The following is a 57671-nucleotide window of genomic DNA, read 5'->3' as shown; positions in this document are numbered from 1 at the left end:
TTTGCCATCATTAATTTTAAAGTAAAAAGTATTTTCTGTAGGATTATCTACCAAAAAACTATTCTTTTTCGCCAAAAACAGAAAGTAAATTCCGAAAGCGGAAATTACGGTGAGAAGGGAAATGATCAAACCTTTCGTGGAAGCACTGATTTTCATAAAGTTGTTCTAAAAAAACTTTTGCAAATTTAATAATAATTTTGTTTTAAGACGATACAATATTAATTCTTAACTTTGCCTTAAATTTTTCAAGTTAAAATATGCCTAATACAATCATTATAGGTTCCGGGAGTTATCTTCCGACCAAAATCATCGGCAGAGAATATTTCAAAGACTCTGTTTTCTACACCGATGAAGGTGAAAAAATTAATAAACCTAATGAAGAAGTCATTCAGAAATTTGTAGAAATTACAGAAATTGAGAACAGACGCTATCTTGAAGATGACGAATTCAATTCAGATCTAGGTTTCCGCGCGGCAAAAGAAGCCATCGAAGATGCAAAAATCGATCAGGAAGATTTAGAATATATTATCTATGCCAGTAATTTCGGCGAAGTAAACAAAGATGGAATGACGAATTTCATGCCGTCGATGTCTGCAAGAGTGAAAAATAAACTCGGAATTAAGAACAGACGATGTGTAAATTATGATATGATCTTCGGTTGTCCAGGTTGGGTTGAAGCCATGATTTTGGCAGATACTTTAATAAAAGCAAAAAAAGCGAAATTAATACTGGTCGTTGGTTCTGAAACATTGAGTCGGGTTACCGATCCGTTTGACCGAAACAGAATGATTTTCGCAGATGGAGCCGGAGCTGTAGTAGTGAAAGCTACAGACGATGAAACGGTAGGAATTATTGCGGATTGCACTATTTGTGATAATGATTCCGAACTGAATTATCTGGAACACGCTCCTTCTCTAAAATTAGATGAGGACAGAAGACCGCTTTACATCAGAATGCATGGACGAAAAATTTATGAATATGCCTTGAAAAACGTTCCAGAGGCAATAAAAGAAACCATCGATAAAGCAGGATTAACATTAGATGATATCGATAAAATCCTTATCCATCAAGCTAATGCAAAAATGGATTATGCCATGATTTCCAGACTTCATAAACTGTATGGGAGATCAGATTACGACCACGCAATTTCACCAATGACCATACAGGAATTGGGAAATTCCTCTGTAGCAACTATTCCAACGATGTTTGACCTCATTATTAAAGGAAAATTAGAAGGTCACACTTTCAAAGAAAAAAGCAACATTGTCTTTACTTCTGTAGGTGCCGGTATGAACATTAACGCCATTGTTTATCGGTTTCCATAAAAACCTATCAATAAAATAGATAAAAGCGCAAAAAATAATTTTGTGCTTTTTTAATTTAACTCTATTTTTGACCTCTATAAAAACATCTTCAAAGGGTCTTCTCAAACTGCTATATGAACATACAAAGAAATTTTCTAATATTTACAGGACTCATTTTCCTTCTGGAATTTTACATTTATCAAGCCTTTAAAACCATCACTTCTAATACAGGATTACGAATCGGATATTGGGCCATTACCCTTTTGGTTTATGGTTTTTTCATTTATGAGCTTTTAACTTTTAAAAAATCAGATCGGGATCATCATCGTATTCAGATTATTACTTCAGTATTTTTAATTTTCATATTGCCAAAATTCTTCGTTTTATTTTTTTTACTAGCAGAAGATTTCCTTAGAGTTTTACGTTTTGGTTTATCCACTTTTACACCGGAAGCAAATCACTTTCCAGAGAGAAGAAAATTTTTGAGTCTGATCGGTTTAGGAAGTGCAGCAATCCTCGCAGGACTTTTTATTGATGGAATCATCTTTGGAAAATACCGTCACAGTGTCAGAAGAGTAAAACTTAAAATCGCAGGATTGCCCGCAAGTTTCAAAGGTTATAAAATTATTCAGATTTCTGATGTTCACAGCGGAAGTTTTTTTCATCCCGAAAAATTACAGAAAGCCATCAATTTGATCAATGAACAAAACGCCGATTTGATATTATTTACGGGTGATATGGTGAATAATTATGCAGAAGAATTCAAACCTTTTGTTCCATTATTTTCCACAATCAAATCGAAAGACGGAAAACTTTCTATCCTGGGAAATCATGATTATGGCGATTATGGAGAATGGAAATCTGCAGAAGAAAAAGCGCAGAACATTCCTAATTTAATAGCCCTCCAAAAAGAAGCTGGATTTGAAATGCTGCGAAATGAACATCGGATCATCGAAAAAAATGGCGAAAAACTCTATATTTTAGGCGTTGAAAATTGGGGTTTGAAACCATTCCCACAATATGGAGATTTAGAAAAAGCAAGTTTCGGAATTCCTGCAGAAGCTGCCAAAATATTGATGAGCCACGATCCTACGCATTTTGATGAGATTGTGAAAAAACATCCATCGAATGTGCAACTCACGCTTTCTGGACATACTCACGGAATGCAGTTTGGTTTAGATTTGAAAAATGTTCGTTGGTCACCTGTTCAGTTTCGTTATAAAAAATGGGCTGATTTATATGAAAGTGAAGGAAAAAACCTCTATGTAAATCGTGGATTTGGCGTAATTGCGTATCCTGGAAGAGTCGGAATAGAACCCGAAATTACTTTGATTGAATTAAGTTAATTTTAAATTAAATAGCATGACGTCATTTCAAAAAGCTACGGAAAAAGATATTCCGCTCATTCGCGAGTTGGCAGAAAAATCCTGGAATTCGGCGTACAAAAATATTCTTTCGACAAAGCAAATTGATTATATGTTGTCTGAAATGTATTCTTCAGCAGTCATTTCTACGCAAATAAAAAATAGCAATTATCATTATTATTTAATTATCAATGAAGATCAGATAGTTGGATTCATAGGTTTTGAACTTCATTACGAAGGAAAGACTACTAAACTTCACCGCATTTATTTATTGCCAGAAGCAAAAGGAAAAAATATCGGAAAAGAAGGCATGAACTTTTTAAAAGAAGAAGTTGCTTCAAATGCAGACAATCGAATTATCTTGAAAGTCAATAAAGATAATGCCGCTAAAAATTTTTACGAATCTCAGGGTTACAAAGTTTATGAAGAAGGTATTTTCGATATTGGAAACGGATTTGTAATGGATGATTATTTAATGGAATTTACAATATAATTGCGAATTTTTCCAAGAAAGCAATCTCTTCGTATCTATTTTGGTATGATTTTAGGTAAAAGTTATTTATAACATAAAAATTTAAAATCATGACTCGCACAAATTTACTTTCAAAAATTCAATTTTTTACAGTAGCCGTTATGGCAAATCTAGCAATAGTTTTAGTAAAAGCACAAGAGAAAGCTCCAGATTTAAAAGTGGATGTCGATGTGAATAAAGGTGGAAACATGATGGGTGGAGATTGGATGAGCAATCCATTAGTTTGGATAATTGGTGCGCTTGTTTTAATTCTCATCATTGCTCTGGTTGCAAGAGGTGGTAGAAAATAAATAAAAATTTCTTGATAAATATAAAATTCCCAGAAAGTTATTTTCCGGGAATTTTTTTGTTCTAAAAATAAGCGTTTTCTATAATTTTTAAAGAGAAAGTGCTTTCTGATATGCATTTTCGATTCCTGCTAAATTTTTTCCACCCGCAGTTGCAAATCCGGGATTTCCGCCGCCGCCGCCTTGGATTTCTTTTGCTAAATCTTTTACGATGTTTCCGGCGTGATATTGCGATTCTAAATCTGCAGAAACTCCAACGGTGATCATTGGTTTTTCGTCAGCATCAGAAATTATTACGATAACAGAATTGGGCATTTCTTTTTTCAGTTGAAATACGATGTCTTTTACACTTCCCGCATCCATAGAAACTTTTTTGACCAACAATTTTTTACCAGATTGTTCAATAAAATCATTTTTCCAATTTGCAGTTTCACCTTTTGCCTTTTCTTTTTTAAAGGATTCTAGTTCAGATTTTAAAGCAGTATTTTCCTCCATTAATTTCTGAACAGATTTTGCAAGATCTTTAGATTTTAATAAAGTTGAAATTTCTTTCATCTGGCTTTCCAAATTATTGAAGTACGCAGACGATTGATCTCCAGATATCGCTTCAATACGACGAATTCCGGCTGCGGTAGAACTTTCATTTTGAATTTTAAAGTGGCCGATCTCGCCGGTTGACTTCACGTGCGTTCCTCCACACAATTCTTTCGAAGAACCAAACTGGATCATTCGCACTTTATCGCCATATTTTTCTCCGAAAAGTGCCATCGCTCCTTTCTCGATCGCTTCAGTCATTGGAATATCACGAAATTCTTGAAGAGCAATATTTTCTTTGATTTTTTTATTGACTTTATCTTCTACCAATTTCAGATCCTCTTCATTAATTTTTGAAAAATGAGAGAAATCAAAACGTAAATATTCCGGACTTACAAAAGATCCTTTTTGCTCAACATGCGTTCCTAAAACTTCGCGCAAAGCTTCATGCAACAAATGCGTAACCGAGTGATTCGCCTGGGAATTTCTTCTTTCAGATGCGTTTACTTTTGCGTAAAATACAGCACCTGCATCTTTCGGCAAATCTTTAATTAAAGAAACGATCAGGTTATTTTCTTTTCTGGTTTCTAAAACTTCGATGATTTCCGTGCAATCTTTGATATCAGAAATCCTAGGTTTAGAAATATCAAAACCTTCCGCGTAACTTGGAATTAAAATTCCTTTATCACCGATTTGTCCACCACCTTCCGGATAGAAAGGAGATTTTGAAAGAACTATCTGGAAAAATTCGCCGTCTTTATTTTCAACTTTTCGGTATCTTGTAATGTAGGTTTCCGTTTCAATCTGGTCGTAACCAACAAAAGCTTCTGCCTTTTCTTCCAGAATAACCCAATCATAAACTTTCTGTGCGGATGATTTTTTGGAACGCTGTTTTTGCTTTTCCATTTCTTCATCAAAGCCTTTTTCATCAACTGTCAACTTCTTTTCTTCAGCAATAATTCGCGATAAATCTGCGGGAAATCCATAAGTATCATACAATTCAAAAACTGCAGCTCCGGGAAGCGTTTTTTCGTTTTTGGAAATGGTCTCGTTGATGATGAGATCGATTCTTTTCAAACCGTGCTCGATCGTTTTTAAGAATGATGTTTCCTCTTCTTTAATGACTTCAGTAACCAATTTTTGTTGCTTCACCAATTCCGGGAAAAAGTCGCCCATTTCATTTCTTAAAACTGCAACCAATTCAAAAAGGAAAGGTTCTTTAATTCCTAAAAAACGGTAAGAATAAGAAATCGCTCTTCTCAAAATTCTGCGAATCACATATCCTGCTCCGCCATTCGAAGGCAACTGTCCATCAGCGATTGCAAAAGAAACGGCACGAATATGATCCACTAAAACACGGATTGCAATATCTTTTTCGTCTTCTAAAATTCCAGTATATTTTTTTCCTGAAAGCTCTTCTACTTTTGCAATTAAAGGCGTGAAAACATCGGTATCATAATTGGAAGTCTTTCCTTGTAAAGCCATACAAAGACGCTCAAATCCCATTCCGGTATCAACGTGACGAGCAGGTAATTTCTCTAAGCTTCCATCAGCTTTTCTATTAAATTCCATGAAAACCAGATTCCAGACTTCTACCACTTGTGGATGATCGTTGTTGACCAATTCTAAACCGGAAACTTTGGCTTTTTCTTCCGCTGTTCTAATATCGATATGAATTTCTGAACAAGGTCCACAAGGTCCGCTTTCGCCCATTTCCCAGAAATTATCTTTTTTGTTTCCGTTGATAATTCGGTCTTCAGAAATATGAGCTTTCCAGAAATTGTAAGCATCATTATCACGATCCAAATTTTCAGATGCATCGCCTTCAAATATAGTTACGTATAAATTTTCTTTCGGAATTTTATAAACTTCGGTCAACAATTCCCACGCATAATCAATCGCTTCTTTTTTAAAATAATCGCCGAAAGACCAGTTTCCCAACATTTCAAACATGGTGTGGTGATACGTGTCACGACCAACATCGTCCAAATCATTGTGTTTGCCGGAAACTCTCAAACATTTTTGGGTGTCAGCAATTCTTGGAGATTTCGGTTCTTTATATCCTAAAAAATAGTCTTTAAACTGCGTCATTCCAGAGTTTGAGAACATCAAAGTTGGATCATCTTTCAACACAATTGGTGCGGAAGGAACGATGAGATGTCGTTTTTCTTTAAAAAAATCTAAAAACTGTTGTCTTATTTGTTGTGAAGTCATGATTGATTGGGCTTTTTAGCGATTAGCTTTGGCTTAATGATAAGTTGGCAAATTTAATGATTTTGAAACGATTATGAAATATTGATTTGGGCAATTATTAAATATTCTAATTTTAAAAAAAACAAACCTTGAATGAATATTCCTCGTATATCAAATCACAAGTATTTCTTGCTGAATATAACCAATGATGGCGATAGAAAATTACTTTTAGGTTATCTAAATTTCAGCTTGATATTTGCATTTAGAACAAAAATTAATTCAAAAATAATGATTAAAAATAATAAGAAAAAAATGAAAAATATTTTAACACTCTTGGCATTTATCTTTGGAGTTGGCGTTTTTGCAGCGACTACCTTTTCTTGCACCAAAGCTAAAGTAAAACCAGCCGAAGAAAACAATAAAACAGAAACAAATATGGAAGGTAAAAACATTAAAGAAATCTATTTCGCAGGCGGATGTTTTTGGGGAACCGAACATCTATTCCAATTAATAAGAGGCGTTGTCGCGACGGAAGTTGGATACGCAAACGGAAAAATTAAAAACCCTACTTATGAGCAGGTAATCAGTCATACTACTGGTTTTACAGAAACTGTAAAAGTAAAATACGACGCTGATCAAGTCAATTTACCACTTTTAATCAACATGTTTTTCAAATCGATTGATCCAACAACGATTGACAGACAGGGAAATGATACGGGAGATAATTACAGAAGCGGAATTTATTCTACCGATCCGGCTACTGAAGCCATTGTAAAAACTGAAGTTGCGAAATTGGCGAAAAATTATAATAAACCAGTTGTCGTAGAAACGATTCCTTTGAAAAATTTCTACAAAGCTGAAGATTATCATCAAGATTATTTAGATAAAAATCCAGGTGGATATTGCCACATTCCGCTCTCCGTATTTGAAGAAGCGAAAAATGCAAATCCGCTTCCGAAAGCGAAATAATAAAATTAAGGTTGTCGAAAGGCAACCTTTTTTTTATAGAAATTTTTTGATGTTTAAGATTAATTATCTAACCATAGAATTTGAAACAAAAAAATCCGTTCCAAAGAATGAAACGGATTTTCTAAATAAGAAGTAAATTTTTATTTTTTCTCTAAAGCTTTAATGGAGATTTGAAGATTTACCTCATCTTTGATCACTCCATTTTCAATAGGCATCTGGAATTTAACGCCGTAATCTTCACGCATAATATCTTTCGGTTCAGTAGAAATACTTATTTCGTCCTCTTTTACCGAAACATTCGCATTAAACTGAACAGGTTTTGTAATTCCTTTCAAGGTTAAATTTCCATCCAATAAAGTATTATAATCGCCTTGAGTGTTTGGAGTCACCTTTGTAATTTCGTAAGAAGCTGTTGGGAATTTATCAGTTTCGAAGAAATCGCCACTTTTTAAATGTCCGTTGAGTTTATTTAAATTTTCGGCATCATCTTTTAAATCAACAGACGTTAAAGTATTCATGTCTGCGACGAATTTGCCACTTTCCAATTTTCCGTCTTTTACAGTAACATCACCACTTTCGAATTTGATGGTTCCAAAATGACTTGAGTTTTCACTTTTCAATACCATGAAACCTTTCCACTCGATTCTACTGTTCAGAGTATCTAACTCGTAAACATTACCATCTTTCGTGACGCTCGTCTCGTTGCTTTGGCTCGTCAGAGGTTTATCTTTCCCACAAGAAACCAATAAAGTTGCGGCACAAAATGCAGATAAAACAGATAATTTCATTGCTTTTTTCATCAAAAATCTTAATTTTTATATTTGTGCTAAAATAATAAAAATATTCCTATTAAGGACAAATATGTTATTTTTGCAACATGCTATTAGAAATTAACAATTTATTCTTCTCTCACTCCCCGGAAAAAAGTCTTTTCCGCAATTTTAACCTGAAAGTTCATAAAGGAAAAACAATTGCATTGGCGGGAGAAAGTGGGTGCGGAAAATCTACTTTATTAAATTTGATCTACGGCTTACTCGACGGCGAGAATGGAGAAATTATTTTTGATAACAAACCGATCTTAGGACCGAAAAAAAATCTTGTACCCGGCGAAGACGACATGAAACTGGTCGCACAAAACTACGATCTGATGCCCTATTCCACTGTTGCGGAGAATGTAGGAAAATTTATTTCTAACATCAATTTAGAAGAAAAAAAAGAGAAAGTCCTTGAACTTCTCACCGTCGTTGGACTGGAAGATTACGCCTCTATTTTACCAAAATATTTAAGTGGCGGTCAACAACAACGGGTTTCGATTGCAAGGGCACTTTCGGTAATGCCAAAACTTCTTTTGCTTGATGAACCTTTCAGCAACATTGATTTTTCGCGAAAGATTGAACTTCGGGAAAGACTTTTTAGATATGTAAAAGAAAAAAATATTTCGCTGATCATCTCTACGCACGAAATTCAGGAAGTAATGCCGTGGTTGGATCAGATTATTGTGTTGCAGGAAGGAAGACTAATTCAAAACGATAACGCTGAAGAAACCTACAATAATCCTTATAATCAATATGTCGCAGCGCTTTTTGGGGAAGTAAATATTTTTTCTGAGGAGGAAAAAGCAAACTTGAATCTTACCAAAAAATTTTGGTATCCGCATGAAATCAAAATTTCTAACGATGGAAATGAAGCCCAGGTTTTGGAAAGCCGATTTGCCGGAAGTCATTACTGGAATAAAGTTTCTCTTAATGGTAAAAATCTAATTGTTTACACACCAGGAAAAATCACAAATCCTATCAAAATCAGCCTTTAAAAAAGAAAAAGTCAAGGCAAATAAGCAGTTGCGAATGTACACTTGACTTTTCTCATATTCCTTTTTTATTGCACAAATATTTCTTAGCTTTGATATACAAAACGTAAGGAAATTTTTGGTTAATTCTCTTTCTGCCCCTGAGACGAAATTAGTACAATTTATTTGTACAACTAGTCTTCGAAACGGAACCCTGTCCAAATTTTTCCTTTTTTTATGCCTTTTTCACAAATTCCGACTTCAAGGCCATAGCGCCGAATCCATCAATTTTGCAATCGATATTATGATCTGAACCCGGACGTAATCTGATGTTTTTTACTTTCGTTCCAGATTTTAAAGGTTTCGGCGCTCCTTTCACAGGCAGATCTTTTATTAAAACTACGGTATCACCATTTTGTAATTCATGTCCGTGTGCATCTAAAATTTTATCTTCGTCGGAAGTTTCTCCCGGCGTCCATTCGTGGAAACATTGGGAACACACCATTTTACCGTCTTGTTCGTAAGTAAATTCTGATTCGCATTTCGGACAAACTATTGTATCGCTCATAATTGTAATTTTTGCAAAGGTATTATTAAAATAAAGAGAGTACAAGTTGCGATTTCATCATGTGGAGTCATGAAATAGTTAAATAGTGCAAGTTTAAATTTTCGAACAACGCCAACACCTCTCTTTTGATTTTACGGAATTGTTTACAAATACAGAATCTGCGCCCCGGCTTGAGTGGAGCTCTTTTTGTGCAACGAAGTGGAGCAAAAAAGCGGGAACGGAAGACGGAAATGTGCGCCCAAATCGACAACCAAATTATTCGGTATAAAAACCTTATTTTTGCAAAAATTATATCCCGAAGATTCGAGGGTAAATTGAACTTTAAAACATCCGAAATGGAATTGATACACAGAAACCTTTTGATAGGTATTCACGACGCTTTACAGGAAACATTTTTCGAAGAAAGAAAATACGCAGATAAGGTTATAGAAAGGCTTTTAAAAGGTCACAAACAATGGGGCAGCGAAGACCGACGGGTTGTTGCACAAATTTTTTACGACATTATCCGCTGGAAAAAACGCCTCGAATATTACATGGGCGAAGGCGTAAAACCAAGCAATATTTATAAATTAATTTTGGCTTATTGCATCTGGACAAAAACACATTACAAAAAATTTGAAGAATTCGATGGTGTGAAAACTGCCGATATCATTAATAAGTTAAAGAAAAATACCGTTCCTACGAAAGCGGTTGAATATTCGATCCCTGATTGGTTGGCTGAAACTTTAGAAAAAGAATTGGGACCAAGCTGGGAAAAAGAAATGTACGCGCTGAATGAACAGGCGCCCACAATTCTTCGTGTCAATACTTTGAAAACAACAGCGAAAGAGTTGATCTCTGATCTGAAAGTGGAAGGTGTTGACAGTTTTCAGATCAAAAGTTATCCCGACGCTGTACAGTTAGACGTGAAGAAAAATGTGTTTTTAACGACCGCTTTCAAAGATGGTTTGTTCGAAGTTCAAGATGCTTCTTCCCAAAAGATCGGTCAGCTTCTCGACGTGAAAGAAGGAATGAGAGTCGTAGATGTTTGCGCCGGAGCAGGTGGAAAAACTTTGCATTTGGCAGCTTTGATGAAAAACAAAGGTCAGATTATCGCGCTTGACATTTACGAATGGAAACTGGCTGAATTGAAACGCCGCGCGAAAAGAGCCGGAGCGCATAACATCGAAACGCGCATGATCGACGACAATAAAGTCATCAAAAGACTGCACGAAACGGCAGATCGTTTGTTGATCGATTCCCCGTGTTCAGGTTTAGGAGTTTTGAAAAGAAACCCGGATTCTAAATGGAAAATTGACCAGGAATTCATCGACCGTATCAAAAAAGAGCAGGAAAAAATCCTGCAGGATTACTCTAAGATCTTGAAAAAAGGCGGGAAAATGATCTACGCAACCTGTTCAATTTTACCAAGTGAAAACAACGAACAAGTCGCAATTTTCCTTAAAAATAACGAAAATTACTCGTTGATCAAAGAAGAAAAAATAATGCCGAGCGAAGGATTCGACGGATTCTACATGGCTTTGATCGAAAGAAAAGCTTAAGATTTATTTTATACCTACAAAAAGCCATTTCATTATTTGAAGTGGCTTTTTTTTGGGAGCAAAAAGATTTTCACTTTGTCCGAAATCCTCACCCGCTCTCCACTATACCTATCTGCCGACAGGCAGGTCTTTTTTTCGTCTTTCCTCCTCAAAAAAGGATACCGTTGCGATCGGGGCTAAAATGAAGGGTGGTTTTTTTTACAGAAATTTGAAAGAAAATAGCGTTCCTCCGAAACGCATTTATTATTGATTCCATATTTAGCGGAAGATTTATTTTTTAAAATTCATTTGCAATCTGTTTAAATCACTATTTACAACGTATCACATATCTAATCATCGCCCGATTGAAGCCTTTAGTACGGTTCTTGTTTAGAATGAAAAATGAATCGGAAAGAATTTATACAAGCTACAAGTTTAGGAACCGCTGCCTTTTTCTTTTTAGGAATGGGTAGTTTTTTTGGAAAGTCTCCAAATCCTTTGGAAGAAGAATTGCGAAAACCTTTTGAAATGATCGATAAAAATGTTGTCATCATCGGTTCCGGTTATGGCGGTTCCGTTGCAGCATTGCGTTTATGCGAAAAAAATATTCCGGTAACGCTTTTGGAAATGGGTTTAGACTGGGAAAAATCCGGGCAGAAATTTTCTTCAATGATTAATCCCGGACATTCTGCGGCATGGTTGAAAACAAAAACCATCGCACCATTCTTCAATCTTTTCAGTTTAGAAAAATATACTGGCGCTCTTGACCGTTTAGATTTTGAACATATTAAAATCTGGCTCGGTCGCGGAGTTGGCGGTGGTTCTCTTGTCAATGGAGGAATGGCTGTAACGCCGAAAAAAGAATATTTTAAAGAGGTATTTCCGAATTTAGATGCAGAAAAGTTTTACTCCAAATATTTTCCTTTAGCCAATAAAGAATTGAAATCGAATGTCGCTTCCGAGGAATTCCTAAAAGATTGTTCTTTCTATAAATTCAACAGAGTTGGTGAAGAAGAAGCCAAAAAAGCAGGTTTCAAAACGGTTCGTGTTCCCAATGTCTATGATTTCAATTATATGGAAAAGGAATATAAAGAGGAAGTTCCACGTTCGGCTTTTGCAGGAGAAGTGATTTATGGAAATAATCATGGCAAAAATTCTTTAGACAAAACCTATCTCAAAAAAGCTTCTGCAACCGGGAAACTGGAAATCCTGGAACTTCATCAGGTAAATCACATTACTCAAAATCCTGATCAATCTTATTCAATTGATATATCGGTCATTAACACGAAAGGGGAAGAAATTCAACACAAGATCATTAACACGAAAAAATTAATTCTCTCCGCCGGAACGATGGGTTCCCTTGAATTACTTTTAAAATCGAAAGCTATGAAACAATTACCGATGGATGATAAAATCGGTAAAGACTGGGGAAATAATGGGAATTTCATGACGGGAAGAAACTGGGTGAAAGCTTTTTCTGGCGGAACAGGATTTCAGCAATCTACGATTCCGGTTGGTGGCATTGATCATTGGGAAGATAAAGACCGTCCGTTTTTTGTGGAAATTGCACCATTACCAATGGGATTGAATGTAGCGACTTCTTTATACTTGATGGTTAACAAACTGAAGAAATATGGTGAAGTTAATTATGATTCAGTGACCCAGAAATTACAGTTAAACTGGGATCAGTCGCATACTGCTCACATGAAAGACAACGCTAAGTATTTTCTCCGTACCATGAATAAAGCCAACGGCGGAACTCGTGCTCATCTCCTCTTTCACAATGGTTTTGGCGCCGATGTTTGTTACCATCCTTTGGGTGGAATTGTTTTGGGAAAAGCAACGGACAATTATGGTAGATTGAATGGTCATAAAAATCTATACGTTATCGACGGTTCTTTAATTCCGGGAACGATCGGCGTCAATCCTTTTGTAACGATCACGGCGATTGCGGAATATTGCATGGAAGAAATTATTGAAAAGGATTTTGCTTAATAAATATTTTAAACTACAAACCCTAAAATTTCCTTTTTCTCTTAAATTTTTCCTCTTTAAAAGTTTATTTCAGTATAAAATTAACTTATCTAAAATTTTTGTTTCGATTCATAAACATTTACAATACTTTTGCATCAGAATTTTAATCATTTATTAATAATCACTTATCAAACTATAAAAAATGTGTGGAATTGTATGCTTATTTGACGCTAAACAAAAGACAGAAATTTTAAGACCTCAGGTTTTAGAAATGTCTAAAAAGATCCGTCATCGTGGTCCGGACTGGAGTGGCGTTTTTCAAAATGAAAAGGTGATTTTTTCTCACGAAAGATTGGCGATCGTTGATCCAACTTCGGGGAAACAACCTTTGTTTTCAAAAGATAAAAAAATTGTTTTGGCTGTAAATGGGGAAATTTATAACCATAAAGAATTAAGAAAAGAATTCCCTGAATATGAGTTTCAAACAGAATCTGATTGCGAAGTCATTATTCCATTATTTCAAAAATATGGAAAAAATTTCGTCGATAAACTGAACGGAATTTTCGCTTTTGCCATTTACGACATCGAAAATGATATTTATTTCGTTGCTCGTGATCATATGGGAATTTGCCCGCTTTATCAAGGTTGGGACAAAAACGGAAGTTATTATGTTGCTTCTGAATTAAAAGCTTTGGAAGGAGTCTGCAAATCCATCGAAGTTTTTTTACCCGGACATTTTTTATTCAGTCCTGACGGTTACGAAATGCAGCAATGGTACAAGAGAGACTGGGAAGATTTTGAAAATGTAAAAGAAAATACCACCAACATTGCAGAACTTAGAAAAGCTCTGGAAGATGCAGTTCACCGACAATTGATGAGCGATGTTCCTTATGGAGTTTTACTTTCCGGCGGCTTAGATTCTTCTATCATTTCTGCAGTTACAGCAAAATATGCCCGAAATAGAATTGAAAGTGGCGACACTCAGGAAGCGTGGTATCCGCGTTTACACAGTTTCGCGGTTGGTCTGGAAGGAAGTCCGGATTTAATTGCTGCCCAAAAAGCTGCGGACCATATCGGCTCTATTCATCATGAAGTCCATTTCACCGTACAGGAAGGTTTAGACGCAGTTCGCGATGTGATTTACCATTTGGAAACTTACGATGTCACGACGGTTCGTGCTTCCACACCGCTGTATTTATTGGCGAGAGTCATTAAATCAATGGGAATAAAAATGGTGCTTTCCGGCGAAGGAGCAGATGAGATTTTTGGCGGATATCTTTATTTTCACAAAGCACCAAATGCAAAAGAATTTCACGAAGAAAACGTAAGAAAACTAAACAAGCTTCATCTTTACGATTGTTTGCGAGCCAACAAAGCTTTGATGAGTTGGGGAATTGAAGGCCGCGTTCCATTCCTGGATAAAAAATTTATGGATGTCGCGATGAGACTGAATCCGAAAGATAAAATGGTTACAGCACACGAACCGAAAATTGAAAAATGGATCTTGAGAAAGGCATTCGAAGATTTATTGCCGGAAAGTATTACATGGCGACAAAAAGAACAGTTTTCTGACGGCGTTGGTTATTCCTGGATCGATTCCTTAAAAGAAGTTGCGGAAAAAGAAGTGACCGATGAAATGATGAAAAATTCAAAATTCAGATTTGCCTTAAATACTCCTCAAAATAAGGAAGAATACCGATACCGAACGATCTTCGAAGAACATTTTCCAAGTGAAACTGCAGCTGCGACGGTGCCTTCTGTTCCTTCTGTAGCGTGTTCTACGCCGATTGCTTTGGAATGGGACGAAGCTTTTAAAAATGCAAACGATCCAAGTGGAAGAGCTGTTTTATCGGTGCACGAAGATTCCTATTAGAGGAGCCAGATAAAAAGTAAAAAGAACCATGTAGGAACAAGTCGGGACTTGTCCGACATTCAATTAAAAGAAATTATTTTTTCATATTTTAGAAAATTCTGCGATTCATTTCGTAGAATTTTTTTGTCTAAAGATTTCATCAATGAGAGGTTTTTATAAAGAATGAAATTTATGGCAATCCCTTTGCTTTGATTTTTTCTAAATTTGTAGTATGACATTAAATCAGGATAATCCTACCAAGAAATTTCTTCCTTTAATTCTCGCAACGTCCATTTTTATGCAGATGTTAGATTCTACGATTCTGAACACTTCTTTGCCATCAATTGCCAAAGATTTAATGGAATCACCTTTGAATATGCAGAATGCAATTGTTAGTTATGTTTTAACTTTGGCTTTGTTCATGCCGGTAAGTGGATTTTTGGCTGATAAATTTGGTACGAAGAAGATTTTCATATTGTCGCTGATTATTTTCATGTTGGGATCTCTATTTTGTGCACTTTCCCAAAATTTGACGCATCTGGTAATTTCACGAGTTATTCAAGGTGTTGGCGGAAGTTTAATGACGCCGGTTGGAAGATTGGCTTTAATTAAAACGTTCCCGAAAAATGAACTGATGAAAGCCATGAATTATGCGATCATTCCTGCTTTGATCGGACCGATCTTAGGACCTTTAGTTGGTGGATATCTGGTCGATTATCTTTCCTGGCATTGGATTTTTCTCATCAATATTCCAATTGGATTACTGGGACTTTTGCTCAGTTTTAAATATATGCCAGATTACAGATCAACACAAATCACATTCGATTTAAAGGGATTTTTGATCTTCGCTTCGGCTTCTCTCCTACTTTCCGTTTCGCTGGAAATGTTTGGAAGCACGCAACACACGACTTTAATTTTACTCATTTTTACGCTGGGATTTTTGATGATCTACTACTATTACATCCACGCAAAAAAAACAAAAGATCCTATTTTTCCTTTGAATTTATTTCAGGTTCGAACGTTCCGTGTCGGTATTTTAGGAAACTTAGCGACGAGATTAGGGATCAGTGCAATCCCACTTTTATTACCTTTAATGATCCAAGTTGCTTATGGCGAAAGTGCCGTAGTTTCTGGCTGGATCGTCGCACCCATGGCGTTAACTGCGATGCTCGGAAAATCTTCAGTCATTAAAATTCTTGATTATTTTGGCTATCGAAGAACCTTAATGACGAATACTTTTATCATCGGAATTTTAATCGCATGCCTCGGAATTCCGGGAATTAATACTTCCATTTACTGGTTCATTCCCATCATTGCAATTCTGGGATTTTTCAACTCGATTCAATTTACCTCTATGAACACGATTGCGATTGCAGATTTACGAATTTCGCACACGAGCAGCGGAAATTCTTTGCTTGCCGTAAATCAACAGCTTGCTGTCGGATTTGGGATTGCCTTTGGTTTAATTGCTTTAAAATTATTTGAAAATAACGCCACAATAACTGGTGGAAACACACATCTCGCATTTCGATACACCTTTTATATTGTTGGGTTTCTAACTGTTTTATCTGGATTTGTTTTTAGAAGATTGCATTCTACAGATGGGGAGAATATGAAATCTCAAGTTTAAGTCTTCATTTTTTCTTAAAAGTAAGATCTCGCATTTTTAAATAGATCTAGCTTCCTTACTTATCCTAAATCAACGTATTTGATGGTTTGCAGTTGTAGATTTGTATAGTAAAAACATACAAAATGTCAACAAAAAAAGTAGAAATAATTGCTCAGCCGCAACAACCACATTTCGTTGGTGACGGCTTTCGAGTTCATAATTTTATTCCGAGTAGTTTTGGGTTGGACATGAAAAGAATGGATCCTTTTATTATGCTGGATTATAATTCTAAATTTCATTTTTCCGGAACAGATACGCCAAGAGGAGTTGGCGTTCATCCTCATCGTGGATTTGAAACCGTGACAATCGCTTATCAGGGAAAAGTAGAACACAACGATTCTGCAGGTGGTGGTGGAATCATTGGCGAAGGTGACGTACAATGGATGACCGCAGCTTCGGGAGTTCTTCACAAAGAATTTCATGAAACAGACTGGGCAAAACAAGGCGGGATTTTTCAGATGGTTCAGTTGTGGGTAAATCTTCCTGCAAAAGATAAAATGAGTCCACCAAAATATCAGGCAATTTCAAATGCAGAAATAAAAAAAATTGATCTGGGAGAAAATGGAACTGTTGAAGTTATCGCAGGAGAATACAATGCCGTAAAAGGACCGGGAACAACTTTCAGTCCGGTTCATTTGATGAATGCCAAATTAAAAACAAGCGGAAAAGCTGAATTTAATTTTCCTCCAAATTTTAGTACCGCTGCTTTGGTCATTGAAGGAAATGTTATTGTTAATGGCGAAGAAAAAGTAGCAACCGATCATTTCGCACTTTTTGAAAAAGAAGGCGAAACCTTTACTATAGAAGCTACCGAAAACAGTGTCGTTTTAATTTTAAGCGGCGAACCTTTGAATGAACCTATTTTTTCACATCTACCTTTCGTGATGAATAGTCGGGAAGAGATCGTTCGAGCTTTTGATGATTACAACAACGGCAAATTTGGGTATCTGGAAGATTAAAAATTTCGACACAGATATAAATGAAACAGTCAATTTTTTCACTGTTTTTTAATTTTGCAAATAATCTGTTATTATTTTATGAAATTCGTGAAGATTTTGACTCTGACTCAAATCATATAACGGTTTTAGATAGAATAAATAATACTCCTCAATTTTAATTCCTAACTTTATTAAATCAAAATAAATAAAAATGGAAGATAAGAAAAAATTGACGCGACAAACAGGAGCACCGGTTCCTGATAATCAAAATACACAAACAGCAGGACCAAGAGGACCAATGTTGATGCAGGATTACTGGTTCTTAGAAAAAATGGCGAACTTCGACAGAGAAGTGATCCCCGAAAGAAGAATGCATGCAAAAGGTTCTGGAGCTTTCGGAACTTTTACCGTAACGCACGATATTTCACAATACACGAAAGCCCATATATTTAATGAAATCGGTAAACAGACCGAAATGTTTGCAAGATTTTCTACCGTTGCCGGAGAACGAGGCGCTGCAGACGCTGAAAGAGACATTCGTGGTTTTGCCCTGAAATTTTATACCGATGAAGGAATCTGGGATCTCGTAGGAAATAATACACCGGTTTTCTTTTTTAGAGATCCTATGAAATTTCCTGATTTGAATCACGCCGTAAAACGTGATCCTAAAACAAATATGAGAAGCGCCCAAAATAACTGGGATTTCTGGACTTTACTACCAGAAGCTTTACATCAGGTAACGATTATTATGAGTGATCGTGGACTTCCGAATGGTTTCCGACACATGCACGGTTTTGGAAGCCACACTTATAGTTTCATCAATAAAGATAATGTGCGTCATTGGGTTAAATTCCATTTTAGAACACAACAGGGAATCGATAATTTAACGGATGAAGAAGCTGGAAAATTAGTTGGAATGGACCGTGAATCTTCCCAACGCGATCTGTTTGACAATATTAAAGCAGGCAATTTCCCAAAATGGAAAATGTTCGTACAAATTATGACGGAAGAGGAAGCAAAAACCTATCGTTTCCATCCATTCGATTTGACAAAAGTTTGGTCTAAAAAAGATTTCCCTTTAATTGAAGTGGGAGAATTTGAATTGAACAAAAATGCAGAAAATTATTTTGCAGATGTAGAACAAGCCGCTTTTAATCCGACAAATATTGTTCCCGGAATCGGTTTCTCCCCGGATAAAATGCTACAGGGAAGATTGTTTTCTTACGGCGATGCGCAACGGTATCGATTGGGTGTAAATCATTATCAGATCCCAGTGAATAAACCAAGATGTCCGTATAACGCTTATCACCGCGACGGACAAATGCGAGTTGATGGGAATTATGGTGGCACCATCCATTATGAACCCAACAGTTATGGCGAATGGCAGGAACAACCTTCTGCAAAAGAACCACCCTTAGAATTATCGGGCGATGCTTACGCACACAATTTCCGTGATGACGATGAAGATTATTTCACCCAACCCGGAGATCTGTTCCGCATCATAAAAGCCGACGGAAAAGCAGATATTTTATTTAAAAATACCGCCGCAAATGTAGGTGGCGCTGAAAAGTTCGTGCAAGTTCGACACATTAAAAATTGTTACAAAGCCGATCCTGAATATGGAGAAGGTGTTGCAAATGCTTTAGAAATGACAATGGATGAAGTTAACAGTTTCGATATGACGCGCTACGATCAATTTGCGCCGACGAAATAATTTCAAATAAAAATAAATGATAAGAATGGAAAGTTTTTAAATAAACTTTCCATTTTATTTTATAAATTTATTTCCGGATAAAATATAAGCACGATGAAGAAAGGAAGATTAGAAGCTTTCAGCGATGGCGTTCTCGCAATTATTATTACGATCATGGTACTAGAATTCAAAATACCAGAAAATGGGACTTTTGAAGCCTTAAAACCTTTGATCCCAAAAATTATTTCTTACATTATCAGTTTTATTTACGTTGGAATTTATTGGAATAATCACCACCATCTTTTTCAGATCATCGAAAAAGTGAATGGCAAAATATTGTGGGCAAATTTAGTATTGCTGTTCTGGCTTTCTTTACTTCCGTTCGCAACAGGTTGGATGGGTGAGAATCATTTTGCACAAAATACAGTCGGAGTATATGGCTTTATTTTAGCGATGTGCGCAATTTCTTTTAATGTTGTTCAGAGAGTTGCTTTGAAGAGTGAAGGACCAAATTCGGCTTTGGCAAAAGTAATGCAGAATACAACGAAGGAAACAATATCAACGGTAAGTTACTTTGTTGCGATTGCAATTTCTTTTTTTTATCCATTAATTTCATTATTTTTATACTTTGTAGTCGCGATGATCTGGTTGATCCCAGACAAACGCATGGAAAAATTAATTAGTTAAAATTAAAAAATATGACAGACATTATTCAGAACAACGGGGAGAAATTCGGAGAGTTTTCTGCAACGCATGACGGCGAAAGAGCAGGAGTTTTGCAGTACGAATGGATCGATGATAATACCTTCAACATTGTACACACTGAGGTTGATGAGCATTTTGGTGGTAAAGGGATCGGCAAAAATTTGATTTCTGAAGCGATCGGTTTCGCACGGGAAAAAAATTTAAAGATCAAAGCCAGTTGCCCTTTCGCAAAATCAGTTTTAGAAAAAGACGATTCTACCCATGATGTTTTTGTGAATTAAATTTTTCACAGATCACTTTAAAAATAATAATATGAATTTTAGAAACACCGCAACCATCGCAGTTCTGTCTTTTTTAGCATTGCAATCCTGTAAGAAAGAAGTTGCAACAACTTCAATTTCAAATAATGACAGCATGAAAACTGACAGAATGGTCACCGATAGTTTGACAACCGTAAAACCTGAAATAAAATCAATGGACAGTGCAGCCGAAGTGCAAATGTTTTCTGCGCTGAAAAATAAAAAGATTTCTTTGGATAAAGATGCTGTGACTTTAACTTCAGTAAAAGAAGGCAGCCCGGAGAAAGCATATTTGATCTTCAATGATGATCAGTCTAAAGTAGAAGTTTTTTTGCCTGGAGAAAAGAAAGGAATTATTTATGACCGAAAAGGAACAGAAGGAAACTACACCTGGACCGACGGAAAAAATGAACTCATCCAGTGGAAAGGTTATGTTCTAAGAACACTAAAACAGGCGATCCCATTATTTAATGGTGATTCGATGTAAAATTTACAAACTTCATTTAAGGTCTTTCAATTTTATTGAAGGGCTTTTTTTTATCCATTATTTTGCAGAAGCGAAAATCTGCGCCCCGACTTAAACGGAGCTCTTTTTTGTGGAACGAAGTGGAGCAAAAAAAGCGGGAGTGGAAGGTGGATAAAGGCGCCCAAATCCTAACAAAAAAAAACTATATTTGTGAAAATTTAAAACGAAATTCTATGAATCCGATCGTGCTGCTGTTGATTATCATTGCGTATTTCGCACTTTTACTTTGGGTCGCTTATAAAACCGGAAAAGGCAGTAACAACGAAAGTTTTTTTATCGGAAACCGAAAAAGTAACTGGATGCTCGTGGCGTTTGGGATGATCGGGACCTCGCTTTCGGGCGTGACTTTCGTGTCGGTTCCGGGTGCTGTTGGTGCCGATAAATTTCACTATTTGCAGATCACGATTGGCTATTTGATCGGATATATTGTCATCGCTTATGTTCTTCTACCACTCTATTATCACTTGAAACTAACCTCGATTTATGGTTATCTGCAACAGAGAATGGGGCAACTTTCTTATAAATCTGGGGCCTGGATTTTCATCGTTTCGCGTTTGGTTGGTGCAACTGCAAGATTGTATCTCGTGGTGAATATTTTACAGATGACAATTCTGGATAGTTTAGGCGTTCCGTTTATCGTGACTACGCTGATTATTTTGATCATGATTATTCTTTACACCTATGAAGGTGGCGTGAAAACGATTGTGTGGACCGACACTTTGCAAACAACGTGTATGCTTTTGGGACTGATCATTTGCTCCGTTTATATGATGAATCATCTTGGACTAAATTTTACAGAAAGTATTTCACAAATGAATAAATTGGGTTACACGGAGGTTTTCAATACGGATGCAAATAGCAAAGCTTTCTTTTTTAAACAGATCTTAGCCGGAGCTTTTATCACGATCACGATGACGGGAATTGATCAGGAAATGATGCAAAAATCTTTATCGGTTACCAGACTGAAAGATTCGCAGAAAAATATGGTTGTTCTGGGTGTAATTTTAGTCGGTGTTATTTCCTTGTTTCTGTTTATGGGTGGACTTTTGCACCTTTACGGAAACACAGAACATGTTGCAACTTCAGGAGATCAATTATTTCCGGATATTGCTTTGAATCACATGCCGCCGTTTATTTCAATCATTTTTATTGTGGCTTTGATCTCGGCGCTTTTCCCAAGTGCAGACGGCGCAATGACGGCTTTAACTTCGTCTTTGTGTATTGATATTTTTGGGTTGAGAGAAAAACCGATTTCCCAAAAAGAGCAGGAAAAATTTCGAAAAAGAGTTCACCTGGTTGTCGCATTTGCGTTTTTAATCATGGTGATCATCTTTAAACTCATCAATGATAATTCAATGATCGGTTTGATTCTGAAAATGGCCGGATTTACCTACGGACCGCTACTTGGATTGTTTGCTTTTGGAATTTTCACCAAGTTCCAGGTGAAAGACAAATGGGTCCCATACGTTTGTATCGCCGCGCCGATCATTTCTTTTTTGATCGATAAATACCAGGAAAACTTTTTCGGTGATTTCAAAATTGGTTTGGAGTTATTGATCATTAATGGATTGATCACTTTCTTTGGATTGTGGTTGATTCGGAAGAAGTAAAATGATTGAAAGTGTATCCGTGATATTATTAGGTTTATCTTGGAATTAACCTTGTCAAGGTTTGAAACCTTGACAAGGTTCTCCAAAATTTTGCGGAGATTTAAAAATGTTTAACCCACTTTTAAAAAAGTAATAATGGATATCAGATTAACACCGATAGATTCAGATTGTTTCTACCACATTTATAATCGCGGTGTCAATGGTGAAATAATTTTCAGAAATGAGCGGAACTATAATTTTTTTCTAAATAAAATTAAAGAGAACCTTTTAAGCGTTTGTGATATTTATGCATATTGTCTTATGCCAAATCATTTTCATCTGTTGGTAAGGATTAAAAACGATAATGAATTAGCTGAAATTGCAAAAAATACTTTCACTGATAGTAAAACAGAAAAAGGATTACATTCATTCAATCATATTTTCTCAAAGCAATTTTCAAGAATATTTAATTCTTACTCACAGGCTTTTAATAAAGAAAACAATAGACATGGCGCTCTAATAGAATCACCGTTCAAAAGAAAGCAAATTTCTTCTGAGGATTATTTAAGGAAATGTATAATCTATATCCACCAAAATCCTATTAATGGATGTCTTGAAAATTATGCCTACTCATCTTATAAAACAATTTTAAGCGACTTACCCACATCTTTGAAAAGAGCGGAAGTTATTGAGTTATTTGAAGAAAGAGAAAATTTCGCTTTCTGTCACAAAAAAGAAGTTGATTACGAATTCTAAATTTATCAAAGAAGTTGAACTACTGCAATGGTGAAAGTAAGATCTAAATTTTTAGACAGTTAAAATTTATTAATCTGAAACAGCGTAACAATTCCAACTTTAAAATTGTCATTAAAATATAAACTTCCTGAATTTCATTTTAATTTAACGCCAATCTTTTTATGAAAAAACAGTTCCTCTTCTTTTCTATCATTACACTATTACTTGCCTTTTCGACTTTCATAAAAGCACAAACCTTTCACACGGAAGCTTTAGATGCGTACTGGAAAATGATCGAACCTTTGAAAAAAGGCGATTCTCTTTCGAAGGAAACTTGGAACAAATTTCTGGACCTTGAGCCGAATAAGATCTATGTTAAAAATCAAGGTTTTGACAAAAATTATCTGGAGCGTTTAAGAAAAAGTGTGGAAGTAGTTTATATGCCACAAAATGCCGAAATTTTAAAGAAAAGAGTCGAGGCCATTGAGAAAGATCCATCAACGTATTGGCTGACTTATAAAGTGTATGTCTACAAAAAATATGAAAAAGAGTTGAAGGAATTTCAGTCCACCGTCGGAACTCCGCAATATCTCGCCACAAGCTATAAAAATACTTTTGGGTGGCTTCCAAAAAGACTTCAGGTTAAGGAGCCAAAAATTAATATTTATTTATTAGGCATTGAAAATGATGCAATCGCCGGAAACAGTGGTTTGGTTTTAACTTTATGGAATCTTTATAACGCTGATAAACTTCAACCGGGCGGATTATTGGGTCATGAAATGCATCATTATTTAAGAAAACCTTTTGGTTATAAAAATGTTGCAAAAGAAGATGAAGGTATATTATATTTTTTAAATGTTGTGCTCAACGAAGGTTCTGCGGATCTGATTGAAAAACCAACTAATATCGCACACAACGATGAAATTCCTTATGGTTTGCAAATAAGAGATTTTCTTTTGCCGCAAGCCGACAGCATTGTGCAGGTCGCCAACCGAAATATTGAGGAAATGCAGGCTTCTGGCGGAAAAACCTTTAAGACAGAAAAAGATTACCGAAATTTGGTGAAATGGACGAGCGGACACAATCCGGGATATTTTATGGCAGATATCATCGTGAGAAATGGTTACCGAAATCAACTGCTCAAAAACATTCAAAACCCTTTTCAGTTTATCCAGCTTTACAACAAAGCTGCAAAAAAAGATTCTAAAAATCCTCCATTGTTCAGCGACCGGTCGATTGATTATATTCAGATGTTGGAAAAGAAATACTGGAAAAACCGCAGCTAAAAAAAATTGCCAGAGATCAAATATTCTTCTTTAGGACTGAGATGAAAATCTTATAAATATCTAGATGAAAATTTGGGTATTTTGTTATTTCTGCGTTTGGAATAGGTTATCAATACAAAAATAAATATGGAGTTGAAGTTAAATATTTCACCGAAAGAAATATTCTAGACAACTATACTTATTGGAATACCAAGTACCAAAACGTTTCTCTTATCCTCAGTTTATTCTACCCTCATTTCTCTAGACCACAATTAGCTGTTTCTTAATTGTTTTTTATGCTGCTGATTTATACTTTTCCAGTGGTTTTTTAAGCTGTATTCCTTGATGACTTCTGTTGTGATATCTCAATAACCATTTTTGTATTCCCAGATAAAGCTCTAATCCATCTTTCGCAGGATTTAAAAATATATGCTGATATTTTAATGTTCGCCAAAATCTTTCAATGAAAATATTGTCTAAACATCTGCCTTTCCCATCCATTGATATTTTTATTTCTTCTTTTTTTAAAAATGCTACATAGCTGTGACAAGAAAATTGAGTGCCCTGGTCGGAGTTTAATATATCCGGTTTACCATGAATATTTATCGCTTCCTGAACCACTTTTAAGGATTCTGAAGCTTCCAAAGAATTGCTAATTCCCCAACCAACAATATATCTACTGTAAACGTCTATCACTGCCGTCATGTACATAAATCCGTTTTTCATTGGTATATAGGTAATGTCTATTTGCCACACCTGATTAGGTTTGCTGATCTCCAAATGCCTTAATAAATACGGGTAAATATATTTATTTTCCCCTTTTTGCGTGAGCATCCTTCGAGGATAGATTGGTATGACAGAAGCCTTTCTCATCAAACGCCGAACTCTTTCGTAGCTCATATTAATTTCTTTTTCTTTCAACATACACTTCATTGTTATCACTCCCGCAGTGGGTTCCTGCATGATATGGTGATCCATAAGTCTCATCGCTTCCAGGTTTTCAGGATTTTCACCTTTAGCAATATATTAAAAACTGGATCTGTTAATCTCTAAAAGTTCACATTGTTCCCGAATGCTTATGTCAGAATCTTGTTCAATTAAAACTCTCAAATCTATCATAGACCGAAGCGTTTTAAGTTTTTTTTTAAAAATTCCTTCTCCATTTCCAGCTTACCAATCTTTGCATAAAGCTCTGAAATAAAAACTGGATCTGTTAATCTCTAAAAGTTCACATTGTTCCCGAATGCTTATGTCAGAATCTTGTTCAATTAAAACTCTCAAATCTATCATAGACCGAAGCGTTTTAAGTTTTTTTTTAAAAATTCCTTCTCCATTTCCAGCTTACCAATCTTTGCATAAAGCTCTGAAACATCCGTATCTGAAATCTCTTTTTGGACTTTATCCTCAAATATCAATGCAGAATTTTGTAAAAACTCTTGTTTCCAGATAGAGATCTGGTTGGGATGCAATTCAAACTTCAACGCCAATTGCTGCAGTGTTTCTCTTTCTTTTAAAGCCTCAATTACTACCTTGGCTTTAAAACTACCATCAAATTTCCTTCTAATTTTTCTCATGTTTTTTCCGACTATTTAAAGTTAATAATTTCAACTTAAATAGTGGTCTAGATTTTCAAGGGTATTATAGTTATAATCTATTGTAAAAAACTTAATGAGTCTTAAAAATAGTGTTTTCTATTGTAACCAAGTTGTTTCCTTATTCGGAAGCAGCTTTTTTATTTCTTTTTAATGACTTTCAATTTTGAAAATTTTTAGTTGAGGAAAGCTTAAATCTTATTCATTAACAATTTTAAAATATCTCACTTCTCTACAAAATTTTAAATATAATAACACCATAACGTTCGTATATTTACTTAGGATTTTAAACGAGATCTAATTTTTATTAAGAATCAAAATGACCAAATTCAAGAAACGCCCCTCAAAGTTAAAAAAGTTTTTAGGCTTATTAGGTCCCGGACTCGTAACCGGAGCAAGTGATGATGATCCTTCCGGGATTGCAACGTACTCGCAAGCAGGCGCGCAGTTTGGTCTTGCAACACTTTGGTTAGCTTTGCTTACATTTCCTTTAATGGCGGCGATTCAGGGCATGTGTGCGAGAATTGGTTTGGTGACTTCTCAGGGTTTAACGGTTACTTTAAAAAATCATTACTCCAAACCGCTACTCTATATCATGTTGCTCTTCAGTTTTCCCGCAATCACGCTCAACATTGGTGCAGATATACAGGGAATGGGCGCGGTTGCACACATGATCATTCCTGCAATACCAGTTTCAGTTTTTTGTGTCGCGTTTACGGCTATTTTAATGTTTATCATCATTAAATATCCCTACCAAAAAATCGCCAAAATCTTAAAATGGCTTTGTTTGTCATTATTGCTCTATATGATAGTTCCTTTCATGATCAAACAGGATTGGGTTTTGGTTGTGAAAAATACTTTCATTCCTACGATTCATTTCAATAAAGAATTTTTTTCAATCGTTGTTGCGATCCTGGGAACGACAATTTCTCCCTACCTTTTCTTCTGGCAAGCAACGATGGAAGTTGAAAATATGGCTCAAAGTAAAAGGAAGATCATCGTCAATAAACGAGTTCTTGGTGACATGAGAACCGATGTAAATACGGGAATGGTCTTATCAAACCTCGTCATGTTTTTTATTATTCTTACAACAGGAAGTGTTCTCTACAACTCCGGGATCAGACAAATCGATACGGTGGATCAAGCCGCAAAAGCCTTGGAACCGCTCACCGGTAAACTCACTTATTTAATTTTTGCAATTGGAGTTCTGGGTACAGGACTTTTAGCAATACCCGTTTTAGCAGGTTCGCAATCTTATATGCTCGCGGAGACTTTTGGTTGGGAAGCAGGACTTGACAAAAAATTTCCACAGGCAAAAGCTTTTTATATTTCGATAATAATCTCACTACTCGTTGGTTTATCACTTGATTTTTTAGGAATCAGCCCTATAAAAGCTTTACTTTTCACGGCAATAACTTACGGACTTACCGCACCCATTTTGATTGCGATCATTTTGCATATTGGAAATAATAAAGAAATAATGGGAGAAAACACAAACTCAAAATTTTCAAATGTGCTTGGCTTTATAACATTGTTTATCATGACTGTCGCCGCAGTTGCATTGATTTATTTTCTATTCAAGTGATAAAAAAATATTCGTGATAGCTCGATGAATCTTAATTCTCTTCTTTTTAAAGATATCTTTTCACAAAAAAAGTTGCTGCAAAAAATGCAACAACCTTTCCTTATCAATTCATTAAACTTTTAATAATCCTTTGGAAGTGTAAAGCTTTAATCATTAATGCAGTTTGCGACAACTGAAATCATTAATAATGAAGCATTAAGCCTTAAATTTTTCAATAGATTTCTATTAATATTTAAAATTAAGGTTTCCAGTAAGCCCAAGTTGTTCCGTTAAATACCGCTAATCTTTTTGCACCGGTTTTATTGATGTAAACCATCATTCCCGGCGAAGGACTCGGAATATTCTGAACATCGGCAACAGTAGGTAAAACCATTGCTTTGGTCGTAGATTCTAAAACTAAAACGCCATCTGCACCGGAACTTCTAGCACCAATGATCGATTTCGCGCCTGTTTCTACAACGCTCGATGGTTGAATCGTTAAAGCACTGGTAACATTTCCATCCTGACCACTCAGATCGATCCAACTCGTTCCGTTAGAAAATTTCATTCTTGCAGCAGTTGCTGTACTAGCATCCAATAAAATTGTTCCTGCTGTGATTGGAAGCGGCGCAGGAAGTGTTCTTACGTAGGGTACAATCAAACCTTTATTTCCCTTTGCAAATTCTAATAATACGGATGTTTTTGTTGTGGCAGTTCCCAACGCATCACCTATGATCACTTGTGCATTGAATGCTGTAATCGCACCTAATAATATAATTGTGAATATTCTTTTCATTGTCTTAATTTTTTTTAAATTTTTTTGAAAGAAAGAGGCTCGCAACAACATATGCAGTTGTGAGCGTTCTCTACTTTATTTGTTACGGACAAGTTGGGTTGTTGAAGCAGCTCCAACCACCAGTTGTGCCATCTGAATTAATTTTCAGACATTTTTCTACGGTATCAAAAACCATCATTCCTTCTTGGGGAGAAATTATGTTACCAATTTCGGTAGTTGTCATTCTTGTGATGACAAAACCTTTGGTATTGGATTCTAAAACGGTATGTGCAGATTTTCTAACCATTGGCCAATCGGTAGTTCTACCTCCTGCTCTTCGTAACAAAGTGATTCCGTGATTGGTTGCAACACCAGTTCCTGTAGCTGGTAAATCATAACATACACAGGGTATGATATTTAATCCATAACCACGACCCGTAATATTTGTCACACCCACTACATTTTGGGTTATCGTAATAACATTATTTGTTAGCGTGTTCCAAGTTATAGTATTCAACATAGCTCCATTAAATAATTCTAATGGAAACAACGGACCATTAGTTACTTTGCTTCCAAAAAGACTTAAAGCACCATTCGGACTGATCATCACTCGGATCATTGGAGCAGCAGCAGTACCTGTAAATGAATAAATATTTGGCGTTCCTACTTCATATAAAGTTCCATCTACAAAACGTACATTAATTCCCGGAGCAGGAGTTCCCGAAGATTGAAACTGTAATTCTGCAGTAGCTAACGGAGTTCCGTTAATGGTCATATTAAACGAATTATCCAACTTAAAAATATCAAACACAAAACCATAATTTGTAGGTGGTTGTGTAAATGTTTTGGTAGCACCACCTTCCGCAGTAAAAGTTTCGCCCAGAACCTGTTCGATACAGACAACCGCTACTGAAGCACTTGAAGTATTATTCGGAATATTCGGATCTGAGATGCCGCTTGTTGTGCTAATTACTGCTGTATTAGTGTAATTTCCGGTAGCATTTAATTTTGCATATACTTTTAAAGTACGCGTCGCGCCATTATTTAAGTTACCAATGGTCCAAACTCCGGTTCCGGGAACATAAGTCGTACCTGCAGGAGCCACATGCGAATCATAAGTAAAACCTGTAGGTAGTAAATCATCTACCTTAACATTTGTATTATTAGCAGCACCATTATTTTTAGCGATTATCGTAAAGGCTACATTACCTCCTATTGGTGCGCTTATTTTATCGACCGATTTTGTTACCTGTAAGTCAGACTCAATAAATGCAGAAACAGAAGCTGATGCACTATTATTAGCAGTATTAGATTCCGTTTCATCGCCTGTAATTCCTGCATTATTAGTAGCTGTTGAATTTACAGTGGCAGTAATTTTTAAAACTAATGAAGCACCATTTGCCATATTACCAATGGCCCAAACCCCCGTCCCAGAATTATAAGTAGTTCCAACCGGCGTTACAGAACTACTGACATAAGTAAAACCCGATGGCAATTTATCATTAACGTTAACATTTGTTGCAGCGATAGGTCCATTGTTGGTTGCTGTAATGGCAAAAACGACGTTTGACCCTACTGCAACACTCGCCTTGTCTGCCGTTTTAGTAATTGCCAAGTCGCCTGTAGGAATATTTGACGGTGGATTATTTGTTGGAGTTGTAGGACCTGTAAAAGTTCCGTTGGATCCTAGAGCGACAGCACCTTGTCTATTGGCAATTGCACCTGTAGCACCAATTTTAAAAGTGATCGATGTTTTAGGATTAAGGTACCGCGCATAAAAACTGGCAGTATTTTCAAAGACGATTCCATTTAAACTGCCTGGAATTCCACGAAACTGTGTTTCTGATCCTATATTTGAAATCACTAATTGTGATGCATTACTTACGGTGTAATTGCTGTATTCATTTAAAGGTAAAAGATATTTTTCCGTTAAAGCCGCACTATTCCCATCGATGTCTATCCCATTTAGGAAATAATTTCGAAGATAAACCGGGAAATTAGTACTGGTATCGAAAAACTCTAATTTATAGTGTACATATCCGGAAGCGGTTGTTGTAATAACCGGCTGAAATCTTACAGGCACCGTAGTGTCATCGTCAAAAGTAGAAAGAGAAGCATTAACCAATGCAACTATGGTGAGTTTACCGTAAAGTAAACGGCCTTCAACGGTACCAAGATTGGCTATTTTGTAAACAGAACCGGCCGCACTTTGCGTTCCGGAAAGGCGGGTTGTGTTAGCATTTGTAAAAGAAAAGTCGATGCCATTTGCATCCAGAGAATAAAATTGAGCATTTGCACTGAGCATACTTAAGAAAGCAAATAAGAAAATACTTTTCTGAAGTATATTTTGGTAGATGTAATTCATTTTTTAAGAATTATTTATTTTATTATAGTATTTTAAAATACATTTTGAATTTTGAAACTCTTCCATCCATTATTACAAGTTTTTATCAAATAAGTTTGGTTGAATAGAAGTTTTTGGAATATCAAGAGGAGGAATAAATAGGAAACTTTAAGAAAGCGGCAGAAGAGGCGGCGGTCGCACACTGAATGAACTAACAAATCTAGAAATTGAATTATTTTGTAAATAAAATTCTAAATTCAATTTTTCAGAGATTGAAAGAAAGAACTTAGCTTTCGAGTGAGATAACTCTACACTAACTAATTTTTTAAATGACGAATTCCAATTTGATAACAATGCAAAAACCTTAGAGGATGATTTACAAGAAAATCGACTGTCACTGTTCGGATCATCAAAAGTTTTTATAATTTCTTTCGCAATCGGAATTTCATTTTCAACCTTACTCTTAATTTTTGCTCTGGATGCGACCTTCTTTTTATTTTTTACTCTTAGAGGCTGATTAATTTTAGAGTGATCAAGATAAACCACTTCTGCGTTGGTATGATCGCCGAGATTTGAAACAATAGTTCCTTTTACAATAAAAATTTTAGAATTATTTATTACTGGTGTCGAAGTAACTTTTTTAATGCTACTGTAAACAATGCCATCTGCGATTATTACTGCGTCATTTTTTAAAGTAAATATATTTTCACCTTGTAAAATCAATTGCGCCGAAGATTGTAAAAAACTCAATAAAAAGACCAATACCAAAATACTCTTCAATAAAATTGAAAAGTCTCTGTGTGATTTTTGTTTCAAATTTTTAAAAGTGATGATGGTGATTTTTTTTCGGAAATAAAGGTGAAGTTTATCCTGTTGATAGAAAAGTAAATGACTTATCGTTTTCCTTATATTGAAAAGGCTTCTTTAAAAATTAATAGAATCAACATTGAATTTTATTTTATAAAAATTATAAATCGCATCATTTTGATTATTCATTTCATTTTAAAAAAGGAGAATTACCAGTTAAGATGCGGAGTAAAAAATACTCCGCATTCTAAAACTGTTTTTTTCATCAGATGGCCTCGAAAGGACAATTCTTTAATTCCTATTTTTTAAAATGGTGAAGTCAGGTTGTGTTTAATTAACAGTGCAAAAGTAGAGGGCGAATGCCGGGTACGAAAGGGTATGACTTACCGTTTTCATTACAACGGTAAACCTTGAATCTATAAAAATTTGATTATTAAAGCTTTAAGAATTAAGCATCTTCGTTTTCCTGCAGATATTTAATGAAAACGGAAGGTGAAATAGTAGTGACCTTCTTAAAAATAGTGGCAAATTTATTTTGGGACGAGAATCCCGCTTCCTCAGAGAGAACAGCAATTTTATATTTTCTGTACAAAGGAAAATTCTGCAGTTTTTTCACAATATAAGTAATGCGCAACTCATTAATATAATTATTAAAATCTTGCTTCTTGTAAGAATTGATGATGTAAGAAAGATACTTTGAATTCGACTCGCAATAGGTTGCAAGAGTTGCCAAGGAGACTGTATTCTCCGTAAACAATTCAGATTCTTCAAACTCTTTCAGCTTTAGCAAAATTTTCTGCTCTGTTTCAGCAGTCATGCTCACTGAAGATTCTGGTTTTTGAGACTGAATATCTTCCACTTTTGAATTTTCCTGATCAATTTCAGTCAGATCAAAGTTACGTTGTTTTGAAAGCGCTGCTTTTTCCTCGATATTTTTTAAGATCTCCCGGAAATGTTCCAGATTCCTCTTATGTTTTCTTCTGTAAATTAAAAAGTAAATCCCACCCAAAATAATGAATAAACCTCCTAAAGCTAATATTACATTTTTATTAGAACTCTTCTCTTCTACCCTTTTATTATCTTTTTGCATCGAAGTAAAAGACTGATCAATAAAGGCCGTAGATTCAGTCGCTAGTTTTTCTACGACAGAATCTTGCTGTTTTTTAACACTTACCAAATTTTCGAGATCATTCGTAGCAGCGTAATATCTCTGCGAAGTCGTATAAATTTCATTTTTAAGTTCTAAATAAGAAGATTTTTTTGAAATGTTTTCTGCCAGATCTAAATATTTTTTAGCGTTTTTCAAATCTTTTTCATCCAGATAGACTTCTGCAAAACCATTGTAAATAAGTCCTACCAAAAACCCTCCCGCATCATTTTTAGAAAAACTCAAAGCAGAATTATAATGTTTGAGTGCTTGTTTAGGATCTTTAAGATGATAATAACTCAGTCCCAGTAACTGCTCATTATTAGCGGTGAAAAAATCGAGATTTGCTCCAGATAATTTAAAAAATTCTTGGGATGTATTGATCTCAACAATAGCTTTTTTATAATTTTTCTTCTCAATTTCATAGTAGGCTCTTTCCTGCTGCATCAAGCCTTTTACATTGTTTGAAGATTTTGGATCTTCTATATTTTTGCTGACAGCAAAAGCTTTCTCCAGGTAAAGTTTAGAGCTGTCATATAATTTTAATCGTCTGTACTCTGTTGCTAAAAACCCATACACTTTTGCCTGCCAATTATAATTGTCGGTCTGCTGAATGATTTCACCCGCGCGCAACGCATAGTCAACCGATTTTTTGACTTCGCCAGATTGTTTGTACAGGGATGCAGACAACATGAGACTTCGAGCTTGCAGCAAAGGGGTTTCGGAGATCGCATATAAAGAATCTGCCACTTTTGTAGCCGCTTTAAAATCAGTTTGAGAAGTTTCTACGTAAGTTTTGTAGTAAATTTTGTTAAAAGCCTGCAGATCCTGCGAAAATGAAACGGCGTAAGAAAGAATAGCAAAAAAGAAAACAATTTTTTTCATAAAGACTTTTTAAAAGCTAAATAATCAGCAATCATTTTGTTCAAAATATTAATATAATGATTGAAAATAAAAATTTAATACTGCATAACGAATGAAAATAAACCATTACTATATAATAATTAAGTGCTTACAAAAACAATTTTTTTTGTCTAACCCTCAGAAGAAATACTTATTATTTTTCTAATTGAAAGTTGTAAAAACCCTTTATGGGATGGTAAAAATAGAGATTATAATCGGTAATAACTCTCTGGGATATAGTTATCGTGAAGAACATTACTGCTCCTTTGCGCCCATATTGCAAACTTAAGATAACTTAAAAATATAATTTTATGGCTCTCAACAAGTTAACATAATATTTAGCTAAAAATAAATTCCACTTTAATGTTTTAAACATTTTATCATTTTCGCGAAAATGGTACATTATAAAATTTGTAACGGTCTATTAGGTAATGATTAAACCGATTTATTTTTCGTTTTTAAAGAGTGATTTAATTTATTCGCATGAATAAGAAGCTAGAAGAAACGAATGAAAGATTTATCAAAAAATAATTTTGCGAAGAAATTTACAATCTGAGAGTTTTAGATGCCCGCAGAAATTTCCTATTTTAGCAATGAAAAACTAATCAACACAAAACAATTAGACCATGAAAAAACTATTATTCCTATTTTTTCTGACCTTCGGAATTACCTCTTCTTTTGCTCAGGAAAATTTTGATGTTTCCACCCTTCGAATCGGAGCTTTCACCATTCATATGAAAGCAAAAGAAGTAGAAAAAGTAAACAAATCCAAGTTGGTGGCATTTAACGGCCAAGATGATTATCAAAAAACCAATAAAGTCAATTATGCAGGAGAAACAATTGAGATCATCATTTCGCAAACTTCCGATGACAAAGGACAGTATGACGGCGGTTATCAGATATTTTCTTTGATGACGAAAAGCAAAAAATTCCGCACCAAAAGCGGAATGGGCGTTGGCAGCACCAAAGACCAGTTATTTGAAGCTTATAAAAATTACCCCAATTTCTCCGTGACCCAGATGTGGGACGAAAAAACCGAAAAATTTTCCACGACCAGAAGCAACTTTACACTTACAGATAATGACGCCGGAACACTCCTGTCTTTCACCTTGATTAACAATGTGGTTACAGAAATCAGTGTTTACCTCAACGAAGGCTGTTAACATTTCAATGTTTCCGCTCAGAGTAAAGATTGCAAAACTTTATTTTTTTCCGAGCTAAAATCTCAGTTTTTTCATTTCCCAAACCCATCAAAAATTCGTAAATTCGCGTCCAAATAAATCTATATAATGAGTAAATCGATTGAAGAGCTGAAATCTCTGACCACACAAATTAGAAGAGACATTTTGAGAATGGTTCACGCCGTGAATTCCGGGCATCCCGGCGGAAGTTTGGGTTGTACCGAATACTTCACAGCACTTTATGGGAAAGTAATGAACTACAAATTCCCGTTCACCATGGAAGGAAAAAACGAAGATCTATTCTTTCTTTCCAACGGACACATTTCACCCGTGTTCTACTCCACTTTAGCGAGATTCGATTTTTTCCCCGTTGCAGAACTAGCAACTTTCCGGAAATTGGGAACGAGATTGCAAGGACATCCAACCACGCACGATCATCTTCCAGGAATCAGAATCGCTTCAGGTTCTTTGGGTCAAGGTTTGTCAGTTGCGATTGGTGCGGCTTTAGGGAAGAAATTAGATGGTGATACCAGTTTAATTTATACTTTACAAGGTGATGGCGAATTGCAGGAAGGTCAAAACTGGGAAGCATTCATGTATGCTGCTGCTAAAAAAGTGGACAATATTATTGCAACCATCGACTACAACGGACGTCAGATTGATGGCGATACCGATGATGTTTTAGACCTTGGAGATTTACACGCAAAAATGGAAGCATTTGGCTGGATCGTCTTGAACGAGAAAAACGGAAACGATCTAGAAGCAGTAATTGCAATTCTGGAAAGAGCAAAAACCGAGACAGGCAAGGGAAAACCAGTTTGTATTCTTTTGCATACCGAAATGGGACATGGTGTAGATTTTATGATGGGAACTCACGCATGGCACGGAAAAGCGCCAAGCAACGAGCAACTCGATAACGCTTTCAAACAATTGTATTTAGAAGCTCCGGCTGATTACTAAACTCAATTGGGCAGACAATTCCGTCCTCCGTTCCCGCTTTTTTAATTACTGGCTTCGACAAGCTCAGCCACCAATTAAAAAGAGCTCCACTAGGCCGGGCTGCAGATCAGTTATAATTAGAAAATTCCTTTATTAAAATTAGAGAAATCAAAACATCAAAAAAATGAAATATACTTATACAGAACAAAAAGATACAAGAAGCGGATTCGGCGCTGGATTAGCAGAATTGGCAGATAAAAACCCAAATGTCGTAGCACTTTGTGCAGACCTTATCGGTTCTTTGAAAATGGAGAAATTCATTGAAAAAGCACCGGAACGTTTTTTCCAGATCGGAATCGCAGAAGCCAACATGATGGGAATCGCAGCCGGTTTAACCATTAACGGAAAAATTCCTTTTACAGGAACTTTCGCCAACTTCTCTACTTCAAGAGTTTATGACCAGATTCGTCAGTCAATCGCTTACTCCAATAAAAATGTAAAAATTTGTGCATCTCACGCTGGACTTACTTTGGGTGAAGATGGCGCAACGCACCAGGTTTTAGAAGACATCGGAATGATGAAAATGCTTCCCGGAATGACCGTAATCAACACTTGTGATTACAACCAAACCAAAGCAGCAACATTGGCCATCGCAGATTTCGAAGGTCCCGTTTATTTACGATTCGGACGACCGGTTGTTCCCGTATTTATTCCGGAAGATATGCCTTTCGTCATCGGAAAAGGAATCATGCTTCAGGAAGGAACCGATGTTACCATCGTAGCAACCGGACATTTAGTTTGGGAATCTTTATTGGCTGCAGATGCTTTAGAGAAAGAAGGAATTTCTTGTGAAGTGATTAATATTCACACGATCAAACCTTTAGACGAAGAGATCATCTTAAAGTCTATTGAAAAAACAGGAAGAATCGTCACTGCCGAAGAACACAACTACATCGGAGGTTTAGGAGAATCCGTTGCCGGAATGTTGTCCAGAAAAAGACCAACTATTCAGGAATTCGTAGCCGTAAATGACACTTTCGGAGAATCTGCAACACCAGCAGAATTAATGAAGAAATACGGAATTGATTCGGATGCGGTGATTGCAGCGGTGAAGAGAATTATGAAGAGATAATTTCTTTTGAAAATATATTTTATAAACACGTCTGAGGGCGTGTTTTTTTATACGGTACATTATAATACCCTTGAAAATCTAGACCACTATTTAAGTTGAAATTATTAACTTTAAATAGTGGTCTAGATTTTCAAGGGTATTATAGGGAGACGGCAAAGATTATAATTTTAGGATAAGAACTCCGAAAGGCAGACATTCTTATGCTTCAACCTTTTCAACAAACAATAATGGAGATTGGGAAACCATCACCATTCCATTTAAATCGATGCAGGCCACTTACAGAGGCGAAGAGGTAGATGTCCCGAATTACAATGGAGAAAATGTGGTTGAAATGCAGTTACTAATCGGTAATAAAAAAGAAGAAAACTTTGAAATTTTAGTGAAATCAATTGCGGTCAAATAAGTTTTAAATTACTCTTCAATTATTTTAATTCTTGATGGTGCGAGTACGGTTGTACGCATCATAATTAGAAAATCTAAATTGTAATATTTAAAAATTCTTGTTTTGTGTTTCAGTCAAAAGTTATGGATCACACTTCAGCGCCATGGAAAAACCCTTATCTTTATTACTTCAAAAAAACACAAATTACCATGAATACTCTTAAATTATTTGAAGAAAAAAAAATTCGTTCTCACTGGAATGAAGAAAATGAAACGTGGTATTTCTCTGTAATTGATGTGATTGAAATATTGACAGAAAGCAGCATTCCTAAACGTTATTGGACAGATTTAAAGAAAAAATTGACCAAAGAAGGAAGTCAGTTGTACGAAAATATCGTACAACTGAAATTAGAATCTTCTGATGAAATAAAATATACTACAGATTGCTTAGATCCACCAAATTTACTTCGCCTCATCCAATCCATTCCTTCCCCAAAAGCAGAACCATTCAAACAATGGCTAGCAAAAGTGGGCTACGAAAGAATGCAGGAAATTCAAAATCCGGAAATGGGTTTAGATCGCGCTCGGGAGAATTGGCAAAAATTGGGCAGAAGCGAAAAATGGATTCAGAAGAGAATGACCGGTCAGCATACCCGAAACAAACTCACTGATTATTGGAAAGAAAATAAAGTTTCAAAATCTACTGAAATGGAGCGAAGCGGAATTCTTGAGCTCCATTAAAAAATTATAAATCGGCGAAAACTTTGCTTTTTTAACGAACATCATTCATCAGGAGTGGACAGGATTGACCGTAAAAAATCACAAAAATCTGAAAGGATTGAAAACGCAAAATCTGCGGGATCACATGAGTGAAGCGGAATTAATTTTCACAGCATTAGCCGAACTTTCCACAAGACAGATCGCCGAAGCAGAAATGGCAAAAGGCGTGATAGAAAATGCAAAAGCGGGCAAAAAAGGTGGAACGGTTGCAAAAAATGCCAGAAAAGAATTAGAGTCAAAAACAGGAAAAAGTGTAATAACCGAAGAAAATTTTTTACCTCCTGCAAAAGATAAAAAGAAATTGAAATAGATTTTTTGAGAATTTTTAAAATAAAAAACATTAAAGCTCGCTATTTTAGTGCAGCAATTTCAACAATAACAGATTGAGATTTTCTATATTAAAGATGTATTAAAAAAATACCATTTTAGAATAATTAGTATGTAATTTTACCAAATGAGAAAACTAATTCTCAAAAAAATAATATTCAAAATGGACAACGAAACTAAAAAAGACATCGTAGCAATCGCATCATCAGATTGTAAAACACTCGCAGCAGCAGTAACAGCGGCAGGTTTAGTAGAAACTTTACAAGGCGACGGACCTTTCACCGTTTTCGCACCTACAGATGCTGCATTTGCAGACATTCAATCAAGTGTGGACACTTTACTAAAACCAGAAAATAAGGAAGAGCTTGCAAAAGTTTTGACTTATCATGTGGTTGCCGGAAAAGCGCACGCTGCTGATTTATCAGACGGACAAGAATTAACAACCGTACAAGGAGGAAAGCTAAAGGTAAGCATCCAAGATGGCAAAGTAAAAATCGGTGGTGCAACTGTTACAGCCGCTGATATTGAAGCATCAAACGGCGTAATCCACGTGATCGATACGGTATTGTTACCTTAAGATCAGGTTGTTTAAACTTTCAAACAAAGCCTCCCATTATTGTGAGGCTTTGTTTTTTTAGTCCTATTGACGCAGATCTATATTCGGTAAAGAATTATTTTAAGAGATGGTCTTTTTTAAGCATGAATTAGATTTAAGCTGGTTATCTAAATATTACGGAAAACTTCCCGTCACTAAATATGTAAAAAATTTAGTTGCAACACCAAAATTTTATAAATTGCACTTGCAATTCTCTCTTTTAAAACCGCTTTCATGAATCTTGGCATTCCTTTTAATTACAGCATCTGGATCTTTATCGCTTCCGTTGTTTTGCTTTGGCTTTTCAGCAACAAATTGTCTAAAGTCGTCAATTTTATTGATGATCAATTTAAGCTGGGAAGTTCCTTTGGCGGTACTATCATTTTATCAGTCGTCACCAATCTCCCCGAAATTGCAATCACCATCAGTGGCGCTATAAAAGGTAATATTGATATCGCAGTGGGAAATATTCTGGGCGGCATCGTGATTCAGTCTATGCTTCTGGTCCTTTTTGATTTTGCTTCCCGAAAAGAAAAAAAACCTTTAAGTACATTGGTGAGTAATAAAGCCAGCCTGATTCAGGGTTTATTTTTGATCATTATTTTGGTGATGGTCATTCTGGGAAAAGAACTCACCCCTTCAAGTTTGCTATTCCGAACAACTCCGCCGGAATTGCTGATCGCTTTTTCCTGGATCACCAGTATTATTATCCTTAAAAAAGTACAGGCGAAAAAAGAACCGTCCGTGAGCGATGCTTCTAAAAGCGATCAGACTAAAATGTCGCCCAAATCTGCAATTATCTGGTTAATTGGTATTTCGATGATCATCTTGATTTTCGGAGTTTTACTGGAAGACACGAGTAATACCATTGCGGGACATTTTAAAATCAACGGTTTGATCTTTGGCGCAACCGTTTTGGCATTCGTTACCTCACTTCCGGAGATTTCCAGTGGACTGGCTTTTGTGAAAGACAAAACTTATCAGCCAATAATCAGTGATATATTTGGTGGTAATGCATTTCTGCCGGTGTTGTTTTTAGCAGCCACACTCATCACCAATCAACCGATCCTGCCCAAAGCAAAAAACGTAGATGTCTATTTAACCGTCATTGCAATAATTATCACGGCCATCTATTTAATAGGCATGATTCTTAAAATGCCGAGCCGCAAGAAAGGAATGGGGATCGATTCCTGGATTGTTTTGGGATTTTATATTCTTTCAATTCTTGGGATGGTGTTTGCCTTGAAAACTTAAAAATAGTTGCTTCCTGTTCTAAGTTTTCAATGGTATTTTGACTGATACTTCATTTAACTTTATCAAGATTTAAACCCTTGACAAGGTTTTCGAGATATTTTAAATTCCCTTAACCACTCCTAAAAAACTAAATATTAAATTTCCGAATTGGTAATCTTTTAATTTAAGAGACAATACTTCCATTAAAAAACTTTAATTTTGAGAGGGAAAACAAACAATTCCAAACTTCCAAAATGATATTTAATTTCCCTGCCTTTATCCATTTAATATTCATCGGATTTATTGCATTATTCCCTGTTATTAATCCGCTCGGGAGTGCCTTTATTGTAAGTCCCTACTTTTCTGGTTTAAACCGGCAAGAAAGATTGAATGCGATCAAACGAATTTCATTATATGCCTTTTCCATCTGTCTGTTTACGTTGATCATTGGTCACTGGATTTTGCAATTATTTGGGATCACGATTCCAATTATTCAGTTAGCGGGTGGAATACTGATTTGTAAAACCGGCTGGGAATTTCTCTCCCCACAAAAACAAGATCCTACAGAAGTGATACCAACTGATGCTCAATATCTTAGTCACGAGCTGGAAAACAAACTGTTTTTTCCGATCACTTTTCCAATTACTACCGGAGCTGGAACGATCGCTGTTCTCTTTACATTAAGTGCACATGGTGCGAGTAAAAATATTTCCCAATATTTGATTAATAACAGCGCGATAATGATTGCTGTATCAGCATTGTGTGTCTTAGTTTTTATTTGTTATCTCAATGCAAACCGGCTTATTCAATATCTGGGATCACAAAGAGAGAAAATAATTAACAGCATTATGGCTTTTTTAATTTTTTGTGTGGGTTTACAAATTGCTGTTGAAGGCATTACCCAACTAATTTTGCAGATTATAAAAGCTTTGCATCAGGCAAACTAATTTCAGAATTAAATTTCAAAACCTTCTACTGATTCAGTAAACTTTACAAGGTTTCTAAAAACTGAGACTCTTAAATTAAAAAGTTAATCTTTTCATTTAAAATCTATAATTTTGATAAGATAAATGAAGATCTATATTTAATTTTTAAAATGGAAGCACCAGAAAAACACACCATTTACACTATTGGTCATTCCACCAGAACGATTATAGAATTTGTGGAGTTGCTACATTCATTTAATATTAAAGTCTTAGCAGACATCCGCAGACTTCCCGGTTCCAGAAAATATCCACAGTTCGACCAAGATGTTTTGAAAAAATCTTTAGAAGAAAACGGAATCGAATATGTGTATATTGAAGATCTCGGCGGAAGAAGACCCGCAAAAAAAGATTCCAAAAACACAACCTGGCGAAATAAATCTTTTCAAGGTTACGCCGATTATATGGAAACGGAAGCTTTCGAAAATGGCGTTAAAGAACTTGAAAAATTAGCTTTAGAGCAACCAACTGCAATGATGTGTTCGGAAGCAGTTTGGTGGCGGTGTCACCGTTCCATGGTTTCGGATTATCTGAAAGCAAAAGGTTGGGAAGTTTTGCATATTATGGCTTTGGAAAAAGCTACGGAACATCCATACACCGCTCCGGCGAGAGTTGTGGATGATAAGGTTTTCTACTCCGAATAAAGTCTTGCAATAGCCTTGTCAAGATTCTCAGAAATAAAATTTTAAAAGAAATTCAGTCATGGAAAAAAAATTTAAAGTCGGCGATAAAGTAAGTTGGGATTCCGAAGCAGGAAGAGTTTCGGGAACGATCATTAAAGTTCACACCAAAGATTTTGATTATAAAGGTTACACGCACCACGCGAAAGAAGACGATCCACAATACGAGATCAAAAGCAGTAAAACCGATCACATTGCTGCACACAAAGGTTCTGCCTTAACCAAAGAATAAATTTCATTATTCTACATTTGTACAATGTTCGATTACCGCCTGAAAGTTTTTTACACCGTTGCCAACCGTTTGAGTTTTACCAAAGCTGCAAACGAACTCAATATTTCGCAACCTGCGGTGACCAAACATATCAAGGAAATCGAAAATCAGTTGAATACCAAATTATTTGACCGAAAAGGAACGACAATTCAATTGACAGAAAGTGGAAAGATTCTTTTTATTTATGCTGAGAAAAGTCGACAACTCTTTCGGGATTTTGAATTTGCGATTTCACAACTTAACAAACAGGAAAAAGGAAAACTAAAAATCGGTGCAAGTACGACGATTGCACAATATATTCTACCTGAAATCCTGGCAAAATTTAATTCTTATTACAACGACATTAACATCGAACTGGTGACTCATAATTCAGAAGACATTTCTACTTTACTCAAAACCGGAAAGATCGATCTGGGAATTGTGGAAGGAGAATCGAAGTCTTCTTATTTTGATTATGAGATTTTTAAGCCGGATGAAATTGTATTAGTTTGCAAAGCGACTCATCCTTTGGTGAATAAAAATTTTAAGCTAAAAGATTTGGAAAACATCGATTTGATCGTAAGAGAGCAAGGTTCAGGAACACAGGAATTTATTCAAAATCAGTTGAAGAAAAATGGCGTCGATTTAAAACTGCTGAAAATCATCATGCAGTTAGGAAGTAGCGAAAGCATTAAAAATTATTTACTGTATTCCGACGCGATGGCTTTTTTGTCGATCAACACGATTTTGCAGGAATTAAAAAACAATCAACTCAGCGTGATTGATATTAAAAACTTTGGCATTGAAAGAGATTTTAATTTTATCACTTTAAAAGGAGAACAGTCCGAACTGATTCATCTTTTCATGAAATTCATTAGTTATAACTAACCGTTATAGTCAACAACAATATATGATGAAATTTTGAATGATAAATGAACGAAATTTGTCCTATCAAAATCGATTAAAATAATGCAGACTACTTTAGATAAAGACCTCTTACGAAAAATATTATTTTTCTTATTAGTTCTATTTTGTATTTCTCCTTTTGCTTCTTCGCCCATCGCATTAGCGTTAGGAATTGGCTTTACAATAATTATCGGAAATCCATACGAGCAAAAAGTTCATAAATATATTCATCTATTACTTCAAATATCGATTGTAGGATTGGGATTTGGATTACAGTTAAACGAAGCCCTAAAAGCAGGAAGAGAAGGAATTACTTTAACGATCATGAGTATTACAACCGTGATGACTCTTGGTTATTTTCTCGGAAAATTCCTTAAAATTGAAAGACCTCTATCTTACTTAATTTCCGTAGGAACCGCGATTTGTGGTGGAAGTGCAATTGCTGCCGTAACGCCAATCATTAAACCGACAACGAAACAAATGTCTTTGGCTTTGGCGATTATTTTCACCCTTAATTCTGTTGCTTTATTTATTTATCCGCCCATCGGACATTTACTCAATATGACGCAGGAACAGTTCGGATTATGGTGCGCAATTGGAATTCACGATACGAGTTCTGTTGTTGGTGCAGCAAATAAATATGGTGATGTTGCTTTGAAAGTGGCGACGACCGTAAAACTTTCCAGGGCTTTGTGGATTATCCCAATGTCGCTTTTAACGATGGTATTTTTCAAAACAAAAGGAGCCAAAGTAAAAATCCCCTGGTTTATCGGATATTTCGTAATTGCAATCTTACTTCACACGTACTTCCCTATTTTTGATGACTTCAGCAAAATTGCAACGACAGCAGCAAAATCTGGATTGAATTTAACGTTATTTTTTATCGGTTCTACGATTTCAATTCAAACTTTAAAAACAATTAGTTGGAAACCATTATTTCTGGCAGTCGTTCTTTGGGTGATTATAAGCATTGGAAGTTTACTGATGATTTTAAAATAGGACTGATTTTTGATTGCTTTTTCCAAAACAAAATTGCTCCATTTCAAATTATTTAAGTTTTATTAAATTTGCAGTGCGAAAATTTTGGTCGCAAAAGTTTTCATCTTCGAGAAAATTTTGATTACTAGAAATTATTCTCCTCTATATTCATCTTAAAGGAATCCCTTGGAAAGAAAAAAAATTGTTACCCAACATTATTTCCGACTCGTCGTTGCATCTATAATCGTCGGGTTGGGAAGTGCTTTGTTGGCATTTACATTAAAACACCTCACCGAATATTTTCAACACCATATTTTTAATTCCATTGTAGGGAAATATGCTCCACTTTTTATTATTTTACCTACAATTGGGATCACATCGATTTATTTTTTGAGAAAATATCTTTTTCGAAACAGAAAAAATAAAGGAATTACTGAAATTTATAAAACACTGGATCAGCGAAAAGATCATTTACCATTCTTTAAAATCCCTTCGCATTTTATTAATGGTTTTCTGACCGTTATTTTTGGCGGATCAACTGGTGTCGAAGTTTCTACGGTTGTTGCAACCGCCACGATCGGAAATTATGTCTACGAAAAAGAATTTTCTGCGCGCATGTACAAACGCGAATTGATTTGCGCCGGAGTTGTTGCCGGAGTTGCCATTTTATTTACGAGTCCACTTGCAGGATTTTTATTTGCTTTGGAAGTAATTGCACGAAAAATGCGGAAATCATTAGTTATTTCCTGTACTGCTTCAGCTTTGGTAAGTTGGGCTTTTATTGCACTTTTCGATTCTGAAACTATTTTGACTCATCCAGTAAAAGAATGGACTTATGCAGCGATACCTTTTTTTATCGTATTAAGTATTTTGGGTGGAATTCTCTCGGTTTATTTTACACTTTTGGTGACCCGGATGAAAAAACTTTTCGGCAATATTTCTAATAATTTTATCAGAGTAAATTTAGGAGCCATCGCAGTTGGAACTTTAATTTTCTTTTTTCCAAGTTTGTATGGCGACAGTTATCATGGTTTACACGAAATTTTAAATAAACCTTTGGAGTCAGCATCAACAATCCCAGTTTTATTTCTTCTCGCAGTGGCGCTTCTGAAACCTCTAGCTTCTGCTTTAACTTTAGGAGCAGGTGGAGATGGCGGAGTTTTTGCGCCAAGTATTGTTGCCGGAGCTTTTCTGGGTTTAATGGTGGCTTTTGTTGGAAATAATTATTTCGGAATGAATTTAACGCCAGTAAATTTTGCATTGATCGGTGCTGCAGCTACTTTGTCGGCTTCTCTATATGCACCTTTTACGTCGGTTGTTCTGATCTGTAATCTTCTTCCGGATGGTTATATTCTTTTTGTTCCAATTCTTATTTGCTGTTTTATTTCCTATGCAGTTTCAAAATTGATATTGCCCTATAATGTTTACACGCACAATTTCTATTTAGATTCTAAAACTTCGGCATAAAATAGAAATCCACCTCAAAAAATTTGAAGTGGGTTTCAGAAAAAAAACACAAAATATAGTCTAAAAAGTTTTTTCTAATTCTATCGCTTTCGGGAAAAGAATATTGTTTTCTAAGTGAATGTGTTTGTGAAGATCGTTTTCAAAATCTTCTAACATTTTATAAGTTACCTGATAAGTTCCACAAGCATCGTCTGGGAATTGGTAGTTATTGGTTAATTCAGCGATTTTTACAAATCGATCTCCTTCTATAGTATGCTCATGTTTCATCATTGCTACAGGACTTTCTACACTTCCAAAATGGGGTTTTTCAAAAGTTTCACCTTTTGCTTTTGCAGCTACCATTTTTTTGATGAAAGGGAAAAGAATGAGTTCTTCTTTTTTCATGTGTGCTCCTAAATCAGTCGCACTTTCTTTAAATAAATCATAGATTTCAAAAAGTTCCGGATGTCTATCGCCATGAACTTTGCATAATTTACTCAAATATTGAAGCAATACCGCAGTATTTTCTTCTACATATCTATGGTGCGTTTTTTCGACATAATCAGCCAAAAGATCTAGTGGCCAGGAATTAAAATCGATATCATTAGATTTTTCTTTCGAAATATTTTCTAAATCTTTATAAACGTCTTCAACATTGAATTTTTTATTTTCACAAGCTTCTTCGATAGTTCTGTTTCCTTTACAGCAAAAATCAATTTTGTATTTTCTAAATACTTCAGCTGCTTTGAAATCCTCTGCAACCATTTCTCCTATTGTTCTTTCTTTCGTTAACATATCTTATGTGATTTATAATTATAGTACAAAGGTAAACAATATATTTAATTCGGACAAATTTATCCGAATTAAAGTTATAAAAATTTTAACCTAAATTTTTCAGACCTAAAAAAAATATAAATCAATTGAATTTAATTGGAGGAACGACTTATTATTTGAGCCAAGCCAAACCATTTTCGGTTTTAACGGCTAAGTCGTAAAAAGAATATTTTTGAGTCATTGCGATCAAATTTTCTCTTACTATTTTGAAATCATCGTGAACTGGACAAGGATTATCACTGGAACACTTGTGTAGGCCTAATCCACAATTGGTAAAAATACTTTCACCATCAATAATACAAACGACGTCATAAATCTTCGTAATTCTCTGTTTCGTAACGTCAAAAGTAAAACCACCTTGTTTTCCGCGAATAGATTCAAGGATATTTTCGCGACAAAGTTGCTGCAATATTTTTGCTGTAAAAGCTTCAGGCGCATTTATAGATTTAGCCACTTCTTTTACATTCGTTCGCTTCTCCTGATGGCTTTGCTGAGCAATATAAATGGTGGCTTTGATGGCATATTCGCAGGCTTTTGAAAACATTCTTTATTATTTAAAAAATTTCCATTTCGGAATAAACGCGACCAAACCAATTGAGATAAACAAAAAGAGATTTGTTACATCGGTATATAAAAAGGTGTTCAGATAATAATTATGAAGCATGTAGTGCATGAAAACTGCTGCTGGAAAGAGATAAACTCCAATTTTTCGGTAAAAAAAGATGAGTACAACTCCTATAATCATGAGTAAATCTACACCGAAAATAAAAATAAAATAATTCCCCGGAATATTCAGTTCGACCCGTTGTAAAAACTCATCAGTATCAATACCGATTCCCATTAAGGAAAATAATAGTAAAGCACCTAATGACAAAATAAAACCCATATCTTTCTTGGGATCTTCGTTCTTAAAATTTTCGTCCATATTGGTAAAATTAAAAAAACTTTTGAAAGGAATTCAAAAGTTTTTTATAAAGTTGATATAAATCAGTATTTTAAATCGAAACTGCGTCGATCAATCTGTTTTTGTCAGAAATATATTCTTCCATAGAGATCATACTTTCAGTTCTCATGACATCCTGAATGTCATCGATCTGATAAATGATTCTTTTTGCATCTTCGGTATTTTTCGCTCTGATCTTACAGAAGATATTGTATTTCCCAGAAATTACACTTGCTTCGATTACATTTGGAATCGTTGTCAGTTCTTTCAAAACCTCTTGCGTGCGGTTTGATTTGGTTAAAAGAATACCGATGAAAGCAGTGAAATGGTAATCTAATTTCCCGTAATCAATGGTTAAAGAAGATCCTAAAATGATTCCTGCATCTTCCATTTTTTTCACTCTCACGTGAATTGTTCCTGCCGATACGTCCATTTGTTTTGCAATTTCTGTGAAAGGCATTCTGGTGTTTTCTACTAAAAAATCAAGGATTTTTTTATCTATTTCGTCTAATTGATAGTTCATTTTGAATTTTATAAAATTGATAATACTACGTCTATATTTTTGCAAATTTACAAAAAAATATTAAAATGAAAAATTTTAGGTTAATATTAACAATTTTTAACTTAAACAAATGCTTTTCTAATAAAATCCTTATTTTATTGTATCATTTTTAACAGAATCTCTTTTAATTATCGGTTTTTCAACTACATTTTTTTTATCTTTTTGCTTTCTTTTAAAGATGGTATTGAAACTTTTACTATAAACTACACCAACTCCGTAACTTTGATTAGAACTCGCATTACCTGCCGCAGTTCCGTTTAACCCAATATTGGTTGGTTTGGAATACGCTCTTAATAAACGGGTTCCATTATTTTTTTTGGACCAGTCGTATTCGACAATTCCTTCTCCTGACAGGTATTCAGCGTTTGTATTGTCTGATTTAGAAATTGGTATTCCTAATCCTGTCTTTACTTTAACTCTCGGAGAAAGCAGAAAACTCACACTTGCATTTGCGCGATTACCCGTATTGGAACCAGTGTCTCCGTTCAGATAATTAAGATCGACCTGAAACTCATTACTTATGTTATTTAAAACGGAACCCAATTGTTTGAAAAGCATATTGTAACCGGAACTTTCAGCAAAATTACCAAGATTAATGTCAAAGGCTGAGTTACCAACATTGAAACTGTTCATCACGAGTACAGAGCCAAACTGAATAATTTTTTCGTCTTCGTTGCTCATTTTTTCGGCAAGTGTTTCCTTTAAATTAGAAGAGACATCTTGTGCAGAAACGCCCAGTTCAATTTTCGGATTATTAAGTGTTTGCGTAATTTTTGTAGTAAGCAAGACATTGATCGGTTGCAAACTTCCCATGTTTAAATATTGACCAGCGTTCGTAACGGTTCTCAAGTAAGTGGCATCAATATTCAGATCAGGAGAAATCGGATCTCCATCCCAACGAATACTGCTTCCTTTAGAAATTTGGAAAGTTCTGTTCAGAATCGCTTTCGATACAAAAGTTCCGTTATCCACGAAATAATCTCCATTCATCGAAACCGCTCCAGATCTGCTCATTAAAAACCTCAACTTTTCTGAATTTCCACGCACAGTAATATCACCAATATCGTCGCCGACCAAAACATTTACGGTAGTTCCTTTATCTATAGAAAGTGTGAGATCTACATTTAGATTAGCGCTCGAACGTTTCTTTTCTTCCACACTCACAACTCCTGCTTCATCTCGTTTTAAGAACCTCAGCATTTTAAATTCTTCCACATTTGAGGTTGAATTTGAATTGAAAGTAAATACACTGTTGTTCAAAGCTTTCATTTCTGGCGTAGAAATATTCAGGGCAGAAACAGGTCCATCAACATAGAGCGTTCCGGTTCCATAAACTCTTCCCCAGAATAAATCGAGATCTTTTTGAGTGGTATTAAGCAGCATCAAATTATCAGCTCTCATTACTAAATTGACACCCATAGAAGACAAAGTTTCAAACTGAATCGCTCCGGAAATGGAACCTTTTGAATTTGATCTGCCGTCTTTTACACCAATATCATTGAGAATAGCCAAACCTTTCGACAGTGAAACCACGGTGTCATCAAAAGAATAATCAACGCCTGTGAAATTTAATTTTAAGCCTAAACCTTTCATCGCAATATCACCACTATAATCAATATCATTTAATTTTCCTGAAATTTTTAACTCTCCTGAAGCTTTCCCACGAAGATTACCGAAAACTCCTTTCACAAATTCCTGCGCGAACTGCAAATCGAAATCGTTCATATCTGCAACCAGATTTAATGTTGGTGACGCCGTATTGTTATTAATGGTTCCTTTCAATACAAGATCATTGTTACCGATGATTCCGGCCGAAATTACTTTCGCTTCTACATCGAAAACATTGGGAACAGCGCTTTTCTTCGCAGAAATCATCACATTCCCCATGTCTTTTCCGTTCATTAAAATATTGGTAATATGTAAATCGATGAGTGGTTCCAGATTATTTTGATCCTTTTTTATATCAAAAGTTCCGTTCGCAACTCCTTTAATATCCATTCCATTATCGCTTCCTGTTAAAGCCAATACTTTTGCAATCTGAAGATTTTTAAGTTCGCCTTTTGCAGAAAAATCTTTTGCCGATTTAAAAATGGATTCTTTCAGAAACAACTCGCTATCATCGGAGTAAATTCGCAAATTCTGTATTAAAAAATCACCTGTATTTTTCCGGTACGTAATCGAATGGTTCAACTCGGGATTTGTATCGACACTCCACGCGACATTTTTAAAGGTAACTGTTGTTGGCTCAAAACGGAAAACATAATCACCCGCAGAATTCGTGGATTGATTTAGGTTTATTGCATATTCTTTCAGCGTTTGTTTAATTTCATCTTCTGGAGACCCCAATTTAAAAGTAGTTGCAATATGCAGGATTTGATTATTTTCGTTCCTTCCGCTTAAAGTAATATCCTTTAAAATATTTTTGTTGTACTCTATTCTGTTGACCTTTGCGAAAATTTGCTTATCAACATCTGCAGTATTAATTCTGACCATCAAACTGTCGATCATTGCGCTGTCTCGCGTAATTTTGCTGCGTTCTGTAATTTTATAAGCAGGATTTGCTTTTGCTAAAGCTTGATCAGCATCTGTGATCTCCTCTTTTTTGGTCATAACATATTTCAAAGTCTGCGCATCTATATTCAAGATCAAATTATTCGAATTTCCGTCAAAGGAACCATTAACTGAAGCACCTTTTGGAATTTGTAGGTTAGGTTCAAAATAGCTTATCAATCCTTGCTTCACATCGAAGTTCATGGTGAAATTCTGTCCACGGTATAATTTTCTCGGCGGTGGACCAACAAGAATTTTCCCAATTCCGTTTTGGATCATTCCCGATAAATCCTCCAGATTAAAACGTCCTGAAATCTGTCCATTTACCGCTCCGGGAGCATCAACAGAAACAATTCGGTTTCCGTTTTCGAAAAATGCTTTTACTTTAGCATTTGGGATCAGAAATTTCTGGGAAGCATTCGTAAAGGTCACATTTTGTATATCCGCATCTAAGTTTAGATCATTCAGATTCGTCATCGCAATTTTTCCGTTAACCAAACCGCTTACGATCTGATTTCCCTTTCCACCAGTAAAATAATTGAGATTTAAATATTGAACGTCCGCAACAATATCTGCAGCTAGCTTTTTCGTACGGAAATCGATAAATCCATTCACGTTTGCTTTGGCTTGGTCATCATTTATATTTACAATTCCTTTGTACGTTTTATGATCGAGGAAACCATCGATATAAATATTATTAATTTCTTTGTTAAGAATTTCAATTTTTGAAATTTGAGATCGTGTTTTCAACCTCATCGTGTTCACATCGAAACTTTCGCCCTGTAAATTGAATTTTCCGGAGATTAAACCAACCTGCTTATTTTTCGTGATGACTGAAGTGTTCAAATCATTAACCTCTGCATAACCTCGATATTTAGGTAATGCAGTGCTGTAATCATCCAGATAAAAATTCGTGATTTTCGCCTGTCCGATCCCTGTAATTAAGTTTGCTTTAGGAACGAAAACTTCTTTCGGAGTTACTCTGACTGCACCCTTATATTTTAATCTTCCAAATTCATCAGCGAAATTTTTCATCTTCGAGGAAATGAAAGTCGGCATCATATCCTTTAAATCTACATAAGTAAGATCCGTGGAAAGAGAATTGGTTTCAATCTGGAAGTTGCCTTTTAAAATATTAGAAACCTTCATCGTTTCTGTGCGAATATTTACTTTTGAATTTTTGACGAGAAAATTATCCAGATAAAAACGGTTCAAAGGACCTGTCATCGTGCCCGAAATATTGATCGGTTTGTAATTGTCCCAGTTCGTCGCAAAATAACTGATGTCGTACCCGCTGATCTGACTTCCCGGCTTCATCATCATATCCCAACGAACACGGTCTGCAAAATTAGCCCAGGAACCATTATTTAAATTAAATTTGATATTTCCCTGCAGTAAAGAATGATCGGTATTCAAAGTTAAATCCTGTAAAGACAAATATTGATGAGTGAGTGCAAGATCTGCAGAAAAAGTATCAACAATGTGTTTTTTGCCCCATCTTTCCGTGATAAAGCGCAGGTTATTTATTTTCGCTGTTACATCAGAACCGACGACTTTTAATTCGGGTACAATTAAATTGACATGTGTTGCGGTCATCCATTTTCCAGCTTCACCTTCGGTATTTTGATTGATGATGCTTACTTTGGAATCGGTGATATAAACGCGGGATTTTAACTGAAAAGGTTCTTTTTTAACCGTTGGAGAAGGCGTATTGAAAAGATCGACGAAACGAATAAAATTAGAAATACTGTCTCCTTTATAAGTGATCACTTTTAAGTCAAGATTCTTTAAAGATAAGGACTGAAACTGCAAATTCCGCGAGTTGCTGATGATCGAAAACCAATTTGAATCTGCGTATAACTCCTTTGCTTTTAAAAACTGAAAATTCTTGTAATCTTTTACGGCAACATTATGAATATGAATATCTCCAAAATAACTCACCTCCACACTTTCGAAAGACATTTGGGACTTTAGATCTTTATTGAGTTTTTCAATCACCTTATGAGCAGCCCAGTTTTTGGTAGACGGTAAACTTACAAGGAGAAAAAAAGACCCGACGAGAAAAAGAACCAGCCAGAAAATAACAAGTAACAATTTTGCCCACCACTTGTAATTGGTAACATCTTTCGCTGCCTGTTCACCAAATTCTTTTGCGGTTTCTAAAGGATGATGAATGGTATCTGAGGCGAGTTGTGAAGCTTCTTTTACAGTTTCCTGCACTTTTTCGCTCACATTTTCCGCAGTATGCTGAATCTTATCGCCAATATTTTCTGGGACAGATTTTTTATTTTCGTTATCGTTATTATTCTCTAAATTTGCCATTGTTATGAGCGACTCAATAATTTTAGGGATAGAATCGTCCTGCGACGATACTTCAGCAGCAATCATTCAAGGAAATAAAATCCTTTCAAACATTGCAGCCAATCAGGAAATACACAACGAATATGGCGGTGTTGTTCCCGAACTGGCTTCTCGCGCACATCAGCAAAACATTATTCCAGTCGTGCAAAAATCCGTGAGCAAAGCAAATATACAACAAAAAGATATTTCTGCCATCGGCTTTACACGTGGTCCGGGACTTTTGGGTTCCTTACTGGTCGGAACTTCGTTCGCAAAATCGCTTGCAATGAGTTTAAATGTTCCTTTGATCGAAGTAAATCACCTTCAGGCACATATTTTAGCACACTTCATTGACGATGCAAATCCGACTCCTCCCAATTTTCCTTTTTTATGTTTAACGGTTTCCGGCGGACATACGATGATCGTTGTGGTAAAAGACTATTTTAATATGGAAATCATCGGAAAAACGATCGACGATGCAGCGGGAGAAGCATTTGATAAAATCGGAAAAATCTTCGGTTTAGATTATCCGGCGGGTCCAATTATCGACCGGTTGTCAAAACTTGGGAATAAAGATGCTTTCCAATTCAATAAACCACGCATCGATAATTACAACTATTCATTCAGCGGTATAAAAACTTCTGTGCTCTATTTCATTCAAAAAGAAGTAAAGAAAAATCCAGATTTCATTAAAGAAAACTTAAATGATCTGTGTGCTTCGGTTCAAAAGACACTCGTTGAAATTTTGATGAATAAACTGGAAAAAGCGGCAAAAGAATTAAATATTAATGAAGTCGCCATTGCAGGCGGCGTTTCAGCAAACTCCGGTTTGAGAGAAGCGATGCAGATCAATGCAGAAAAGTTCGGCTGGAAAATTTACATTCCAAAATTTGAATATACGACCGACAACGCAGCGATGATCGCCATGGTTGCAAAATTAAAATTTGACCGGGGCGAATTTGCAGAATTATCTGTTTCGGCTACTTCACGATATGATATTGAGGAGAGTTTTAAGAAAGATGTTCAAATAACAGACTAATCAATTACAAACCTCAGATGAAAATATTATTAGAAGAAAAAGTCCTGGTAAGTCACTCCAAAAAGAGCTCGAGATATTACTGGATCCTGGAAACCATTACTGGAAAAACGGTCGCATCAGCGGAAGAAGCGGAATTCCTGAATGAAAGTTCTGAAACCAGCTATCTTCAGGATATTAAAGAGGAGTTTCTGGAAAAAATAAACACTGAAAACGTTTTTAGTTTTCCTTTCACCCCAAAAGAAGGCGACTATTTATCTCTTAAAAATAATTTAAGAAAAACTGAATATTTAAATCTGATCTTCATTAATGATAAGTGGATCGAAGAAGTTTATCCCTGTAGTTACCGAGAATGTGATACCGATATCTACACGACCATCAAAACAGGTGTAGCATTTCTGAGTGAGAACAATTATCTAAAACCTTAGTACAGAATCGCATTCAATTAAAAATAGAAGAAGTTTTAAATGAAATTATTTTACGGAGAAATCAGCGGTGATCAAGTAATTATCGACAGCGAAGAACAAACGCATATTGTAAAAGTATTGCGTATGCGATCTGGCGAAGAAATTTTTATCACCGACGGAAAAGGAAATCTGGCAAAAGGAGATCTGGTTTTTGAAGGCAAGAAAGTTTCTCTTGAGGTGAAAGAAATTCAAAATGACCTTCCGAATTTTCGCGTGCAACTTCATATTGCAATTGCTCCGACAAAAAATATTGACCGCATTGAATTCTTTGCAGAAAAAGCCACAGAAATGGGTATTTCTGAAATTACTCTATTACAAACAGAAAAAACAGAACGCAAAAATCTGAATATTGAAAAGTTGAGAAAGCAATGCGTTTCTGCTTCAAAACAAAGTCTGCGTTTTCATTTTCCGATCGTTAATGAACTTACAAAATTTTCTGATTTTATTAAAAATATCAATCCCGAAAATACTTTTATTGCGCACTGCAATGAAAAGCTGGAAAGGATTGATTTGAAGATAATTAGACAAGCTCAGCATGACAACGCTACGAATAATTCGGGGAAAATAACTTTTTTGATTGGTCCGGAAGGAGATTTTTCTGATAGAGAAATTCAGATTTTGGCAGATAAAGGCGTGAAAGCGGTTTCTCTTGGAAGTCAGAGATTACGAACGGAAACGGCGGGAATTTTTGTTGCGGCCTGGAATTATTATGAAAATCTGATGTAGTGGCCGGTCGTACGGAGCCTTTTTATTTCATCATAAAATATTTTCTACAAAGAGTTGGCTTCTACGAAGCCCTGGATGTTAAAGTACTTATTTTTTCCTAGAATGTAAAAGCATAAGTACTGATAAAAACTTTTTATCTTACTTCCAAATATTGCTTATTTCTCATTATTCATTACCGATTATCATTTAGATACTTCGCTAAAATCTGTTCGCCACTTTGTAGAGAGTTTACTGCCCAGCGAACTTTCATTTCCCACAACTTTTCTTCGGATAATTTGTAATCGATAGCTGATCTTAAGAGCTTTTGTTTGAGTTCGTAAACACATATCGCGGCTGCGACAGAAACATTAAAACTTCCAGTAAATCCATACATCGGAATGGCTAAAGTTTCATCAGCGAAATCTAAGATCTCTTCGGTAACTCCGGCTGCTTCTGTTCCGAAAACCAAAGCTACAGGTTCTGTTATTTGAAAGTCGGGTAAAAGTGTTGCATTTTTTTCGGGAGAAACAGCAATGATTTTGTAACCGCGGTTTTTAATTTCGGTAATTGAATCAAGACTGTGTGGAAGTCTTTCAACCTCAACCCAAGTTTCTGCTCCTTTTGTGACGCGAAGGTTCGGATTGAATTCGTGCGCACTTTCCATGGCGATAATCTTATGAAATCCGCACGCTTCTACGGAGCGCACAATTGCGGCGGCGTTTCGAAACTGAAAGACATCTTCGATGACGGGCAGAACAAAATCTGAACTTTCGGGGGCGAAATGATTTATTTTCTGGAGTCGTTCTTCGGTGAGGAATTGCTGAAGATACTCGAAGATTTGTTGGTCTTTCATGAGGTCAAAAATAGGATTTTTTTTGGAGGTTCGAGTTTCGAGAGGCGGGTTTCGAGGGTTGCAATTCAAAATGAAATATTTTTTTCTCGCTTGGCGCTTTGTAAATAATTCTTGATACTTAGTTTTGAGTTTTGGTTTTTTTCAAAAATTTATTTAGAAGCGAGATCTACGCCCCGACTTGAACGGAAATCCTTTTTGTGGAGCAAAGCGGAACAAAAAGATTGGGAGTGGAAGGCGGAAAAAGACGCCCAAAATAATCTTACATTCTGCCAAATAACGTATTTTTGGATTTATGAAAAGAAAAGTGCTCCTGATTTATACCGGCGGAACGATCGGCATGGAAAAAGATTACGAAACGGGGAGTTTGCGGGCCTTCGATTTTGGGAATATTTTTAAAAAAATTCCGGAAATGAAAATGATCGAGTGCGAAGTGTCGGTTCATCCTTTTAAAAAACCGCTGGATTCTTCGGATATGGGTCCGGAAGAGTGGAAAATTATCGCGAATTACATCGGTAAAAATTACGACAATTACGACGGTTTCTTGATCCTGCACGGAACGGATACGATGTCTTATACCGCGTCAGCATTGAGTTTTATGCTGAAAAATTTGACAAAGCCGGTGATTTTAACTGGTTCACAATTGCCCATCGGTGATTTGCGAACGGACGCGAAAGAAAATCTGTTAACGAGTTTGTATTATGCCAGTTTGTACGAAAACGATGAAGCGGTGATTCAGGAAGTTGCGGTGTATTTTGAATATAAATTATTGCGTGGAAACCGTACTTTGAAATATTCTGCGGAATTTTTTGATGCTTATCAAACACCGAATTATCCGGTTTTAGGTCAGTCTGGAGTTCATTTAAATGTGAAGAAAGATTATTTGTGGCGCAACAAAACTTCGGACTCTTTTTGCGTTGACAATCATATTTCGCAGGATGTTCTCTTTTGGCGCATTTTTCCGGGAATGCATTTAAATCATTTTTCTGAAATCCCCAAAGTGAAAGTTTTGGTGCTGCAGGTTTTTGGTTCTGGTACCATTTTCAACACCCAAAAAACTTTGGAAACTCTACAAAAACTGAGAGATCAGGGAACTGAGATCGTGGTAATCTCGCAGTGTGTTTCGGGTGGAATTAGTTTTGGCAAATATTCAAACTCCAATATTTTTACAAAAATCGGGGCGATCAGTGGAAATGATATTACGGCAGAAAGCGCGATCACAAAAGCGATGCATCTTTTAGACAACTCTAATTATGAAGGCAGTTTCGCAGAAAATTTCGTGAAGAATTTGTGTGGGGAGGTTTCTGAAAATTAAAATTTTAATTTATCATCTTTCCATTTTTAGAATTCAATTAATTACCCTATTTTTGCAGTCTTCAATTCAGAGAGGTGTCCGAGTGGTTGAAGGAGCTAGCCTGGAAAGCTAGTGTACGGGCAACTGTACCGTGGGTTCGAATCCCATCCTCTCTACAATTTCAATTGATTATCAGTTACTTATGATAATTACAGCCAAAAATACAGCCAAAACTTGTTAAGTTTTGGCTGTTTGTTTTTTGTGAGATCTTGTGATATTTAAAGAAATCATTGATTAAGCGAAAAATATTTAATTAGTGAAATCAATGCAGTTTCTATGTCGGTTTATATGGCATTAACCTGAAATCTCCTCCGATTTCACCTTCATCGTTAAAATGAAATACACTGTTGATATTACCCTCATTAATTATAGACATTTCACCAATAACTTCTTTAGCTCCTAAAACTAACCAGATTATTTCTAAATCATTCTCTTTTAATTTTGATTGCAGATAATCCTTATCAATTAAAAGACAGTCATTCCCTTCTTTAAATTTTATTGCAGGATTAAAAACAATTAATTCATTTTCTGAATTAAAGAATTCATATTCATTTTCCTTTAGATGTAAGTTTGGAAAAAACGGTCAAATTGACCACCTGATTCGGAGTAAATTGACCACCTGATTCGGAGCAAAGTGACCACCAAGATTCGGAGCAAATTGACCACTTGGATTTTGGTTGATTTTTTCGGGTAAAAACGATTGATTTTTTCATGTTGTTAGCGTCATAAATTCGTATAAAAAATACGGATTATGGCCAATAAAACAACAGACATGAGTAAAATTA

The 57671-nt window shown here is 35.6% G+C and carries 52 protein-coding genes, 1 tRNA gene and 1 pseudogene (1 of these 54 running past the window's edge); 38 read left to right on the top strand and 16 right to left on the bottom strand.

Features of this window, described 5'->3' with window-relative positions; genetic code table 11:
* Positions 1-156, bottom strand: partial view of a hypothetical protein gene (locus OA86_RS09060; protein ID WP_039351930.1) — the 5' end (the start) only. It extends 414 nt beyond the left edge of the window; the window shows 156 of its 570 coding nt (coding positions 1-156); the start codon lies at positions 154-156; its stop codon lies off the left edge, out of view.
* A gap of 101 nt (positions 157-257) precedes the next feature.
* On the opposite strand from OA86_RS09060, the gene OA86_RS09055 reads away from it, so the two are divergent.
* The 4 genes from OA86_RS09055 (at position 258) to OA86_RS09040 (ending at position 3490) form a co-directional block, all read left to right on the top strand.
* Complete coding sequence (locus OA86_RS09055) at positions 258-1325, top strand: 3-oxoacyl-ACP synthase III family protein (RefSeq protein ID WP_039351927.1); 1068 nt, start codon at positions 258-260, stop codon at positions 1323-1325.
* A 119-nt stretch (positions 1326-1444) separates the two neighbouring features.
* The gene (locus OA86_RS09050) at positions 1445-2650 is read left to right on the top strand and encodes a metallophosphoesterase (RefSeq protein WP_039352251.1); all 1206 of its coding nucleotides are present in this window, start codon (positions 1445-1447) and stop codon (positions 2648-2650) included.
* A gap of 16 nt (positions 2651-2666) precedes the next feature.
* The gene (locus OA86_RS09045) at positions 2667-3161 is read left to right on the top strand and encodes a GNAT family N-acetyltransferase (protein WP_082017317.1); all 495 of its coding nucleotides are present in this window, start codon (positions 2667-2669) and stop codon (positions 3159-3161) included.
* Between the two features lie 89 nt (positions 3162-3250).
* Positions 3251-3490 carry a hypothetical protein gene (locus OA86_RS09040; protein WP_039351925.1) on the top strand — a complete coding sequence of 80 codons (240 nt, stop codon included), beginning with the start codon at positions 3251-3253 and terminating at the stop codon, positions 3488-3490.
* 87 nt (positions 3491-3577) lie between these two features.
* Here the strand turns inward: OA86_RS09040 and alaS are convergent, their stop codons facing one another.
* Positions 3578-6235 carry an alanine--tRNA ligase gene (gene alaS / locus OA86_RS09035; protein ID WP_039351923.1) on the bottom strand — a complete coding sequence of 886 codons (2658 nt, stop codon included), beginning with the start codon at positions 6233-6235 and terminating at the stop codon, positions 3578-3580.
* A gap of 291 nt (positions 6236-6526) precedes the next feature.
* Here alaS and msrA point away from each other — a divergent pair, with 291 nt between their 5' ends.
* The gene (gene msrA, locus OA86_RS09030) at positions 6527-7183 is read left to right on the top strand and encodes a peptide-methionine (S)-S-oxide reductase MsrA (protein WP_039352248.1); all 657 of its coding nucleotides are present in this window, start codon (positions 6527-6529) and stop codon (positions 7181-7183) included.
* 140 nt (positions 7184-7323) lie between these two features.
* Here msrA and OA86_RS09025 read toward each other — a convergent pair whose 3' ends face one another.
* A complete protein-coding gene (locus tag OA86_RS09025; protein ID WP_039351920.1) occupies positions 7324-7983 on the bottom strand; it encodes a YceI family protein in 660 nt (219 codons plus the stop codon).
* Positions 7984-8060: 77 nt separating this feature from the next.
* Between OA86_RS09025 and OA86_RS09020 the strand changes: the two genes are divergently transcribed.
* A complete protein-coding gene (locus OA86_RS09020; protein WP_039351917.1) occupies positions 8061-8993 on the top strand; it encodes an ABC transporter ATP-binding protein in 933 nt (310 codons plus the stop codon).
* A 211-nt stretch (positions 8994-9204) separates the two neighbouring features.
* On the opposite strand, the gene OA86_RS09015 is transcribed toward OA86_RS09020, so the two are convergent.
* Positions 9205-9537 carry a zinc ribbon domain-containing protein YjdM gene (locus OA86_RS09015; protein WP_039351914.1) on the bottom strand — a complete coding sequence of 111 codons (333 nt, stop codon included), beginning with the start codon at positions 9535-9537 and terminating at the stop codon, positions 9205-9207.
* A 335-nt stretch (positions 9538-9872) separates the two neighbouring features.
* Between OA86_RS09015 and OA86_RS09010 the strand changes: the two genes are divergently transcribed.
* The 12 genes from OA86_RS09010 (at position 9873) to OA86_RS08950 (ending at position 24323) form a co-directional block, all read left to right on the top strand.
* The gene (locus OA86_RS09010; protein WP_039352245.1) at positions 9873-11078 is read left to right on the top strand and encodes an RsmB/NOP family class I SAM-dependent RNA methyltransferase; all 1206 of its coding nucleotides are present in this window, start codon (positions 9873-9875) and stop codon (positions 11076-11078) included.
* A 381-nt stretch (positions 11079-11459) separates the two neighbouring features.
* Entirely contained in the window at positions 11460-13052 is a 1593-nt protein-coding gene (locus OA86_RS09000; RefSeq protein WP_039351909.1) for a GMC family oxidoreductase N-terminal domain-containing protein, read from the top strand.
* Positions 13053-13233: 181 nt separating this feature from the next.
* On the top strand, positions 13234-14904 hold the full coding sequence (gene asnB, locus OA86_RS08995) for an asparagine synthase B (protein ID WP_039351906.1): 1671 nt from the start codon (positions 13234-13236) through the stop codon (positions 14902-14904).
* Between the two features lie 211 nt (positions 14905-15115).
* Positions 15116-16513 (top strand): MFS transporter, encoded by a 1398-nt coding sequence (locus OA86_RS08990; RefSeq protein ID WP_039351902.1) that lies wholly within the window; start codon positions 15116-15118, stop codon positions 16511-16513.
* 122 nt (positions 16514-16635) lie between these two features.
* On the top strand, positions 16636-17511 hold the full coding sequence (locus OA86_RS08985) for a pirin family protein (protein WP_039351900.1): 876 nt from the start codon (positions 16636-16638) through the stop codon (positions 17509-17511).
* A gap of 190 nt (positions 17512-17701) precedes the next feature.
* Positions 17702-19204, top strand: a complete 1503-nt coding sequence (locus OA86_RS08980) for a catalase (RefSeq protein WP_039351898.1) — start codon at positions 17702-17704, stop codon at positions 19202-19204.
* 93 nt (positions 19205-19297) lie between these two features.
* Positions 19298-19870: a TMEM175 family protein gene (locus OA86_RS08975; RefSeq protein WP_039351896.1), complete on the top strand. Its 573-nt coding sequence runs from the start codon at positions 19298-19300 to the stop codon at positions 19868-19870.
* An 11-nt stretch (positions 19871-19881) separates the two neighbouring features.
* Complete coding sequence (locus OA86_RS08970; protein ID WP_039351894.1) at positions 19882-20169, top strand: GNAT family N-acetyltransferase; 288 nt, start codon at positions 19882-19884, stop codon at positions 20167-20169.
* A 31-nt stretch (positions 20170-20200) separates the two neighbouring features.
* Positions 20201-20674 (top strand): hypothetical protein, encoded by a 474-nt coding sequence (locus OA86_RS15335; protein ID WP_052257464.1) that lies wholly within the window; start codon positions 20201-20203, stop codon positions 20672-20674.
* A gap of 212 nt (positions 20675-20886) precedes the next feature.
* Positions 20887-22323 (top strand): sodium:solute symporter, encoded by a 1437-nt coding sequence (locus tag OA86_RS08960; RefSeq protein ID WP_039352241.1) that lies wholly within the window; start codon positions 20887-20889, stop codon positions 22321-22323.
* A gap of 135 nt (positions 22324-22458) precedes the next feature.
* A complete protein-coding gene (locus OA86_RS08955) occupies positions 22459-23058 on the top strand; it encodes a transposase (RefSeq protein ID WP_246008053.1) in 600 nt (199 codons plus the stop codon).
* 161 nt (positions 23059-23219) lie between these two features.
* A complete protein-coding gene (locus OA86_RS08950; protein WP_039351891.1) occupies positions 23220-24323 on the top strand; it encodes a DUF5700 domain-containing putative Zn-dependent protease in 1104 nt (367 codons plus the stop codon).
* Between the two features lie 273 nt (positions 24324-24596).
* On the opposite strand, the gene OA86_RS08945 is transcribed toward OA86_RS08950, so the two are convergent.
* On the bottom strand, positions 24597-25298 hold the full coding sequence (locus tag OA86_RS08945) for an IS3 family transposase (protein ID WP_260241832.1): 702 nt from the start codon (positions 25296-25298) through the stop codon (positions 24597-24599).
* Between the two features lie 290 nt (positions 25299-25588).
* Positions 25589-25876: a transposase gene (locus tag OA86_RS08940; protein WP_039351886.1), complete on the bottom strand. Its 288-nt coding sequence runs from the start codon at positions 25874-25876 to the stop codon at positions 25589-25591.
* Between the two features lie 337 nt (positions 25877-26213).
* On the opposite strand from OA86_RS08940, the gene OA86_RS08935 reads away from it, so the two are divergent.
* Positions 26214-27479, top strand: coding sequence for an NRAMP family divalent metal transporter (locus OA86_RS08935; protein ID WP_039351885.1), 1266 nt, complete (start codon positions 26214-26216; stop codon positions 27477-27479).
* A 238-nt stretch (positions 27480-27717) separates the two neighbouring features.
* On the opposite strand, the gene OA86_RS08930 is transcribed toward OA86_RS08935, so the two are convergent.
* From OA86_RS08930 to OA86_RS08910, 4 genes are all read right to left on the bottom strand, one after another.
* A complete protein-coding gene (locus OA86_RS08930; RefSeq protein WP_039352236.1) occupies positions 27718-28254 on the bottom strand; it encodes a phage tail-like protein in 537 nt (178 codons plus the stop codon).
* An 82-nt stretch (positions 28255-28336) separates the two neighbouring features.
* The gene (locus OA86_RS15330; protein WP_052257463.1) at positions 28337-30598 is read right to left on the bottom strand and encodes a DUF11 domain-containing protein; all 2262 of its coding nucleotides are present in this window, start codon (positions 30596-30598) and stop codon (positions 28337-28339) included.
* A 147-nt stretch (positions 30599-30745) separates the two neighbouring features.
* The gene (locus OA86_RS08920) at positions 30746-31393 is read right to left on the bottom strand and encodes a hypothetical protein (protein ID WP_126340511.1); all 648 of its coding nucleotides are present in this window, start codon (positions 31391-31393) and stop codon (positions 30746-30748) included.
* A 439-nt stretch (positions 31394-31832) separates the two neighbouring features.
* Positions 31833-33416: a helix-turn-helix domain-containing protein gene (locus OA86_RS08910; protein WP_039351879.1), complete on the bottom strand. Its 1584-nt coding sequence runs from the start codon at positions 33414-33416 to the stop codon at positions 31833-31835.
* A 644-nt stretch (positions 33417-34060) separates the two neighbouring features.
* Here OA86_RS08910 and OA86_RS08905 point away from each other — a divergent pair.
* The 14 genes and pseudogenes from OA86_RS08905 (at position 34061) to OA86_RS08845 (ending at position 45266) form a co-directional block, all read left to right on the top strand.
* The gene (locus OA86_RS08905) at positions 34061-34597 is read left to right on the top strand and encodes a hypothetical protein (protein WP_039351877.1); all 537 of its coding nucleotides are present in this window, start codon (positions 34061-34063) and stop codon (positions 34595-34597) included.
* A gap of 126 nt (positions 34598-34723) precedes the next feature.
* Positions 34724-35575: a transketolase gene (locus OA86_RS08900; RefSeq protein WP_039351875.1), complete on the top strand. Its 852-nt coding sequence runs from the start codon at positions 34724-34726 to the stop codon at positions 35573-35575.
* Between the two features lie 163 nt (positions 35576-35738).
* Positions 35739-36686 carry a transketolase family protein gene (locus OA86_RS08895; protein ID WP_039351874.1) on the top strand — a complete coding sequence of 316 codons (948 nt, stop codon included), beginning with the start codon at positions 35739-35741 and terminating at the stop codon, positions 36684-36686.
* A 157-nt stretch (positions 36687-36843) separates the two neighbouring features.
* A pseudogene (locus tag OA86_RS15530) lies at positions 36844-37089 on the top strand (CIA30 family protein); the annotation flags it as partial.
* Positions 37090-37211: 122 nt separating this feature from the next.
* The gene (locus OA86_RS16000; protein WP_246008052.1) at positions 37212-37808 is read left to right on the top strand and encodes a BRO-N domain-containing protein; all 597 of its coding nucleotides are present in this window, start codon (positions 37212-37214) and stop codon (positions 37806-37808) included.
* 97 nt (positions 37809-37905) lie between these two features.
* Entirely contained in the window at positions 37906-38157 is a 252-nt protein-coding gene (locus tag OA86_RS15995) for a hypothetical protein (protein ID WP_246008051.1), read from the top strand.
* Between the two features lie 180 nt (positions 38158-38337).
* Positions 38338-38751 (top strand): fasciclin domain-containing protein, encoded by a 414-nt coding sequence (locus OA86_RS08880; RefSeq protein ID WP_039352230.1) that lies wholly within the window; start codon positions 38338-38340, stop codon positions 38749-38751.
* Between the two features lie 252 nt (positions 38752-39003).
* Entirely contained in the window at positions 39004-40023 is a 1020-nt protein-coding gene (locus OA86_RS08875) for a sodium:calcium antiporter (RefSeq protein WP_039351872.1), read from the top strand.
* 233 nt (positions 40024-40256) lie between these two features.
* The gene (locus OA86_RS08870; protein ID WP_052257462.1) at positions 40257-40949 is read left to right on the top strand and encodes a MarC family protein; all 693 of its coding nucleotides are present in this window, start codon (positions 40257-40259) and stop codon (positions 40947-40949) included.
* A gap of 149 nt (positions 40950-41098) precedes the next feature.
* Positions 41099-41629 (top strand): DUF488 domain-containing protein, encoded by a 531-nt coding sequence (locus tag OA86_RS08865; protein ID WP_039351870.1) that lies wholly within the window; start codon positions 41099-41101, stop codon positions 41627-41629.
* Between the two features lie 58 nt (positions 41630-41687).
* Positions 41688-41897, top strand: coding sequence for a hypervirulence associated TUDOR domain-containing protein (locus tag OA86_RS08860; protein ID WP_039351868.1), 210 nt, complete (start codon positions 41688-41690; stop codon positions 41895-41897).
* 24 nt (positions 41898-41921) lie between these two features.
* A complete protein-coding gene (locus OA86_RS08855) occupies positions 41922-42803 on the top strand; it encodes a LysR substrate-binding domain-containing protein (protein ID WP_039351866.1) in 882 nt (293 codons plus the stop codon).
* Between the two features lie 81 nt (positions 42804-42884).
* A complete protein-coding gene (locus OA86_RS08850; RefSeq protein ID WP_039351864.1) occupies positions 42885-43820 on the top strand; it encodes a YeiH family protein in 936 nt (311 codons plus the stop codon).
* Positions 43821-43985: 165 nt separating this feature from the next.
* Positions 43986-45266: a chloride channel protein gene (locus tag OA86_RS08845; RefSeq protein WP_039351862.1), complete on the top strand. Its 1281-nt coding sequence runs from the start codon at positions 43986-43988 to the stop codon at positions 45264-45266.
* 60 nt (positions 45267-45326) lie between these two features.
* Here OA86_RS08845 and ric read toward each other — a convergent pair whose 3' ends face one another.
* The 5 genes from ric to OA86_RS08820 all read right to left on the bottom strand — a co-directional run bounded on the left by ric (position 45327) and on the right by OA86_RS08820 (position 52456).
* Entirely contained in the window at positions 45327-46040 is a 714-nt protein-coding gene (ric, locus tag OA86_RS08840; RefSeq protein ID WP_039351860.1) for an iron-sulfur cluster repair di-iron protein, read from the bottom strand.
* A gap of 151 nt (positions 46041-46191) precedes the next feature.
* The gene (locus OA86_RS08835) at positions 46192-46623 is read right to left on the bottom strand and encodes an RrF2 family transcriptional regulator (protein ID WP_039351858.1); all 432 of its coding nucleotides are present in this window, start codon (positions 46621-46623) and stop codon (positions 46192-46194) included.
* Positions 46624-46629: 6 nt separating this feature from the next.
* Entirely contained in the window at positions 46630-47004 is a 375-nt protein-coding gene (locus OA86_RS08830) for a hypothetical protein (protein ID WP_039351856.1), read from the bottom strand.
* A gap of 70 nt (positions 47005-47074) precedes the next feature.
* Positions 47075-47545: an Lrp/AsnC family transcriptional regulator gene (locus OA86_RS08825; RefSeq protein WP_039351854.1), complete on the bottom strand. Its 471-nt coding sequence runs from the start codon at positions 47543-47545 to the stop codon at positions 47075-47077.
* Between the two features lie 129 nt (positions 47546-47674).
* The gene (locus OA86_RS08820; RefSeq protein ID WP_039351852.1) at positions 47675-52456 is read right to left on the bottom strand and encodes a translocation/assembly module TamB domain-containing protein; all 4782 of its coding nucleotides are present in this window, start codon (positions 52454-52456) and stop codon (positions 47675-47677) included.
* 4 nt (positions 52457-52460) lie between these two features.
* On the opposite strand from OA86_RS08820, the gene tsaD reads away from it, so the two are divergent.
* Genes tsaD through OA86_RS08805 form a run of 3 tightly spaced genes read left to right on the top strand, consistent with a single transcriptional unit; the run spans position 52461 to position 54703 of the window.
* Complete coding sequence (tsaD, locus tag OA86_RS08815) at positions 52461-53513, top strand: tRNA (adenosine(37)-N6)-threonylcarbamoyltransferase complex transferase subunit TsaD (protein WP_039351850.1); 1053 nt, start codon at positions 52461-52463, stop codon at positions 53511-53513.
* Between the two features lie 17 nt (positions 53514-53530).
* Positions 53531-53938, top strand: coding sequence for a hypothetical protein (locus OA86_RS08810; RefSeq protein ID WP_039351849.1), 408 nt, complete (start codon positions 53531-53533; stop codon positions 53936-53938).
* A gap of 39 nt (positions 53939-53977) precedes the next feature.
* Positions 53978-54703 carry an RsmE family RNA methyltransferase gene (locus OA86_RS08805; protein WP_039351848.1) on the top strand — a complete coding sequence of 242 codons (726 nt, stop codon included), beginning with the start codon at positions 53978-53980 and terminating at the stop codon, positions 54701-54703.
* Between the two features lie 172 nt (positions 54704-54875).
* Here the strand turns inward: OA86_RS08805 and OA86_RS08800 are convergent, their stop codons facing one another.
* The gene (locus tag OA86_RS08800) at positions 54876-55535 is read right to left on the bottom strand and encodes a TrmH family RNA methyltransferase (protein WP_039351847.1); all 660 of its coding nucleotides are present in this window, start codon (positions 55533-55535) and stop codon (positions 54876-54878) included.
* Positions 55536-55827: 292 nt separating this feature from the next.
* Here OA86_RS08800 and OA86_RS08795 point away from each other — a divergent pair, with 292 nt between their 5' ends.
* Together OA86_RS08795 and OA86_RS08790 are read left to right on the top strand one after the other, a co-directional pair.
* Positions 55828-56847: an asparaginase gene (locus OA86_RS08795; RefSeq protein ID WP_039351846.1), complete on the top strand. Its 1020-nt coding sequence runs from the start codon at positions 55828-55830 to the stop codon at positions 56845-56847.
* Positions 56848-56915: 68 nt separating this feature from the next.
* Positions 56916-57002 (top strand) — tRNA-Ser (locus OA86_RS08790).
* The last annotated feature ends 669 nt before the right edge of the window (positions 57003-57671 follow it).

Origin of the sequence: Kaistella jeonii (genome assembly GCF_000812865.1) — a bacterium.
GTDB lineage: Bacteria > Bacteroidota > Bacteroidia > Flavobacteriales > Weeksellaceae > Kaistella > Kaistella jeonii.
Note: the sequence above shows the minus strand (reverse complement) of the source record. Positions and strands in the feature narration are given on the sequence as shown.

Bases quoted from the DNA above. Each gene is read 5' to 3' on its own strand.
- OA86_RS09055 (WP_039351927.1), top strand. From the start codon at position 258: ATGCCTAATACAATCATTATAGGTTCCGGGAGTTATCTTCCGACCAAA.
- OA86_RS09045 (WP_082017317.1), top strand. From the start codon at position 2,667: ATGACGTCATTTCAAAAAGCTACGGAAAAAGATATTCCGCTCATTCGC.
- OA86_RS09040 (WP_039351925.1), top strand. From the start codon at position 3,251: ATGACTCGCACAAATTTACTTTCAAAAATTCAATTTTTTACAGTAGCC.
- alaS (WP_039351923.1), bottom strand. From the start codon at position 6,235: ATGACTTCACAACAAATAAGACAACAGTTTTTAGATTTTTTTAAAGAA.
- msrA (WP_039352248.1), top strand. From the start codon at position 6,527: ATGAAAAATATTTTAACACTCTTGGCATTTATCTTTGGAGTTGGCGTT.
- OA86_RS09025 (WP_039351920.1), bottom strand. From the start codon at position 7,983: ATGAAAAAAGCAATGAAATTATCTGTTTTATCTGCATTTTGTGCCGCA.
- OA86_RS09020 (WP_039351917.1), top strand. From the start codon at position 8,061: ATGCTATTAGAAATTAACAATTTATTCTTCTCTCACTCCCCGGAAAAA.
- OA86_RS09015 (WP_039351914.1), bottom strand. From the start codon at position 9,537: ATGAGCGATACAATAGTTTGTCCGAAATGCGAATCAGAATTTACTTAC.
- OA86_RS09010 (WP_039352245.1), top strand. From the start codon at position 9,873: ATGGAATTGATACACAGAAACCTTTTGATAGGTATTCACGACGCTTTA.
- OA86_RS09000 (WP_039351909.1), top strand. From the start codon at position 11,460: ATGAATCGGAAAGAATTTATACAAGCTACAAGTTTAGGAACCGCTGCC.
- asnB (WP_039351906.1), top strand. From the start codon at position 13,234: ATGTGTGGAATTGTATGCTTATTTGACGCTAAACAAAAGACAGAAATT.
- OA86_RS08990 (WP_039351902.1), top strand. From the start codon at position 15,116: ATGACATTAAATCAGGATAATCCTACCAAGAAATTTCTTCCTTTAATT.
- OA86_RS08985 (WP_039351900.1), top strand. From the start codon at position 16,636: ATGTCAACAAAAAAAGTAGAAATAATTGCTCAGCCGCAACAACCACAT.
- OA86_RS08980 (WP_039351898.1), top strand. From the start codon at position 17,702: ATGGAAGATAAGAAAAAATTGACGCGACAAACAGGAGCACCGGTTCCT.
- OA86_RS08975 (WP_039351896.1), top strand. From the start codon at position 19,298: ATGAAGAAAGGAAGATTAGAAGCTTTCAGCGATGGCGTTCTCGCAATT.
- OA86_RS08970 (WP_039351894.1), top strand. From the start codon at position 19,882: ATGACAGACATTATTCAGAACAACGGGGAGAAATTCGGAGAGTTTTCT.
- OA86_RS15335 (WP_052257464.1), top strand. From the start codon at position 20,201: ATGAATTTTAGAAACACCGCAACCATCGCAGTTCTGTCTTTTTTAGCA.
- OA86_RS08960 (WP_039352241.1), top strand. From the start codon at position 20,887: ATGAATCCGATCGTGCTGCTGTTGATTATCATTGCGTATTTCGCACTT.
- OA86_RS08955 (WP_246008053.1), top strand. From the start codon at position 22,459: ATGGATATCAGATTAACACCGATAGATTCAGATTGTTTCTACCACATT.
- OA86_RS08950 (WP_039351891.1), top strand. From the start codon at position 23,220: ATGAAAAAACAGTTCCTCTTCTTTTCTATCATTACACTATTACTTGCC.
- OA86_RS08940 (WP_039351886.1), bottom strand. From the start codon at position 25,876: ATGAGAAAAATTAGAAGGAAATTTGATGGTAGTTTTAAAGCCAAGGTA.
- OA86_RS08935 (WP_039351885.1), top strand. From the start codon at position 26,214: ATGACCAAATTCAAGAAACGCCCCTCAAAGTTAAAAAAGTTTTTAGGC.
- OA86_RS08930 (WP_039352236.1), bottom strand. From the start codon at position 28,254: ATGAAAAGAATATTCACAATTATATTATTAGGTGCGATTACAGCATTC.
- OA86_RS15330 (WP_052257463.1), bottom strand. From the start codon at position 30,598: ATGAATTACATCTACCAAAATATACTTCAGAAAAGTATTTTCTTATTT.
- OA86_RS08910 (WP_039351879.1), bottom strand. From the start codon at position 33,416: ATGAAAAAAATTGTTTTCTTTTTTGCTATTCTTTCTTACGCCGTTTCA.
- OA86_RS08905 (WP_039351877.1), top strand. From the start codon at position 34,061: ATGAAAAAACTATTATTCCTATTTTTTCTGACCTTCGGAATTACCTCT.
- OA86_RS08900 (WP_039351875.1), top strand. From the start codon at position 34,724: ATGAGTAAATCGATTGAAGAGCTGAAATCTCTGACCACACAAATTAGA.
- OA86_RS08895 (WP_039351874.1), top strand. From the start codon at position 35,739: ATGAAATATACTTATACAGAACAAAAAGATACAAGAAGCGGATTCGGC.
- OA86_RS16000 (WP_246008052.1), top strand. From the start codon at position 37,212: ATGGATCACACTTCAGCGCCATGGAAAAACCCTTATCTTTATTACTTC.
- OA86_RS08880 (WP_039352230.1), top strand. From the start codon at position 38,338: ATGGACAACGAAACTAAAAAAGACATCGTAGCAATCGCATCATCAGAT.
- OA86_RS08875 (WP_039351872.1), top strand. From the start codon at position 39,004: ATGAATCTTGGCATTCCTTTTAATTACAGCATCTGGATCTTTATCGCT.
- OA86_RS08870 (WP_052257462.1), top strand. From the start codon at position 40,257: ATGATATTTAATTTCCCTGCCTTTATCCATTTAATATTCATCGGATTT.
- OA86_RS08865 (WP_039351870.1), top strand. From the start codon at position 41,099: ATGGAAGCACCAGAAAAACACACCATTTACACTATTGGTCATTCCACC.
- OA86_RS08860 (WP_039351868.1), top strand. From the start codon at position 41,688: ATGGAAAAAAAATTTAAAGTCGGCGATAAAGTAAGTTGGGATTCCGAA.
- OA86_RS08855 (WP_039351866.1), top strand. From the start codon at position 41,922: ATGTTCGATTACCGCCTGAAAGTTTTTTACACCGTTGCCAACCGTTTG.
- OA86_RS08850 (WP_039351864.1), top strand. From the start codon at position 42,885: ATGCAGACTACTTTAGATAAAGACCTCTTACGAAAAATATTATTTTTC.
- ric (WP_039351860.1), bottom strand. From the start codon at position 46,040: ATGTTAACGAAAGAAAGAACAATAGGAGAAATGGTTGCAGAGGATTTC.
- OA86_RS08835 (WP_039351858.1), bottom strand. From the start codon at position 46,623: ATGTTTTCAAAAGCCTGCGAATATGCCATCAAAGCCACCATTTATATT.
- OA86_RS08830 (WP_039351856.1), bottom strand. From the start codon at position 47,004: ATGGACGAAAATTTTAAGAACGAAGATCCCAAGAAAGATATGGGTTTT.
- OA86_RS08825 (WP_039351854.1), bottom strand. From the start codon at position 47,545: ATGAACTATCAATTAGACGAAATAGATAAAAAAATCCTTGATTTTTTA.
- OA86_RS08820 (WP_039351852.1), bottom strand. From the start codon at position 52,456: ATGGCAAATTTAGAGAATAATAACGATAACGAAAATAAAAAATCTGTC.
- tsaD (WP_039351850.1), top strand. From the start codon at position 52,461: ATGAGCGACTCAATAATTTTAGGGATAGAATCGTCCTGCGACGATACT.
- OA86_RS08810 (WP_039351849.1), top strand. From the start codon at position 53,531: ATGAAAATATTATTAGAAGAAAAAGTCCTGGTAAGTCACTCCAAAAAG.
- OA86_RS08805 (WP_039351848.1), top strand. From the start codon at position 53,978: ATGAAATTATTTTACGGAGAAATCAGCGGTGATCAAGTAATTATCGAC.
- OA86_RS08800 (WP_039351847.1), bottom strand. From the start codon at position 55,535: ATGAAAGACCAACAAATCTTCGAGTATCTTCAGCAATTCCTCACCGAA.
- OA86_RS08795 (WP_039351846.1), top strand. From the start codon at position 55,828: ATGAAAAGAAAAGTGCTCCTGATTTATACCGGCGGAACGATCGGCATG.